The following is a 57671-nucleotide window of genomic DNA, read 5'->3' as shown; positions in this document are numbered from 1 at the left end:
ACCCTCTGCAGCTTTCTCCTGATCGTCGCTCATCAGGTTCTCGGTGTAGATAAACTGCGAGCAAGCATCCACGAACGGCTTTGGAGTCTTCTTCTCGCCGAAGCCATACACTGGCAACCCGCTTTCGAGAAGGCGCAGCACGAGCGGTGTGAAGTCGCTGTCGCTCGTCATGAGCGCAAAAGCATCGACGTTCTTGCTGTATAGCAAGTCCATTGCGTCAATGATCATCGCCGAGTCAGTGGCGTTCTTGCCCTTGGTGAAAGCAAACTGCTGCATGGGCCGGATGGCGTATGGATGAACCTTCTCGACCCACCCTGCGAGGTGTGGAGAACTCCAGTTGCCGTGGGCATGCCTAATGTTCACCATGCCGTATTTCGCAAGCTCGTCGAGCACACCGCCTATTGCGGCATGGCTTACGTTGTCACAGTCAATCAGCAGCGCTATCCGTTTCGACTCCACAGCTCATCCCTTACCAGTGTCTTTCGAGCCGTCACTATGTCATCAGGCCAGTATGAGCGGCAAGGTTGCTTGCTGCGTTAATCAGCCGCTGGGATGATGCCAGTCCTCATTCACTCTGCAGGGACTGCCAGTGACCTTTATCCGCTCCATCCTCAGTGGCTACGCCGCAATACTGCCATTGGTGGCCATAGGCGCTGATGGGCCAAAGAGCGCTTAGGATTTTCAAGCCTCGGACACATGGCATGAGGTATTCAAAGGCGCGAATGATCAGACCGTGTCTACGAAAGGGGCTATCCACACTGACGCTGGCCGGTATGAGGTTTGGTTCAAGATCGACTTTCCGCTACCGCGCATATGCCGTGGCAATGCATTTGCTCGAAGCCCAGCGGATTCTGTCATCTGTGAAAGCGAAAAGCGCTCGAAGACTGAGAGCAGTGTTAGCTACTACGAGATCAACTGTGCGAGAGGCACGTCGCGGATCACTCAGTCGATTGATTATAATTTCGAGGGTGAGGTGATTACGCAGTCGGACAATGAGAGCGAGAAATGGACACGCCCGTATCCTGACTCGATTGGCGAGGGACTGAATAGGCTGTTCTGCGAGAAGCGTGAATAGGGCTTCGTTCTGAATCTGCTCTGAATACGTTCGAAACGGGTTTCTGATTTCGTTCTGAGCTGATCCTCAACGTGTTCAAATTTCGGCAAGAGGTTGGCACCTGTTTGATGCAACGAAGGGGAAATATGGGAATCATCGGCACGTTGAGAAGCATAGTCGGATTGGAAATTGAGTAAGCCTTTCGTCGGTGGTCTGCTGCTGAGCTTGCTGAAAAGAAGCTTACCTCGAGAGCAAACGCCCTGATGCTTTCACGGTTGAGGACCATTAACTTTCTGCTGGGTGGGTGATTCAAAGATACCTGCCCGAAGGAGATGAGCCTACAAATGAGCAATGGTCAAAAAAAATCCAAAGAGATAAGGCGAAAAATCGACATAAATATCGAAATGGCTGCGGCTGGAAAGTCACACCAAACACAGCCTGACTTGTCAGATGAAGGCGATCCAGATTTTCAGCATGGGGCCACGGTGAATTCCCAATTTGCCTACGTCCGGACCGCCTAGTGCCACTACACCAGGTAGACCGTTCACCAGGCGGAAGATACGGGCTCCCCGAACTCAGCGATAGGCTGCCAAACCAATTCCAGACCGATCATGCAATGGGGACTTGTTTGCTGAGTGATTGAGGTCCTGATGATGGAACGCCAACCGGAGGAGCCTTGCGACTCGCCTCGACGACACACGAGGCTCTATCACCCACTTTGGCTGTTTTTGCTTTGCGCAAAACGCTAGAGCGATAATTTTCTTCAATGGCTTGTAACACGGCACCGCCCATCAGCCTGAGGGAGATTTCACGGCCGATGGAGTCAATTAGTGATTGACGCATTTCTGATCCCCCTCTTGAGACAAGGACCGTCTCCGGCCATGAACTAACGATGCAGCTCGTCGAAAGACAGATTAGCGCGGGCGCTCTCGAGAAACTCATACTCATCTTCAAACTTTTCACACACGTACTCACCTTCACGATTTCGATAGCCTACAGCAAGATCTGTCAGATGCTCTCGGTGGATCATGTATGCCGCTGTGGCCCTGGCCTGGCTGGCGTACTCCGAGCCTTGAAAAACAGCCCTCAACCCTCCCATAGCCAAATCACTGATTTCGTTTTGCTCTCGCAAGAAACCAGTGAAAAGCTGCTGCCGGTCGGCCAGCTCCGCTTTGACGCCGCGTGGCCGACCGTCCTCGTGCTCGATCCCAAAGATGAAGGCAGCACCGTTGGACTCTACGAACACCGCATCTCGGAACACCTGGCAGTCTCTGCCTGGAGTACACGCCTTGACATCAGCTATCCATAGCTCGTCGGAACTATTGTCTGTGAATTTCATCACTAGGCGCGGAACAGATGCTGCGTAAATTGTGGCAGCCAGTCTGGCATGACTCACAGGTAGTATCCCCCAATCAGACTGAATTCATTGCGGACGGTAGCTGCCATCGCGCCCATTTAATGGGCCAAGGGCGATTCACGTATATTCAAACGTGGCCTGTCCCAAATTCTTCCAATCAGCCGTAATGGTGAGCCCCGATGCTGACCGCCAGTGAGGTTTTTCTTACCGTAGCTCTGGGGTAGCTCTCGTAAGACTACCGATGAACGGGCTTGGCCACCCAGCGCAGGCCGACAAAGCGCACCTTCCGTCTGGCGATGGCGCCGAACCGTTAACAAATTCTGCCTAGACGTTGACATTTCCGCCTAAAAATTGGACATTTCACCAAATTTTTTAGCGGCAATGCTATGTCTATCATATCGATATCATCTCAGGAAATCCTTGAGCTAATTGAAGCGTCCTTGAACGCTAATTACACAGATGTCAGGCAAATCTCAAGTAGGATCGCCGCGAGTTCGACGTCTGAGCATCCCGAAATAAGCAAAAAAATTAAGCAGGCAATAAGACGTAAAGGCGTCCCTCTCCGCGCATCCGGTTACTCAGAAAGTCTGCCAACAGATCCAAAGTCAAGAAGCGCTCTTGTGGAGGAACATCCATGCCCAATATCACCAGTTTTTTTGAACGAGTCCCTGAAAAAAACCTTTGACACTTTTATTTCGAGTGTAAAAAACTATGAGCTCCTGCAAGAAAATGGGCTCTCAGGCAAAATGAATCTTTTGATGTCCGGCCCTCCAGGAACAGGGAAGACGTTAGTCGCGGGCCATATCGCATCCGCATTATCTATGCCGCTTTACGTTGTAAGACTTGATTCTCTGATATCTTCACTGCTAGGAGATACGGCAAAAAATATTCGATCTGTATTTGACTTTGTCCCGACAAAAAATGGAATTATATTTCTTGACGAATTTGACGCTATAGGAAAATTGAGAAACGACAATCACGAACTAGGAGAACTGAAAAGAGTTGTCAATACTCTAATCCAAGCTATCGACTCATTAGACGACAAGGCAATTGTAATAGCAGCAACTAATCATCCTGAACTTTTAGATCGAGCTATTTGGCGTAGATTCCCATATAGAATGCGCTTTGAAACTCCAGACTTTGATCTACGCACACATCTCTGGAACCACTTTCTGTTTCAGGACAAAGGAGAAAGCACAACTTTATCGGCGCTAGGGAAAATATCTTCAAGTATGAGCGGAGCTGATATTGAATCTGTAGCGCTATCTGCAAGACGCGCTGCGGTTATCGAGCAAAGACAGATTGATGTGCCTGAACTCGCCGCTGAGATTCTCATGGCCGAACACAGCGAGTTCAATAATGATAAAAAGCGCCTTTGTCGTTTCTTATCAAAAAACTTAAGCATGACACAGATTGAAATACTGACTATAGTTAAAATTAGCCGTCAAACCCTTTCCACCTATCTAAAGGATTAGTCATGCCACCTCGCCCGGTAGTAAACCCCGTATTACGGTTGCTCAAAAGCCCTACACCGAAGACAGTTTCGGGCGGAGGTAAAAACCAAAAAGGAATAAAATCGAGCTCATTAGAGGAAAAGCGCACACGCCTATCTAGCAAAGTAGACGAGATCAATAAGTGGGATATTTCCCAAGTCACGTTTTCGGGAATGACTCATATCATTGCAAAAATGGATGACGACTCTTTATCTCCAAGCTGGACACCTACGGACGTATTTGACTCAAGAGCTGGCTGTCGTATTATTGCACCCGCCTACAAAGGTTTTCTGATAGAAATTAATCGGGAGAGTCTTCCCGAGCTTTCTCATCAGTTAAAGACATCAAAAAAAACCAATGACATGGTTGACATCTCACGAATATCAACTATTGATCTTTTTGACGACACCCAAACTCTTCGCGGCCTGAGCATTCAAAAACAGTGGGATGAATTACCTGTAGAGGGTAACTCAAAAATAATAAACGTCTGGATCAAGCCATTCAAAAGCATTAATGCACGCAAAAATCTTTCTGGCAAACTTGAAAAGCTATTATCTGAAATAGACTGCAACTTAGGCCACCCAGAATTCGACCTCCACATTGACGACTCTAAACAAGATAAACTTCAGGATGCAGCAAAATCTGCATTGAACCATTATCTGAAAAATGGAAATGCTGTTATCTCATTAAACATTTCTACAAAAGAGGATCTGGAAAGACTCATCGCCTCCGGCACAGTTTATCGCATTGACCCTGCGCCTACATTGAAGTCAGCAGACAAGCCGGGGAAAGGGCAAGAGCCATCCCCTCTTAAAATATCAGCAGCCTCACCGACTGTAGTGATCGTAGATGGCGGAATCAATGCCAAGAGTTACTTACCTCTTCAGAAATATTCTCTAGCGCCGCTTGTTAAGGACTTTGACGCAAATCTCAACCACGGAAATAAAGTTGCCTCATTAGTATGTCATGCCCACGCCTGGAATGCCGACAGACCGCTTCCGGCACTCGACTGCACCTTTATTTCCGCCCAAGCGATTTGTAAAGACAGCGCGCCCAAAAGCCCAAACCATAGACAGCTTCTTGCATACCTAGACCATGTTGCTCAAAAAACTGCGCCCTACTCTAAAGTTTGGAATCTTTCTTTTAACCTAATGGCTTCCGCAGCAAAAAAAGAAGAAGTAAGCTACTTAGGACATGAGATTAGCAAAATTGCTCGAAAGTACAATATTCTACCAGTAATATCTGCGGGAAATATCGATCACAATCCAAAGCATGGCCTGATATGCGCTCCAGCTGACTGCGAGGCCGCTCTTACAGTAAGTGGCCGAAACTATGACTTTGTCAAGATGGCACCAGGTGATGCATGTAGTGTGAGTTTGAAGGGCCCGGCTCCGGCGGGGATGAAAAAGCCTGACCTATCATGGTTTTCCGAGCTTCGCATGATCGGCGGCGGGGTAGAGATCGGAACTAGTTTCAGTACGCCATTAGTATCTTCTCTCGCAGCGCATACTTTTGCCAATATAAAAGAAGCTTCTCCCGACTTGGTGAAAGCGCTACTAATCAACAAGAGTGAACTTGAGTCTCATAGCGATTCAATTGGTTGGGGTACTCCATGGAAAGAAGAAAGCCTACCATGGCTTTGCCAGCCTGGAGATGTAACTATAGCGTGGATCGCGACACTTCAGCCCGGCTATAATTATTACTGGAACAACATCCCCATCCCACCAGAATTAATAAAAGATGGGAAGTTTACGGGTTCAGTAGCCCTTACTGCCGTTTTGAAACCGTTGACCTCTGAATCGGTAGGTGAAAATTATTTTTCGTCTCGATTACAGACATCCCTACAGACCACTTCTGCATCTGGCAATACAATTAGCCTTGCAGGCAGCATGCGCGAAGACAAAGAAAAGGAGGCGTCTGCTCGGTCTGATCTAGCCAAATGGAGCCCTGTACGCAATCACTATAAACCGCATCGCGGAACCGGAATTTCCAGAGACACAATGCGTCTTAATGCACGGATATTTACACGTGATCTTTATCAATTTGATATGCAACACCACTCTGAGCTCCCGCCGCAAGAGGTTGCGTTTGTTTTAACATTACGCGCCCCCGACGGAGCCGACACTTTGTACGATTCTACAGTTCAAAGCATGCGAAACGAGTTAGAGAGCGCCGTTCTAAATCAAGAAATCACGGTGAGTTAATTTTTTATATAGAGCCCGGCTATGCCGGGCTCTATATTTACGACACTAATTAGCTATCACCGACCGCATGTATGGTATTTGATTTTTCTGTAGAGAAAAAGGTTCCACTCTTTACAGAAAATGACCATTTCGCTTTTAGCAAGCGATACTGACGCAAATTTCAGAACAGGATAAAAAAAGTACAGCGAAGGTACAGTGCCCAGCTTGAGCCGACTTCTCCAAATTACGCTCAACACCACCTATTAAGCGGCCTCCAGCTATGCTAACCTGCTCCGAGCTTTGATTAATTTCGCTAGGCATATCAGTTGGCCCAGCAACTCATAATCCTTTGGTCCACGGTTCGAGTCCGTGTGGGCCCATCATACTCAAAGCCGCGCAATGCGCGGCTTTTGTGTTTCTGGTGAGGTCCTCTCAGATACAGTCCTGTAGTGGTCTAGTAACTCCGAACACTCATTCAGGCGAGAATATCGCCAGATAGAAGTGTCTGATTACCACTACAGCTGCCTGCATGACAGGGGCAGGTCAGCTTTTGCGCTCTCCCCCTATCGCGGCCTTTCCCAGTGCAATTCAGGTTCAAGCCCGCTTGGGCAACTTCCAGTTTGGCCGGATGAAGTGGCAGGTATAACCGTTCGGTATCCGTTCCAGATAATCCTGATGCTCCGGCTCCGCTTCCCAGAACTCGCTGGCGGGCTCGATTTGCGTGACCACACGCCCCGGCCACAGCTTGGAGGCGTCCACGTCAGCTGCGGTATCTTCGGCAATATCCCTTTGCTGTTCGCTCAGGTAGTAAATCGCCGAACGATAGCTTGGCCCAAGATCATTGCCCTGCCGGTTAGGCGTGCTCGGGTCATGGATCTGGAAAAAGAACTCAAGAATCTGCCGGTAGCTGATCACCGCCGGGTCAAACACGATCTCAATCGCTTCGGCATGATTGCCGTGGTTGCGGTAGGTGGCGTTCGGTACGTCACCACCGGTGTAGCCGACTCGCGTGTGCAGCACGCCGGGGTAGCGTCGCAACAAATCTTGCATGCCCCAGAAGCAGCCGCCGGCAAGGATGGCGGTTTCGGTTGGGTTGGTCATGGTCTGTCCTTGCGGTTTATGGAGACAGGGATAGTTATGGGGTGATGCCGGCCAATACCAAGCCGGATGAAGTAAAAAACAGGATCGTGTTGCGAAACGAGTAAACGTCTTACAGAAGCCTTGGCGCCTTGCTCCGTTGCCTATCGTTGCGTCAGAATCCGCTGGCTTGAGCGCTTGAGTCAGCGTTTCCAAGATGGCTCGGTCGCTGACAACTCAGTGATCGGGTTTAGTTGACCCACTACAAACCTGCCAACCAAACCACTATAAGCCCACTCCCCCCACAGTATCCTCCCCACCCATCGACCCTCTCAATCACCCGATCAAAACATCCGATTAGCCATCCTCCGAAACATTCCGTAACGTTGTTTCCCGGTGCGACAGATGCGCGCACCGCTTGAGCTTTTAATCCCCCCCGCTCAGCCCACGACCACGCACGAGCCCACCATGTCTTTGAACACCCCGCAGCAAATCGCTGAAATTGCCGTCGAAAGCGGCGTCAAGAAGGCCCACCTGAGCCTGCCGTCGTTGATGATCCTGGGCTTTCTGGCAGGGGCTTTCATTGCCCTCGGGTTTCTTCTCGACATTCATGTCAGCACCATGATCCCTCACGAGTGGGCGTCGCTGGGCAATCTGCTGGGCGCTGTGGTGTTTCCGGTCGGGCTGATTCTGGTGGTGCTGGCCGGTGGCGAGTTGCTGACCGGCAACATGATGAGCCTGCCCATGGCGCTGTTCGCCGGGCGTATCGGCCTGGGTCAGTTGGTGCGCAACTGGGTACTGGTGACGCTGGCCAACCTGATCGGCGCGCTGTTCGTCGCCTATTGTTTCGGCCATGTGGTGGGGCTGACTGAAGGCGCCTTCATGGCCAAGACCGTGGCCATCGCCAATGCCAAGGTGGGGGCCAGCTTTGAACAGGCGTTCATCTCCGGCATTGGCTGCAATTGGCTGGTGTGCCTGGCGGTGTGGCTCAGCTACGCAAGCAAGGACGTGATCGGTAAAGTGGTCGGCATGTGGTTTCCGGTGATGGCATTCGTCGCGATCGGCTTTCAGCACATCGTCGCCAACATGTTCGTCATTCCTGCAGCGATCTTTGCCGGCGCCTTGAGCTGGGCGCAGTTCGGCGACAACTTCGTCCCGGTATTTTTGGGTAACGCGGTGGGCGGCGCGGTGTTCGTCGGCTTGGCCTACCACCTGGCCTTCTTCAATACGGCAACCCGACCTGCTGAGCTGTCCAGGACCAGCGGCGCGCAAACACCGGAATAATCTGACGCCATATAAGCTCTGCGGTGAAAAGAGATGACGACCGCAGAGCAAACCAGCAAGTTGAAGAGCAAAACTCACGTCACAAGCAAATAGTCGAGTTGCTCGACAAGAGCAGCCTTTGATTTGAAATGAAGCCGACTCCTCGCGTGCCTGCTGCCAACCCATGCCGCACACGTTCAGACACTGTCCATAAAACCGATCCACGCCGCCAGCAGCAATAAAACCGCCAGCACTCGATTCATCCACTGCACTCGCCAAGGCGATGTGAGCCAGCGGGTCGAGCCTGCGCCCATCAGCGCCCAGCTGCCGAGGCAGGGCAAGGAAATCAGAAAGAACACCAGCGCCAGGTAAGATACCGGGTTGCGCTGGCTGAATACACTGACCACCGCCAGCGCCATGACCCAAGTCTTGGGATTTACTATTTGCAGTGCTACGCCACCGATAAAGCCTATCGGCAGGCTGTTTTGCCGCTCGATTGAGTCGGTCGGGCTGGCACCTATCTTCCAGGCCAGCCAGGTCAGCCACAGCACGCCGACCCATGCCATGACGCGCTGAGCATTGGGGATCGCGAGCAGTGAGTGGCCGACACCCATGCCGACGAGCAACACCAACAGTGCAGCGCCGGTGCAGGCTCCCAGAATCAACGGTACAACGGCGCGCCAGCCGAAGCGGGCACTGTTGCTTAATACCAGGATGTTGGTGGGGCCGGGGGTGATCGAGGCGACGAAGGCGAACAGTATGAAAGGCAGCATGATCGGCAATCCAGGGCTGAAAAAGCCCATGCTGCGACATACCGCAGGATCAGTCTGGAAGGTTTGAGCAGCGCAAGCGATAGGCCGCCGGGCTCAGTCCGTAGGCGCGCATGAACCAGCGGCCCAGATGGCTTTGGTCAGCGAAGCCCAGATCGCTGGCCACCTGAGCGGGCCAGATTCCGGCTGCCAGCATTCGACGAGCCTTGGCCAGGCGCAGCTGTACCAGATATGCATGAGGCGGCAGGCCGAAGGCGGCCTTGAACGCCCGCGTCAGGCGAAAGCGGTCGACGCCACAAATAGCTGCCAACTCGTTCATGCCCACGTCCTGATGCAGATGCGCGTGCAGATAATCCCTCGCCCGCAAGGCCACTTGCGGCAAGCGCGGATCGGGATCGGTCATGCGTCGCCATTGCACCCGATCAATGAGCTGCGCCAGTAATTCATCCAACGCGCTTTGACGAACGATGCGTAGCTCATTTTGGTGCAGCGCCGTGAAAGCGAACGTGACCGCGTGAGCCAGCCGTGATTCGGTTTGCAGGGTGTTGGCGAAAGAAGGCAGATGCTGGTCGGGAGCCTGTTCGAACAACCCACTGAGCTCCCGGCTCAGCCAATGCGGGTCCAGGTACAGCATCTGATAGGTGAACCCTTCGGCGCACGGGGCATTGCCATCATGGATTTCTCCCGGCTCCAGTGTGAACACCTGCCCGGGCGTGCTGGCATGGCGCTGACGGCGGCAATTGAACTGCTGCACACCTTGCCGGGTAACGCCCACCAGATAGCTGTCATGCCAATGGGGATCATAGGCATGCCCCTGAAAGTGCGCGTGCAGCGTCTCGATGCCTGTATCAAGGTCGCGAGCGAGGTCTATCCAGTGTGTGGAAGGCATAAAACACCTGAATCGATGAAAGCGATTGGTTATCGCTGACGTCAGGAGGTGAGTCTAGAACATTCGTGCATTCATCTTCCTGGTCCGACTTTCCTTGAAGGTGCATGGGATGCTGGTGATACGGTCGGGGCGGACACAATGAGTTCGCCAAACACTCGCAACGCTCGGTAGAGCCTTAAGACTCAAGGCCGCGGCGAACCGTCAATAAAAGCGCAAATCGACCTCTCCATAGTCGGGACGAGTGAACTCACACGAGCCGTGATACCTTCGCCGCCCAACTCATGACAAGGAGGTCGCCATGCGCACCCTTTACAACCCCCTGATTCTGGCATCAGCAGTATTTGCGTCTGGTTGCACCATCAAGCAAACAGTGACTCCCGTCGAGCTGTCTTCGGACCTGGCGCCGGAAATCTGCATGATTCCCGCCGATGGCCTGCGCGAGGGGTTCAATACAACCTACGTAAGATTGCTGACCGAGAAAGGCTTCCATACACGACAAATCCCGCCGGGCAGCAGCCCATCCAGTTGCCCTTTGACAACGACTTATATCGGGACCTGGAGCTGGGATATGGCGATCTACATGAGTTACGCCGATATTCGCGTTTATCAATTTGGTCAGCAGGTCGGTCAGGCTGAGTATGATTCACGCTGGGGTGGCGGTCGCGTAATCGATAAATTTATCGATGCCGAGAAAAAGATAACCGAAATGACTAATCAGTTATTTCCAAAGGGCGCGGCCGGACTGAAGGGAGCCAAAGGTTCGAACTCTGTTGCCGGCAGATCGCCGCTGACAAAAGAGGCTTACCAGCAGCAACAGCTTGATCTGCTCAAAGAGCAGGCACTCCCCTATGCTGACTATCAAAAGCGCTATAACCAGATCATGGCTGAGTAAGACCTTATGTCAGCCCACTCGACAAACTGTAGCCAATAGGCCACACTCAAAGCTATGACGAATACCACCGAGTACACCATAAGCACCACGTCTCAGTTCGATGACTGGCTTGACGGTGTGAAAGATGCAAAAGGCAAGGCTGCTGTATTGGTCCGTTTGGATCGAGCCAAAGCAGGCAACTTTGGTGACTCTGAACCAGTGGGCGAAGGCGTAAGCGAAATGCGGGTTTTTGTAGGCCCAGGGTATCGTGTTTACTACGTACGCTCGGGTCAAGCCGAATACCTTATGCTTTCGGGTAGTGACAAAACCGACCAAAGACGCGGTATCAAGGAGGCGAAAGCGATTCTTGATGCCATGAGGGTAAGATCAAATGACTGAAATCAAATCAACTCCAGAGGAGATGCCTATCCTCAACCTCAACACATCCGGTACCAGCCGCTATGAAGCCTCCCGCTTTCTCGACAATCCGGAAACGATCAGTGCTTACCTTGCTGAAAGCATGAAGGCAAAAGATCCTGAATTACTCATGAAGGCTTTGTCCGAGGTAGCGAAAGCGCAAGGAGTGAACAAGGTTGCCCGAGATGCCGGGGTTAATCGGGAAAGCCTTTATAAATCGCTTAAGGGCGGCGCGAAGACTCGCTATGACACCATTAGAAAGCTGATGGAGGCCGTTGGAGTAGAGCTAACCGTGCAGCCAATTGCGACGAATTCTGTTGATAGCGGGTCAAGTAAGCAACCGCGGCAAGCAGCAAAAGTAGCCTCGGCCAAGGCTGCTGCAAAGCCTAAGCTTGTCAGAGAGGGCACCACAGGCAAGGCCAATAAAGGCCAGCGCGCAGCGAAAAGCACTGTAGCCAGCGCGTGAGCTGTCCAGGCATGGCTTCCGGATGCGGAAGCCAGCAGTCAAATCAATGGTGTTACTAATACGTGTGGCGTGTAGTGACGACCTGCTGGAAATCTTACTGATGTTTTTGCTTGAAGAGCGGCACGCACGCATCAGCACATAGCGCTCCCAACGCCACCACACCCACCATCCCCTCCCCCAATTCAACCTCAACCCCCACCCCCTGCAACCCGCCCACTGCCGTCCATTCCTCAAGCGCCAAGCCGTGCAACTTCAAAAACGCTTCGCGCCTGCACCATGCCTTGGCAAAGGCAACCGCACGCATCGACTCGGGCATGCCTGACAGACGGGTAGCAACCTCAGCCCCCAAATAATCCTGCGCGACAGCATGCCAGTCCGGCACCGCCTGAACCTGCATCAAGTCCACGCCCACTGCGCCGTGGAGATTGACGGCAGCAAGAGAGAACCCGGCTTCGTGGCTGATGGAAAACCCGGGCTCCGGCAGCCCGTCGATAAGCAATCGCGGCGCGACACCTGAGGCGCTGATGAACGTGATCGCCCCGGATGGCAATTCGAGCCACTGCTCCAAGGCGATACGCACGCAAGCCCGAATGCGGTTTCTGGCCTCATCTCTTGCACAGCCTGGCCTGGTGACGCAGCTGACCAGCAATACATTCTGCCGAGGGAAGGACTCTGGAGGGGCGAGCCGGCCATTTTCATCGAATACCCAGCTCGCCCCGCACTTCATGCCCTGTCCGGTGACGCGGGGCAACCGGCCCATCGGCTGGCGGCAGGGATATGCTCGCCCTTCATCACCAGGGTCAGTGCGCCAAGGTGCGCATCGTTGCCGACGACAGCGCTATACAGCACGGCGCTGCGTGGCCCCATGTACACACGCTCGCCGATGCTGACGTGATCAATCTTCATGATTCGGTCTTCGAACAGGTGGGTCTGCGGGCAGGCGCCGGCGTTCAATTCGCTGTCTGCGCCGATGCTGACGCAGTCGAATTCAGTGATGTCGGTGGTGTCCATGTAAACCCCGCGACCAATCCTGCAGCCGAGTACATTGAACGCCAGCGGCAACCACGGTGTGCCGCGCAGGTAGCGCATGAAGTTCGGTGCGGCCATGCCTTCGTACAGACTGGTGATGCCCTCCGACAGCCATACGAAGGGCGTCCACATCGGGTCAGCGCGTTTGCGATAGCGGCCCATCACCAGCCATTTCAGGGCCGCGATCAGCAGAAAGTTACCCACGCTGTACGCCACGCCGATCACTGCAAGGTAGGCCAGCACCGCTCCCCAGCGCTCGTCGTCGGCGAGTGGCATCAGGTCAAGCATGACCGTGTAGCCAACGGCGATCACTACCGCGTGCGGGGTGACAATGCGCACGCCTTCGACCAGTCCTCGTGCCAGGCGGCGCAGCGGTGAAGGCTTGAAGGTCAGTGATTCGGGAGCGCCACTCACCTGCTCGCGGGCAGGCAGGTGGATCGGTGGTGAGCCCAGCCAGGTGTCGCCGTCGACCATTTTGCTGTTGTGCGGCGCGCAGGAATGGACGCCGATCAGGACGTTTTCCGGCAGTACCGTGCCGTCCGCGATGTACCCGCCGTTGCCGACAAAGCTGCGATGCGACACGACCGTGGGTTGCATGGTCATCCAGCCGCCGTCGATACGCTCATCACCGAGCATCACCGCATCCGCGATAAAGGTTTCATCGCCCAGGGTCAGCATGTCCGGGATGACGCCCTGTGCGCTGGAAATCTCGGCGTCGCGCCCTACTTTCGCGCCCAGCAGTCGATACCAGAAAGGCGAATACACCGTGGCATAGATGCCGGACAGCACGTTGAGGCTCGCTTCCTGAATCTGGCTGATCAGCCACTTGGCGCAGTAGGTATTGCTGTGCACCTCATAACGGCCCGGTTTGAGGCGTGGAAAGACGACCCAGCGCAATGCGGCAGAGGCCAGAACAGTCGCGACAATCAGCACCGCACTGGCCGGGAACGCGAGCAGGAAATAGCGCGCCAGTTGTCCCAATGGTCCGCTGCCCTCGAACCATGGCAAGACGTTCTGCGTGTCGAACCAGTCGATCAGGAAAAAGGTCGGGAAGACCGGGATGAAGAACAGCGTCGCGACCAGCAGAACGCCGAACACGAAGAACAGTTGTTCTGCCCGCAAACGCGCCGGGCTGGTCACAGGCCGTGCAGGTTGGCCGAGCGTATCGAACGCGCCGACATCACGCGCTGGCGAGCCTTGCCAGATGCGCCCAGCCGGAACTTCCCGACCATCGGCCATGGCCGATTGGGCCTCCAGATGCCCCCACGGGCCTACAGCCGTATTGCCTTCCATGATCACGTAAGAGCCGACACAGGCATTGTCCTGCAAGGCGATACGGCCCAGATGCAACTGACCCCGCTCGACGCGCGCATTTTCGAAGCTGACACCGTTGCCGACGCTGACCCCGTCGCCGATTTCCAGCAGGTCATGAGCCCGTACTGTAGCGCCGCCAATAATCACGTCCTGCCCGATCTTCGCGCCCAGTGCGCGCAGCCACAGGGGATAAAGTGAGGAGCCGCTCAGCAGATAAGTCGGCGCCGACTCGACCATGCGGTCTGCGGCCCACCAGCGAAAATAGGTAACGCCCCACAGCGGATAGATCCCAGGCTTCAGGCGGCCGACGATCAGCCACTTGGCTGCCAGCGCGATGAAAAACTGCAGAACGGTAGCAATCAGGAATACCGAGATCGACGCCAGCGTCGCCAATGCGACAGAGTCGTCGGGCGAGCCGGTGAGCAGGTGATAGGTAAAGAACGGTGCGAGCCACTGGGTCATGCGCAGGCTGACCATGACCGGCAATGCCAGCGCCTGGGCCACGCCGCAGCGCCAGCGACGCCAGGCTGACGGAGGCGTCCAGTCCACCGGCGCATCCACCTCTTGTGGCGCCTGATCCAGCACTTCAGCAATCGCGCCGACACGCCGACGCTGGTAAATGTCGCGCACCGTGACTTGAGCGAAGCGCGGGTTGGCCCGCAGCGCCGAGGCCAAACGCGCGGCAAAGAAGGAATGCCCGCCCAGATCGGTGAAAAAGTCCGCATCGCGGCGGATCGGCATGCCGGGGAACAGTGTGCTCAGCGCGGCAAACAGTGCAATCTCACCTTCGGTTTGCGCCACATCGGACTCTGCGCTGGCGGCCTTGGCATCCACCGTCAACGGCCGGGCCTTGAGCGTTTTGCGATCGATTTTGCCGGACGTGAGGCGCGGCATGCTGTCGAGCAGTTCGAAGTGTCCCGGGACCATGTACGGCGGCAACTGCGCCTGCAGGGTTTTGCGCAACTGACTCGTGAATGCGGAAGGTGTCGAGGTGTCGCTCACCAGATAGGCAATCAGCTGATCAACGCCCGCCTCGTTGCGCAACAGGACGGCAACGGTGCCCACGCCAGGCTGTTGCGCCAACAGCGATTCAATCTCGCCCAGTTCGACGCGAAAGCCGCGAATTTTTACCTGATCGTCGGCCCGCCCGAGGCACTGCACCTGCCCTTCGTCGTCGATCCGGGCAAGGTCGCCGGTTCGATACAGGCGCGCATCGTGATAGCCGGTGGACCATGGGTTCGGCAGGAATTTTTCCTGGGTCAGGTCCGGCCGGCCAAGATACCCCTCGGCCAGGCCGGGGCCGATGATGCACAGCTCGCCGACTTCGCCACGCGGCAGCAGGCTGGGCGCCAGGGTGCTCCCAACCGCAGGGTCATTGGCGATGACCAACAGCCCGTAATTGGGTAACGGTGTGCCAATCGACACCGGGCGACCGCGCGACAGACGCGCCAGGCTGGCCGACACGGTGGCTTCGGTAGGGCCGTAGGTGTTGAACATCTGCCGGGTCGGCGTGGCCCAGCGATCGACCAGCGATTCAGGGCACATCTCGCCGCCCAGATTGATCAGGCGCAGGCCGGGAACGTCTTCGCTGAACAGCGCCAGCAAAGTGGGCACCGCATGCAAGACGCTGATGCGCTGCTCGTTCAGCAGGCGCGGCAGGGTTTCGGGGTCACCGCTGGTTTCCTTCGGGCCTATCCACAGCGTCGCGCCCACCAGATAGGCGATCCAGATTTCTTCGAAGGACATGTCGAAGGCCACGGAAAAGCCCTGGTAAACCCGGTCGCTGGCACGAATGCCAAGTATCGCGTTCTCGCTGCGCAGAAAATGGCAGATGCTGCGCTGGGAAATCAGAATGCCCTTGGGCTTGCCCGTGGAGCCGGAGGTGTAAATCACATAGGCAGGATGGTCGGGAAGCACTCCACTGCGACGCACCAACGCTGCGTCGGTCGGCGCCAGCAGGTGTTCGGCAGTCCACACCTTCAAACCGGTATCGGCCAGCACCGGCATCAACGCATCGCAGGACACCAGCCCGACTGCGCTGGCGTCGTCCAGGCAAACCTGCAGACGCTCTACCGGCGTGTCCTGATCCAGAGGCAGCCACGCGGCGCCCGCCTTGGCAATACCGGCCTGCATGACCAGCAGCTCGATGCCGCGCGGCAGCCACAGACCGACAATGTGCCCCGGCCGAACACCCGCACCGATCAGCGCAGACGCCACCTGATCGGCCTGCCGGTCCAGATCGCCATAACTGATCTGATGCTCGCCGAAGATCAGTGCCACTTGCTGCGGGTTGCGCCGGGCACTGGCTTCCAGCAAATCGGCCAGCACCTCCTCACGTAGCAGCTCAGGTTGGATTGGACCGTAAATCACGTCCAGCGATTGTTCGTTCTGGCCTAGCGTCGACAGGTTCAGGTTATTCATGGCAGCAGGTATTAGCTCGTCTGAAGGAGGTGCCTGAGATTTTCTGGTTATGAGCCGGTCCGTCAGCGATTGGCGCGAATTCTGTGGTCGTTGCGTGTCCGGAATATGTCCGTTTTGATACATTTTGGCTGGAGCACTGCAGCTCTCACCGAGGCAAGAGAACAGGCTGGCAAGGCGAATATGGCAAAGGCTGGCTGTACGAATCTTGAACAACAAAACGAAGGTGGCGGATTGCCCACATTGCTGTGCGGGTTACAGCAGACGCCACAAGGTCTCGCGTGTCGCGGGGTTGAAAGACTGCGCCTGACGGTCCATGACGCCTCTCAGTCCATCGCCAATACGTTCTGCCGGCATCGGGTGGAAGCCATGTTGCCGAAACCATGGACCGTTCCAGCGCGGCTCGCGAAATGTCGTCAGGCTTATCGCGTGCAGTTGGCAAACCTGCGCGTACGCCTCGACAGACGCCAGCAGGCTTTTTCCGACACCCTTGCCGGATGCACCAGGCTCGACCGAGATGTTGTCCAGGTACAGGAAATCATCCAGCAAGCGCATGGCTGCAAAACCGATGACGTCACCGCTGCGCCTGTTGGCAGCCACCACCACCCGGCAGGCTTCGAACCTGTCTGCGCCCAGCGGAGGGTTTTCGGCGACATGCGCCAGGGAAGGAATGCTTTTGTACCGGTGACGCGCCCGCGCCGACAGGCGTTGTAACGATTCCAGGTCGCTGTGTTGCGACACACGCAGATCAAATTCCATCCGCTTTTCCTCCCTGACTGCCTGACATCGAAACCAGACGCCGATGAGCACGTCTGGACGGTGAGCCGAATAATCACCACAATCGGCTCATCTCATGAGCCGATTAACTTTTTATTCGGCTCACTGCATAGGCGGATACGATGTCCGAACATCTCTGGATCTGGCAACAGCCGAACTGGCCCCGCTTTCATTGGCGCGAAGAACGCCTTGCACCGTTGATACGAGCGTGCGCCAAGGCTCAAGGTCGCTTGCTGGGTATGAGCGGTGCAGTGGGTGGCGATGCGCAAATGTGCGAGGGCTTGAATGCCCTGCTGCAGAATATCGTCACTTCGTCCGCCATCGAAGGCGAGCGACTGAATGCAGATTCTGTCAGGTCGTCGCTGGCACGCCGCTTGGGGATCGCCGATAACGGCAAGCATAGCCCTCGCAGCGAGGGGTTGGCCGAGCTGATGCTGGACGCTACACGTGGTCATGATCAGCCACTTGACTTGCAACGTCTGTGTACCTGGCATCGCTGGCTGTTCCCGGAAGAGGACAGCTTTGTGTCTGCTCGCATCCTGGTTGGTCAATTGCGTAGCGACGAACCTATGCAAGTGGTCTCAGGGAGGCTTGATCGACCCATCGTGCATTTTGAAGCGCCACCGCGGGCTGGACTTGAGCAACAGCTGGAAGATTTTCTCGACTGGTTTGCCGGCAGTCAAAGTGATCCGACGCTCGATCCATTCGTGCGGGCAGGTATCGCGCATTTCTGGTTTGTAACCCTGCATCCGTTTGACGACGGCAATGGTCGCCTGACTCGGGCCATTACAGACCTGGCGCTGACTCAGGGCGATCAGCAAGCCATACGACTGTTTGCCATGTCCGCCAGCATCCTTGCTGACCGCGCCGGCTATTACCACGTTCTGGAGACCAGTCAGAAAAGCACGACCGATATCACCGAGTGGCTGGAATGGTTCCTGCGCACATTGTTGAAAAGCATTGAAAACGCCTTGGTTCATATAGAACGAGTACTGGGAAAAACGCGATTTTGGCAATTACATCGCGACAACGACCTGAACGCCGAACAGGTCAAGGTGCTGAATCGACTGCTGGATGGCGGCGAGCGTGGCTTTGAAAACGGTCTGAGCGCAGCGCAGTATCAGGCAGTGGCGAAGGTCTCGAAGGCCACCGCTACCCGCCACTTAAGTGATCTGCTTGCCAAAAACTGCCTGGTTCGCCTGCCCGGTGGAGGCCGCAGCACTCGTTACCAGATCAATCGGCCCTTGCCGTAGAACCCTACACAGCAGAAGGAGTTGCCAGCGCTTCAGACGTGCGCCACTGGTCGCATCGACTGCAGCATCCAGTTCCGCACCGGACAGGAACTGGCTGTAGTAATCATGCAGTTCGGCTTCCCAACCGGCCACCTCGTCCAGCGCCGCCTCGGCTTGTTCCTTGCTCAAGGCAAAGTGAGCGTGCTGACTGAGCAGATTGCCTCGGTTGAGCCGCGACCCTTCGATGCCGACGGACATGGGAAGTGTGGACCTGAAAATAACAGCTCACGAAAGAACACATTAATCCTCATAAAGCCTCACTAAGTGACACCTTAACTACTCATAAAAATCGTGACTACTGCCCTCAGCGCGTCATTCCTACACCTAGAATGCGCAATGCCACGTCACTGATCATCGACATACCCCACCCATCCCCCACCAAAATGTGGCTTACTGAAGCCTGCCATCATCCAATCAGGGAATCTCTTCCCTACCCTCGCGGTCTCTTAACGCATGACGAATTCGCGCTCTGCTTTCATACCCTCCTGGCTTCGCCCTGTTCTGCGTCCTTTGCTGGACCCGTATCGCCGTTATCGGCATGCGCGGCTGATCCACGCGGCGCGGATTGCGGTGGGCTTGCTGGTGACTATCCTGCTGACCACCGGCCTCAACCTGCCTCACGGTGAGTGGGCATCGGTGACCATGCTGATCGTGATCGGCGGTTTGCAGCATCACGGCAATATCGGCAAAAAGTCGGTCGAACGGGCCTACGGAACCTTGATCGGTGCCGGTCTCGGTCTGATCGTGGTGGTCCAGCAGGGCTATCTGGAAATGCCGTTGCTGACCTACGCAATGATGTCGGTGATGTGCGGTTTCTTCGCCTATCACGCCATCGGCAAAGGGGGTTACACCGCGCTGCTGTCGGCGATCACGCTGTTCATCGTCGCCGGTCATGGTTACAACCCGATCAGTGACGGGCTGTGGCGTACCGTCGATATTCTGATTGGTATCGCGCTGGCCCTGGCGTTCTCCTTCGCCCTGCCGCTGTATGCGGTGTTTTCCTGGCGCTACAACCTGGCCAGTGGTTTGCGTGACTGCGCCAAGGTTTACGGACGCATTGTGCAAGGCCAGCCAGTGACGGCGGATGAGCATTTGAAACTGACCGCCAGGCTCAACGGCACGATGCTGCAATTGCGCTCGCTGCTGCCGTCGGTGTCCAAGGAAGTGAAGATGTCCATGGTCGAACTGGACGCCATTCAGGGCCACTTCCGCATGTGCCTGAGCACCCTGGAGATTCTCGCCAATATTCGCCCGGCGAACCTGAATCAGCTTGCCGACGAGACGCTCAAGGCATCGCTGGACGCTGACTACCGCCAGATTCGCCGGCAATTGATCGGCATGGCGCGCGCCCTGCAAACCGGTGCCACCGAGCGTCTGGAACGCACGACCGAAACACCGGAGACGCCGGAAACACCACCAGTGAAAGCCGTCATTCCTACCGAGCTGAAGGGCTACCACTTGATGACCCAGCAGTTAGCGCTCAACCTCGACGGCCTGCAGGCACGTCTGGCCAAGACCGCCAAACGGTGGAAGTTTTAAGGAACCGCCCGTGCCCGATACCCGCCCGCCTGTGCTGGATGAAATCGATCGCCAGCTGATTGCCGCGCTGCAAATCAATGCGCGCGAAAGCGTCGCCATGCTCGCCCGGCAACTGGGCATCGCGCGTACCACCGTGACCTCGCGGCTGGCGCGCCTGGAAAGCAGCAAAGTGATTACCGGTTACGGCGTGCGCCTTGGCCAGCGCGTGGTCAGTGGCGGGTTGCAGGCGTATGTCGGCATTACCGTGCAACCTCGCTCGGGCAAGGAAGTGTTGCGGCGGCTGAGTGCCATGGCGCAGGTTCAGCAACTCTGTGCGGTGAGTGGCGAGTTCGATTATGTCGCCTGGCTGCGCACGGACTCTCCCGAGCAACTGGACCAGCTACTGGACCTGATCGGCAGCGTAGATGGTGTCGAGAAGACCACGACATCGATCATCCTCAGCAGCAAGATCGACCGCGGCCAGCCGGTGTAACTGCACGCTTCTATCAAGCAGTGATACAAACTGACCAGCAAATTCGTCACTTAGCCCAAACAAACAGCATATCGACGACACTTTGCGTCTTATTAACGTGTCCGCCCTTCTCTAGACTGTTGTTTTTCGCCGTTGCCCATCAAGGTCCGTCATGAAGAACAACCGTCACCCCGCCAACGGCAAAAAGCCGATCACCATGTTCGGCCCCGACTTCCCCTTCGCCTTCGATGACTGGATTGAGCACCCGAAAGGTCTGGGCAGCATTCCGGTGGAGAACCACGGTGCTGAAGTGGCAATTATCGGTGCCGGGATAGCCGGTCTGGTGGCGGCCTACGAATTGATGAAGATGGGCCTCAAACCGGTGGTGTACGAAGCCTCGAAAATGGGTGGCCGCCTGCGCTCGCAGGAGTTCGAAGGCGCCAAAGGCATCGTGGCCGAACTGGGCGGCATGCGCTTTCCGGTGTCCTCGACAGCGTTCTTCCATTACGTCGACAAGCTGGGCCTTGAGTCCAGGCCGTTCCCCAACCCGCTGACCGCGGCGTCCGGCAGCACCGTTATCGACCTGGAAGGCACCACCTACTACGCACAAATGCTCTCGGACCTGCCGGCACTGTTTCAGGAAGTCGCCGACGCCTGGGCCGATGCACTGGAAAGCGGCTCGCAATTCGGTGACATCCAGCAGGCGATCCGTGACCGCGATGTACCGCGTCTCAAAGAGCTGTGGAACAAGCTGGTGCCGTTATGGGACGACCGCACGTTCTATGACTTTGTCGCGACCTCCAAGGCCTTCGCCAAGCTGTCGTTCTTTCACCGCGAAGTGTTTGGCCAGGTGGGCTTCGGCACTGGCGGCTGGGATTCGGACTTCCCCAACTCGATGCTGGAAATCTTCCGTGTGGTGATGACCAACTGCGATGAGCACCAGCATCTGATCGTCGGCGGCGTGCAGCAAGTGCCGGTCGGCTTGTGGAGCCACGTCCCCGAGCATTGCGCGCACTGGCCCAAGGGCACCAGCCTGTCGTCGTTGCACCGCGGCGCACCACGTCCCGGTGTGAAGCGCATCGCACGCGCCGAGGATGGCAGTTTTGCGGTGACCGATAATTGGGGCGACACCCGGCAATACGCTGCCGTGCTGACGACCTGCCAGAGCTGGCTGCTGACCACGCAGATCGAGTGCGAAGAGTCGCTGTTCTCGCAGAAAATGTGGATGGCCCTGGACCGCACCCGCTACATGCAGTCGTCAAAGACGTTCGTGATGGTCGACCGCCCGTTCTGGAAGGACAAGGACCCGGAAACCGGCCGCGACCTGATGAGCATGACCCTCACCGACCGGCTGACCCGTGGCACTTACCTGTTCGATAACGGCGACGACAAGCCCGGCGTGATCTGCCTGTCCTACTCATGGATGAGCGATGCACTGAAGATGCTCCCGCAGCCCATCGAGAAGCGGGTGAAGCTGGCGCTGGATGCCTTGAAGAAGATCTACCCGAAAGTGGACATCGCAGCGCGGATCATCGGTGATCCGATTACCGTGTCATGGGAAGCCGATCCGCACTTCCTGGGTGCCTTCAAGGGTGCGCTGCCGGGCCATTACCGCTATAACCAGCGCATGTACGCGCACTTCATGCAGCAGGACATGCCCAGCGAACAGCGCGGCATGTTCATCGCCGGCGACGATGTGTCCTGGACACCGGCATGGGTCGAAGGCGCTGTGCAGACTTCGCTGAATGCTGTGTGGGGCATCATGAACCACTTTGGCGGCAAAACTCACGCCGAGAACCCCGGCCCCGGTGATGTGTTCCACGAAATCGGCCCGATTGCACTGGGCGACTGACAGAAGGAAACCCCCATGCGCGTTGCGCTGTATCAATGCCCGCCATTGCCGCTGGATGTCAGCGGCAACCTGACTCGCCTGGAACAGCAGGCTCAGGCCGCCGCCGAACAAGGGGCACAGGTGCTGATCTGTCCGGAAATGTTCCTCAGCGGCTACAACATCGGCGCCCAGGCTGTCGGTGAACTGGCACAGGCGCAGGACGGTCCGGCAGCGACGCGCATTGCCGCTATCGCACAGGCTAGTGGCATTGCGATCCTCTACGGCTATCCGGAGCGCGCCGCCGATGGGCAGATCTACAACGCTGTGCAGTTGATCGACAGCCAGGGCAAACGCCTGTGCAACTATCGCAAGACGCACCTGTTCAGCGAGCTCGACAGGTCGATGTTCGCTGCAGGCGACGATCATTACCCGGTGGTCGAATTGAATGGCTGGCGCCTGGGCCTGTTGATTTGCTACGACGTGGAATTCCCCGAAAACACTCGTCGGCTGGCCTTGGCGGGGGCCGAGTTGATTCTGGTCCCGACCGCAAACATGCTGCCTTACGATTTCGTCTGCGACGTGACCGTCCGGGCGCGGGCTTTCGAGAATCACTGCTACGTGGTGTACGCCAACTACTGCGGCAGCGAGGGCGCGATTCGTTACTGCGGGCTTAGCAGCCTCTGCGCGCCGGACGGCAGCCGCCCGTTGCTGGCGGGTCAGGACGAAGCACTGCTGGTCGGCACGCTGGACAAGTCACTGCTGGCCCAGGCCAGAACCGCGAACGACTACTTCGTGGATCGCCGCCCGGCGCTTTATACGTCGCTGACTTGATCCTGAAGAGGCCGGTACAGCCTCTGGAAATAGCCCGTTTGCTCATCGTCATTCTCGTTGCCTATCGTGCCAATGCTCTGCGTTGGCATGCCGTTCTGGACGCTCTGCGTCCTCTATTTCGCAGCTTTGAGCAGCAGGCTCGCGAACGGGTCTGTTAATCCGCTAGCATGACGCCTCGCCTCGCACAGCTTTCCGGACGCCCCTCATGCCTGCCGCACACGCCGCCGACACTCAACGCCTCACGCTGGCCAACGGCTTGAATGTGGTGCTGTGTCACGAGCCACGGCTCAAGCGCTGTGCGGCCTCATTGCGCGTGGCAGCCGGCAGTCACGATGCGCCACAAGCGTGGCCGGGGCTGGCGCATTTTCTGGAGCATCTGTTTTTCCTCGGCACCGAACGCTTCCCGGCCGGGGATAACCTGATGACCTTCGTGCAGCGTCATGGCGGGCAGGTCAATGCCAGTACCCGTGAGCGCACCACTGACTTCTTCTTCGAATTGCCGCAAGCGGCCTTCGCCCAAGGGCTGGAGCGGCTATGCGACATGCTTGCCCGGCCGCGCATGGACACCGCAGATCAATTACGCGAACGCGAAGTGCTGCATGCCGAATTCATCGCCTGGCGCGGCGATAGCGCATCCGGCGATCAGGCGCGCCTGCTGGCAGCGATCAACCCACAGCATCCACTGCGTGGCTTTCACGCCGGCAATCGCTACAGCCTGTCAGTGCCCAACCCGGCTTTTCAGCAAGCGTTGAAAGACTTTTATCGAGGCTTCTATCAGGCCGGGCAGATGACCCTGTGCCTGAGTGGCCCGCTGCCGGTGGCTGAACTGCAGGCGCTGGCGATAAACCACGGCGCGGTTTTCGCCACCGGAATGAAGGTCACACAGCGCCCGCCTCCAGCATTGATGGCCAGCCCTCGACAGGCTGGCGAGCAAAACCATCTGCTGTTTGCCTTCGAGGACTTGCCAGACAAAACTGACGAAGCGGTGGCCTTCTTCTGTCACTGGCTCAATGCCGCGCAGCCTGGCGGACTGGTCGCCGAGCTGGTGCGCAGGGGCCTTTGCACCTCATTGAACGCCGCGCCGCTGTACCAGTTCGATGGGCAGCTTTTGCTGGATATCGAGTTTAAAGGCGATCCGGCGAACGCGACCGCTATCAGTAGCCTGCTTTTCAGCTGGCTCGGTTTTTTCAAAGCTCACTGGCCAACGCAAATCGAGGAATACCACCGCCTCGAACGACGCCGTCTGCAGATGTGCGGAGCATTGGCTCTGGCAAACCATCACTGTCGCGAAACGCCCGCGCAGTTGAGCGAGCAAGGCCAAAAAGCGTTAAGCGCATTACTGGCGAAGCTCACCGCTGATGTGGATAACCTCGTTCCAGAGCCGGTCACTTGGTGCCTGCCAGCGCCAAATCCGTTTCTTCATACGGCAGCGGACGACCCCGCTGAAGCCGCGCTGTACCTGCGCTGGCAACTGCCATCCCCGCAGCCCGCTCTTTGGCGGACGCTCGATACGGCGCTCAAGCCACTGGTCGAAGACGCACGTCAGGCCGGAGTAACCCTGACCTTCACCGCGTACGGTCCGTACTGGCAGCTTCAATTGAACGGTTTGCGCGAACCGATGCCAGCGGTCCTGAAACAAAGCCTGCAGCGCTTGCAACACCCCGATACCCACGCACAGGAAAACGACGAGCCGGTGTTGATCCCGATTCGTCAGTTGCTCAAGCAGCTTGCCGATCACTTCCTGCGCAATGGGTCGGAGGCGAGCATAAGCGACCTGCCAGGCGTATGGGCGGCTTCGCGCTGGAGCAGTTTCACCAGCGGTATTGAACAGGCCAGCCAGTCAATGCTGGACGCGGTGTTGAATGCAGCACCCGGCGTTCAGCGAACTTCCCCACACGATCTGCCAGCCATTCGCGCTGGCAAGCACTGGGCGACGGAAGCATCGTCCTCCCCGGAAGACGCCGTGCTGGTGTTCTGCCCCGCGCCCACGACTTCCATCGAAGATGAAGCGGCCTGGCGTCTGCTCGCGCACCTGGCTCAAGCGCCGTTCTATCAGCGGCTGCGGGTCGAACTGCAATTGGGTTACGCGGTGTTCAGTGGCCTCAGGCAGATCGACGGACGGACCGGTTTGCTGTTCGGCGTGCAATCACCCACCTGCAATGCCCAGCAACTGTTTGCGCACATCGAGGCCTTTATCGGCGGATTGCCGCAGTGGGTCCGCGATGCAGATTTGCCTGAGCAGACCAAAGCCCTTGCAGCGCAGTTCGAGCCGTCGAGCCTGCCGGAACAACAGCGTGCCGACCTGCAGTGGCAGGCACACCTCGCCGGGCACCGGGGTGACCATGCGCAGACCTTGCAGCGCGCTCTGTCAAATCTGGATACACACTCGTTGCTGGCCTCTGCGGATCAATTGATCAACGCCACAGGAGGCTGGCTGATCGTGGCCAATCGCCCTGCCAGCGCGGCCGTTCCGCAATCCTTACCTGAACGGTAACGGTCTTTCATGCAGATTCTAGCCCTGCTGAATTGTGAAAATGAGTAACATAGCTCCCTAAGCATCTGAACGTATGCCTCCAGCGATGCACTAAGATGTAGTCACCCACCGCTGCACTTATCCGAGGAGATTTTTATGTCGTGGACTAAACCTGCTTACACTGATCTGCGTATCGGTTTTGAAGTCACCATGTACTTCGCAAGCCGTTGATTTCAGTGCGCTGTGAAGCCTCGGTTCGCCGGGGCTTTTTTTATGGTTGTGGCTGTTTTTTATTTCAGAGCGTGTCCCAGGAGCTGTCATGTACATCCAGATTCTAGGTTCTGCTGCTGGCGGTGGATTCCCCCAGTGGAACTGCAACTGCGTCAATTGCGCGGGTTTTCGCGACGGCAGCCTGCGTGCCCATGCGCGGACCCAGTCGTCCATTGCGCTGTCCGACGACGGTATCAACTGGGTGCTGTGCAACGCCTCACCTGACATTCGCGCGCAATTGCAGGGCTTTGCGCCTATGCAGCCCGGGCGCGCATTGCGCGACACCGGCATCAGCGCGATCGTGTTGATGGACAGCCAGATCGACCACACCACCGGCCTGCTCAGCCTGCGTGAAGGCTGCCCGCATCAGGTGTGGTGTACCGACATGGTCCATGAGGACCTGAGTACCGGCTTCCCGCTGTTCGAAATGCTCAAGCACTGGAACGGCGGCCTGACCTGGAACCGCATCGAATTACAGGGCAGCTTTGTGATTCCGGCCTGCCCGAACCTGCGCTTCACGCCCTTTCCGCTGCGCAGCGCCGCCCCGCCCTACTCGCCACACCGTTTCGACCCGCACCCGGGCGACAACATCGGCCTGCTGGTCGAAGACACCCGTACAGGCGGCAAGCTGTTCTATGCCCCGGGCCTGGGCAAGGTCGATGACGCACTGGCCGAGAAAATGCGTGACGCCGACTGCCTGCTGGTCGACGGCACAATGTGGGACGACGACGAAATGCAGCGCCGTGGCGTGGGCACGCGTACCGGCCGGGAAATGGGCCATCTGGCACAGAACGGCCCCGGCGGCATGCTGGAAGTCCTCGAAGGCTTTCCCGAGCAGCGCAAGGTGCTTATCCACATCAACAACACCAACCCGATTCTCGACGAAGACTCCCCGGAACGTGCGGAGCTGGTTCGTCGCAACGTCGAAGTGGCCTTCGATGGCATGAGCATCGAGCTTTAGGAGCTGACATGAGCGAATCGACTGCGCTGTCCCCCGCCGAATTCGAACAGGCCTTGCGCGCCAAGGGTGCCTATTACCACATCTATCACCCGTACCATGTGGCGATGTACGAGGGTCGTGCAACCCGCGAGCAGATTCAGGGCTGGGTCGCCAACCGTTTCTACTATCAGGTGAACATTCCGCTCAAGGACGCGGCGATTCTGGCCAACTGCCCGGATCGCGAGATCCGTCGCGAGTGGATTCAGCGCCTGCTCGATCATGACGGTGCGCCCGGCGAAGACGGCGGCATCGAAGCCTGGCTGCGCCTCGGCCAGGCCGTGGGGCTCGACCCGGACCAACTGCGCTCGCAGGAACTGGTGCTGCCAGGCGTGCGTTTTGCCGTCGACGCCTACGTGAACTTCGCCCGCCGCGCCAACTGGCAGGAAGCTGCCAGCAGCTCGCTGACCGAACTGTTCGCACCGCAGATCCATCAGTCGCGCCTGGACAGCTGGCCGCAGCACTACCCGTGGATCGACCCGGCCGGCTACGAGTATTTCCGCACTCGCCTGGGTCAGGCCCGACGCGATGTAGAGCACGGCCTCGCCATCACGTTACAGCACTACACTACGTACGAAGGTCAGCAGCGTATGCTGGAAATCCTGCAGTTCAAACTCGATATCCTGTGGAGCATGCTCGATGCGATGTCCATGGCCTACGAGTTGAACCGCCCGCCGTATCACAGCGTCACAGACCAAAGGGTCTGGCATAAGGGGATTACGCTATGAAGCACGATCCGCAGTTCCGAGCGTTGACACCCAAATGGCATCAAGGCTATCGCTTTCAGTACGAGCCTGCGCAAAAGGCGCATGTGGTGCTTTACCCTGAAGGCATGATCAAACTCAATGACAGCGCGGCCCTGATTGGCGGGCTGATCGATGGCAAGCGCACCATCACCGCCATCATTCATGAGCTTCAGCAGCAGTTCCCCAATGTTCCCGAACTGGGCATGGACGTCGACGAGTTCATGGAAGGCGCCAAAAAGAAAAACTGGATCGATCTTGTCTGACCTGGCCCCCGTCACCAACACCCCGTACATACCGCCCACTCCCGAGGTGGGGCTGCCCCTGTGGCTGCTCGCCGAGCTGACCTATCGCTGCCCGTTGCAGTGCCCGTATTGCTCCAACCCGCTGGATTTTGCCAAACAGGGCCAGGAGCTGAGCACTGAACAGTGGTTCAAGGTCATGCAGGAAGCGCGGGAAATGGGGGCGGCGCAGATCGGTTTTTCCGGCGGCGAGCCGCTGGTGCGCCAGGACCTCGCCGAGCTGATCGCCGAGGCCCGGCGTCTGGGCTTCTACACCAACCTGATCACCTCGGGCATCGGCCTTACCGAAGAAAAGATCATCGCCTTCAAGGAAGCAGGCCTGGACCACATCCAGATCAGCTTTCAGGCCAGCGACGAGCAGGTCAACAACATGCTCGCCGGCTCGAAAAAAGCCTTCGCGCAAAAGCTGGAGATGGCCAAGGCGGTCAAAAAGCACGGCTACCCGATGGTGCTGAATTTTGTCACCCATCGACACAACATCGACCGCATCGACAAGATCATCGAGCTGTGTCTCGCGCTGGAGGCGGATTTCGTCGAACTGGCAACCTGTCAGTTCTATGGCTGGGCGCACCTGAATCGCCTCGGCCTGCTGCCGACCAAGGATCAACTGGTCCGCGCCGAAGCCGTCACCAATGAATACCGCGTCCGGCTGGAGGCAGAGAATCATCCGTGCAAGCTGATTTTCGTCACGCCTGATTATTACGAAGAGCGTCCCAAGGCATGCATGAACGGCTGGGGCAATATCTTCCTGACCGTGACACCGGATGGCACAGCGCTGCCCTGCCACGGCGCACGGCAGATGCCGATCCAGTTCCCCAACGTGCGCGATCACAGCATGCAGCACATCTGGTACGACTCGTTCGGCTTCAATCGCTTCCGCGGTTACGACTGGATGCCCGAGCCTTGCCGTTCGTGTGACGAGAAGGAAAAGGACTTTGGCGGTTGTCGCTGCCAGGCCTTCATGCTGACCGGCGACGCCGCCAATGCCGACCCGGTGTGCAGCAAATCCTATCACCACGGGATCATCACTCAGGCTCGTGACGAGTCCGAAACCGCTACTCAAACCATTGAAGAGCTGGCCTTTCGCAATGACCGAAACTCACGACTCATCGCAAAATCCTCCTGAACGCCTGAGCGCCGCCCAAGCGGTCGCTGCAGGCGTCGACTTCGCCGAACTGGATGTCAGCTCGGCGGGCCTGTTCTGGAACGAATACCGCCCCGAAGACGGCGCCAGCCGTATCTGGCACTGGTACGCCAACAGCAAGCGCTGCCTGACGCCACAAGGCTTCAGCGTGCGCAGTCGGGTGTATGAATACGGTGGTGGCTCGTTCTGCCTCGCCGACGACGCCGTAGTCTTCGTCAACGAGCGCGACCAGCAACTGTATCGACAGGCACTGGATGCCAGCGAGCCGGTGGCGCTGACCGAGGGCGACAAGCGCTACGGCGGCGTGTTCTTCAGCGGCGGCCAGATTCTGGCCGTTGAAGAAGACCACAACACGCATCGACTGGTGGCTATCGAGCTGGCTGACGGCAAGCGCCAGTTGCTGGCCGAAGGCGCTGATTTCTACTCATCGCCGATTGTCAGCGCCGACGGCAGACGCCTGGCCTGGATCGAATGGCAGCGCCCGCATCAGCCGTGGACCAGCACCCGCTTGATGTCTGCGACGAAACAGGACGATGGCAGTTGGGCCACTGCGCAGTGCATCGCAGGCGACGGCGCGCAAGAGTCACTGCAACAACCGCGCTTCGATGCCCACGGGCGGCTGTATTGCCTGACAGATCGTGCAGGTTTCTGGCAGCCGTGGGGCGAATCACCTTCCGGGTTTGCGCCGCTTTCAGCCCGCCCGGCGGATCATGCCTCCGCGCCCTGGCAAATGGGCAGCTGCACCTGGCTGCCGATCAACGATGGTTACCTGGCGAGCTGGTTCGAAGACGGTTCAAGTGTTCTGGGGCTTTGTCAGGCCGACGGCAGCGTCGAGGATTTCAGCGCGGGTTACAGCCGCTTTCGCAGCCTCGCCATTGACGAAGAGTTCGTCTATTGCATCGCGGCCTCAGCCGTAAGCACCTCGGCGGTACTGGCTATTTCTCGCCACGACGGCAGTGCTCAGGTGCTTGCCGGAGGCGGGTCGCCGCTGCCGGCCAACCAGATCAGCCGTCCTCAGACATTGCGTTACCCCAGTGGCGGGGCCGAGGCTCATGGTTACTTCTATCCGGCCATGACCGGCGCGGAGAAACCGCCGCTGGTGGTGTTCATCCATGGCGGCCCGACCTCTGCCTGCTATCCGGTGCTGGACCCACGCATTCAGTACTGGACACACCGCGGCTTCGCCGTGGCAGACCTCAATTATCGCGGCAGCAGCGGCTACGGTCGGGTGTACCGGCAAGGCCTGCACCTCACCTGGGGCGTGGCGGACGTCGAAGATGCCTGTGCAGTCGTGAAACATCTGGCCGAGCGCGGCCTGATTGACGAACGACAGGCGTTTATTCGCGGCGGCAGTGCGGGTGGGTACACCACGCTCTGCGCCTTGGCCTTCCACGATGTATTCCGCGCGGGTGCCAGTCTGTACGGCGTCAGCGATCCGGTGGCACTGGCCAGGGCGACGCATAAATTCGAAGGTGATTATCTGGACTGGCTGATCGGCGATCCCGACAAGGACATCGAGCGCTATCAGGCTCGTACGCCCCTGTTGCACGCAGACAGCATCAGCGTGCCGGTCATCTTCTTTCAGGGCGAGCTGGATGCCGTGGTGGTTCCGGAACAGACCCGGTCCATGCTCAAGGCGTTGCAAGACAACGGAATCAAGACCGAAGCGCACTTCTACGCGGACGAGCACCATGGGTTCCGCAAGGCGAACAACCTGGCAGATGCGCTGGAGAAGGAATGGCGTTTCTATCGGGATGTGCTGGATGCTTGATCGAGCCGTGTGATCGTTCCCGCATCAGGGAACGATCAACGAGTGCGACGAGGTGTTACTTACGCGAGACGATGATGTAGATCGCGTGGATGATGCCCGGGATGTAACCCAGCAGGGTCAGCAGGATATTCAGCCAAAAAGCGCCAGCAAAGCCTACTTGCATGAACACGCCTACCGGGGGCAGCAGGATGGCGAAAATGATACGAATGATGTCCATGGAAAGCTCCTGATTGATTGGCTCTGATTGGCCATACAGCTAATCGACCCTGGCCGGCGGTGAGGGTTCAACCGGCTCTGGCACCGCGCCATTATTCTTTCTCGGGAGAGGATCAGGACAAGCGTTGCACTGCGGGCACAGCATCGTGTGCTGCGAGCGGAAAGAAAACAGAATCGTCAAAACGCAAACAAAGAAAACCCCGCCGAAGCGGGGCTTTCCAGACTGTTTCCCTGATTTCCCTTTCACCCCGCCATCCTGGCAGGCTTCCCTACGTGTCCCTGTTATGTCTTGTTGCGCGTCCTGCGCTACGTCCATGAACAAAGATTAACTTTGGATCCCTTTCTTGGGAAGAGGTCAATTGGCACCACGCAGTGTAAGCAAATGCTTACAAGGCTTTTCCAAGTCAGAATTGTGACGCCTTCAACAGGTATAGCGACTCGCTACCCGCGCGCACCGAGGCATCCAGCGAATGAATACGCGGCAGCAGACGTGCGAAGTAGAAGCGTGCAGTACCCAGCTTGCTTGCGTAGAACTCCTCCTGCTGCTCTTTACCGAGTGCTGCCTTGGCCATCATGGCCCACATGTAGGCATACGCCGTGTATCCGAACAGATGCAGATATTCCACAGAGGCTGCGCCGATTTCATTGGGGTTGTTACGCGAGCGATCCAGCACCCAGCCGGTCAGCTCATCCAGCATGTTCAAGGCTTTGCTCAGCGGCTGAGTAAACTCGCCGAGCGCGTTGTCCGAGCCGCTGATGAACTGGCGGACTTCATCGGAAAACAGCTGATAGAAAGCGCCATTCGAACCGACGATCTTGCGCCCGACCAAGTCCAGCGCCTGAATGCCGTTGGTGCCTTCGTAGATCTGCGTGATACGCACGTCACGCACCAGTTGCTCCTGGCCCCACTCGCGGATGTAACCGTGGCCGCCGAATACCTGCTGACCATGCACGGTGGTTTCCAGACCGATATCACTCAGGAACGCCTTGGAGACAGGCGTCAGCAGCGCTACCAGATCATCGGCACGCTTGCGCGCGGCATCGTCTTCGCTGAACTTGGCAATATCCAGTTGTAGAGCCACGTAGCTGGAAAACGCCCGACCGCCTTCGTTGAAGGCTTTCATGGTCAACAGCATGCGACGCACGTCAGGATGGACGATGATCGGGTCAGCGGCCTTGTCCTTGTTCTGCGCACCGGTCGGGGCGCGGCTCTGCAGACGGTCCTGCGCATACTCGACGGCGGCCTGATAAGAGCGCACGCCAGAGGCCAGGCCCTGGATACCGACGCCGAGGCGCTCGTAGTTCATCATCGTGAACATCGCCGCCAGCCCTTTGTTCGGCTCACCGATCAGGTAACCGGTGGCGGCGTCGAAGTTCATCACACACGTTGCAGACGCCTGGATGCCCATCTTGTGCTCGATCGAGCCACAACTGACGGTGTTGCGCTCGCCGATGCTGCCGTCGTCAGCGACCATGAACTTGGGCACCAGAAACAGCGAGATGCCTTTGGGGCCAGGCGGTGCATCCGGCAACTTGGCCAGCACCAGATGGATGATGTTTTCGGTCAGATCGTGTTCGCCACCGGTAATGAAAATCTTGCTACCGGTGATCTGGTAAGCGCCGTCCGCCTGGGGTTCGGCGCGGGTGCGAATCATGCCCAGATCCGTACCAGCGTGGGCCTCGGTCAGGCACATAGACCCGGCCCAGACGCCCGAATACATATTGGGCAGAAATTTGGTCTTGAGCGCTTCACTGGCGTGGGTGTCTATCGATACGCAGGCGCCGGACGTAAGCATCGCGTACAGACCGAACGCCAGGCTGGCAGAGTTGAGCATCTCTTCGACCTGAGCCGACACCACCTTGGGCATGCCCATGCCGCCAAACTCGGGGTTACCGCCTACACCGACCCAGCCGCCCTCAGCGTAGGTCTTATAGGCCTCGGGGAAACCTGCAGGTGTGGTGACGACGGTGTCCTTCCAGTGGCAGCCCTCCTCGTCACCGTTGCGGCTCAGCGGCGCAATGGTCTTGCTGGTCACTTTACCGGCTTCTTCGAGAATGGCTTCGACCGTTTCAGCGTCGACGGTTTCGGCCAGCTCGGGCAGTTGAGCCCAGAGCTTTGAAACCTCGAAGACTTCATTGAGGACGAAGCGCATATCGCGCAGTGGCGCTTTATAGTCAGCCATGGCAAACCTCGTGAACACGGATCGAAATGCTTTGGGAAGCCGATCGATGCATCCAGCGACGCAGATCAGCAGTCGAGTTCCACGAGTCTAACCGAACAACATTTCAGAGACATAGGGTCGTGTCATGACTGAATAGTCATAACAGGTCACGGGAAGTGTAAGGGCTTGCTCAGGTTGCCGCTTCAGTTGTGCGGACAGCGCCACGTCGGTTCAACTGCCCGTAAGCCACCACACAATTGCGCCCGGCGCCCTTGGCCGCATACAGCGCCTGGTCGGCGCATTTGAGCACCTCTTCGGGCGTGCGATGCTCCGGCTGGCGTTCGGCAACGCCGATACTCACCGTCACCGACACACTGCCTGACTGCGCCCCGCTGCGGCGCTGCCGGCCTTGCTGATCGTCCTGAGGGCGACTGTCCTTGTTGCGCAGCTGAATCTCGTAATTGGCGATGGTCTCGCGGATGGCTTCCAGGTGCGGCATGCACTCATCGATAGTTTTGGCGGCGAACACAATGGCGAACTCTTCGCCACCATAACGATAGGCCTTGCCACCGCCGTTGGTGATTTTCGACAGTTTGCTGGCCACCAGACGCAGCACCTGATCCCCCACATCATGGCCGTGGGTATCGTTGAATTTCTTGAAGTGATCCACGTCGCTCATCGCCAGCACATAGTTGCGACCCAGACGCTGCATGCGCTCATTGAGCGCCCGTCGCCCAGGCAACCCGGTGAGCTCGTCGCGGAAGGCCATCTGATAGGCCTCATGAGCGACAGCAGCGGCAATCATCAGCATCACCTGGCTGCACAGGATGTTCAGCGTGAACGGCAGGATGAAGGTCTTGGGCAACGCCCAGAACAAACCCAGCAGGCCGACAATCTGCGCCGCATGCAGCGGTCGCGGCTTTTCCAGGTATTGCCAGATCAGCACCCCGAATGACACGAGGAACATCGCGTAAGACAACTGGATCAGGCTCATCCATGCGCCATGCAGGACAGGCCAGCGGATGTCGGCCAGCCAGACTTGCAGCTCGACCGGATAACTTTGTTCAAGCCCCACCGCCACGCCGCCCAGCGCTACCAGCACCGCGAGCCGCGCGACCATGTCCTGAAACAGATGCGTTCGCTCCTCCCATGCTGCATACAGCCCGAACAGCAGCGGCAGCAGCAGGCAGACCAGGTGAAAGATCACCGCCGCATCTTCGCGGACCTTGCCGTGGTCACGGTAGTAATCGGTCTGGGTATCGAGCAGGTAGTAGGCGATATACACCGTGAGCATCAGAAACAGCTCGCGCTGACGTCGGTAAACACAGCAGTACGCGCCGCCCAACAACAGAACCAGGGTCGGAAGCACGTTGAACAGCGAGGTGAAGAAGACGTTCAGGTCCTTTACGTACGCAGCCGCAAGCCCCGCCACCAGCAAGCCCAGTGAAGGCAGAAAATGACTCAAGCGTGCAGCTGATGGACGCAACAAAAGGGGTTATCTCCTACCCGGCATCTGGATGACTGGCTGACCTGATGGCATTGTGCCCCTCCCCAGCAAACAATGCATCGGCAGGATCAACAAACAACTTAATTTCTGTAACGGCAGGAAGCGGGAAATGTTTATTGCGGGCTTCTTGCGTCCATGCGCCGCGTCGGCATGCGTTGGGTGACACAGAGCGTCACGAACTGCATTCCCACGCGGAGCGTGAGGAACGAGAGGTGTCCTGGAGAACATCATGACTATGCACGGGGCCTGAACGCCTTCCCAGGTCTCGCTGGGGATTCGAATACAGCGATGCGCTAAAACGCACCCATAAAAAAACCGCCTGATCAGCGATCAGGCGGTTTTCATGACGCCAGCGAAGCTTAGTAAGCCAGGCCGAAATCTTCTTCCTTCATGTCCATCAGGTTGGCAGCGCCCGACAGAATGGCCGCCACGTGGGTACGGGTGCGCGGCAGGATGCGCTGGAAGTAGAAGCGCGCGGTCTGGATCTTGGCGCGGTAGAACGCTTCGTCAGACGTACCGGCCGCCAGTTTCTCGGCCGCAACACGCGCCATGTCGGCCCAGAAGTACGCCAGGCAGGCATAGCCGGAGAACATGACGTAGTCCACCGATGCAGCACCCACTTCTTCGCGATCCTTCATCGCCGCCATACCGACTTTGAGGGTCAGGTCGCCCCACTCCTTGTTCAGCGCAGCCAGTGGCGTCACAAACTCCTGAACGACTTCGTTGCCTTCATTGCTCTGGCAGAACTTGTGAACGATCTTGGTGAAGCCCTTGAGCGCTTCGCCCTGGGTCATCAGCACCTTGCGGCCCAGCAAATCGAGCGCCTGAATACCGGTGGTGCCTTCGTACAGCATCGAAATCCGGCTGTCGCGAACGTTCTGCTCCATGCCCCACTCGGCAATGAAGCCGTGGCCGCCGTAGATCTGCACGCCGTGGTTGGCGGCTTCAAAGCCCACTTCCGTCATGAACGCCTTGGCAATCGGGGTCATGAACGCCAGCAGCGCGTCAGCAGCTTTCTTTTGCTCCGGGTCTTCGCTGTACTTGACGATGTCGACCTGTTTGGCCGTGAAGTACACCATGGCACGGGTGCCTTCGGCGAACGCCTTCATGGTCAGCAGCATGCGACGCACATCAGGGTGAACGATGATAGGGTCGGCGGCTTTTTCCGGTGCCTTGGGGCCGGTCAGCGAACGCATTTGCAGGCGGTCACGGGCATATTGCAGGCCGCCCTGGAAGGCGACTTCGGCGTGCGCCAGACCTTGCAGTGCAGTCCCCAGACGCGCGGTGTTCATGAACGTGAACATGCAGTTCAGGCCCTTGTTCGCTGGCCCGATCAGGTAACCGGTAGCGCCATCGAAGTTCATCACGCAGGTGGCGTTGCCGTGGATGCCCATCTTGTGCTCGATGGAGCCGCAGTTCACGGCGTTGCGCTCACCGATGCCGCCATCGGCAGCCGAGAGAAACTTGGGCACGATGAACAGCGAAATGCCTTTGGTGCCAGCCGGTGCGTCCGGCAGGCGGGCCAGCACGATGTGGACGATGTTATCGGCCATGTCGTGTTCGCCAGCGGAGATGAAAATCTTGGTGCCGGTAACCTTGTAGGTCCCGTCAGCCTGAGGCTCTGCTCTGGTGCGCAGCATGCCCAGGTCGGTACCGCAATGCGACTCGGTCAGGCACATGGTGCCGGTCCATTCGCCGGACACCAGCTTGGTCAGATACGCTTCCTGCTGCTCGGGCGTGCCGTGCTCGGAGATCGTGTTCATCGCACCGTGCGACAGGCCAGGGTACATGCCCCACGACCAGTTCGCCTCACCGACCATCTCGCTGACCGCCAGGCCCAGCGACTCGGGCAGACCCTGACCGCCGTGCGCAACGTCATGCGCCAGACTTGGCCAGCCGCCTTCGACGAACTGTTTGTAAGCCTGTTTGAAGCCGGTCGGCGTCTTCACGCCCGACTCGCTCCAGGTGCAACCCTCGGTATCGCCCACACGGTTCAGCGGTGCCAGCACCTGCTCACAGAACTTGGCACCCTCTTCCAGAATGGCGTCGACCATGTCCGGAGTGGCGTCATGACAGGCTGGCAGACTCTGATAGTGCGCTTCATAGCCGAGCAGTTCATCACGAACAAAACGAATATCACGCAAGGGGGCCTTGTAGTCAGGCATAGCGATAACCTCTGCTGATGAATCCTGGAACGAATGACCGGGCGGTCGCTGGAGAGATACCCTCAAGCGCCAGACAATCTCGTATGCCTCGCGGTCAAACAGGTGTTTGAAACATACGTTTACGCCCAAACCTTGTCAATAGCGAAGCACGCACCATTCGTCCACGGCCCATGCATACGCCATGCAGGCGTACGTCGTGCGGGGGCGAGCGAAACGTAAGCAAAAGTCTAGTGGAGGGAGAAACCGGGTGCAGGTGAGATACAGGACAATGATGCGGAGAAATTCAGAGGGCAACGCCGTGCGCGGATGGCACGGCGGGAATTGGCACGAAAATCAGGCGTAGGTGTCGATCAGCGTGCCGAGCATTTCATTGCTGGCTTTCTGCGCAGCCAGTCCGGCTGCAAACTGATCCTTTCCAGCCTCGAGTTCGACGATGTTGGACGGCAAGTCGGAACGCTGGCTGCGATCAACAGAGCGCAGGTTCTCGAGCTGAAAGTCAGAGGACTGGCTTCTGCCCGACACTTCGATATTGGAGCTGGCAATCTGGGTGGCCGCCTGATCCACACGACTTTGCCCGACCTGCATTGCGCTAAGGCCTGGGTAGAGGGTGTTGTTCATGGTGATTTGCATAAGCCGATCCTCAGTTCAAAAAACGAACACGCCCATTGAAGCAGCATTTGCCCGGAAATACTCGACAAACAGACTAATGGCACTAGGCCGCACGATAGCCTGAGTCTTGAAAATCCAAAACTGTCTTGCCGGTCAGCGACATAGCGGCGCTGTCAGCTCAACACCTTCAAATCGAGATACTGCGCCACATTTTCGGCACTCGCCTCGTTCAAGCGCGGCACCCGCCCCAGGCAAGGTGCAGGCAGACGCTCGACCAGCGTGGCGAGGTTTTCTTCAAGCCGCGAGGTGTCGGCATCCACGATGTTGGCCACCCAGCCGGCCAGACGCAACCCGTCACGGGCAATCGCTTCGGCAGTCAACACCGCATGATTGATGCAGCCCAGACGCACGCCCACCACCAGAATCACCGGCAAGTCCAAGGCAATGGCCAGGTCGGACAATGTGCTCTGCCCGGACAGCGGCACGCGCCAACCGCCCGCCCCTTCGATCAGGGTGAAATCGGCCTGTCTGGCGAGCATCTGCCGCATGGGTTGCAGCACCGAATCGACGGTCAACGCGACGCCAGCTTCGCGTGCTGCCAAGTGCGGAGCGATGGCCGGTTCGAAAGCCAGCGGGTTGACTTCAGCGTAATCCAGCTCGACAGAACACTCGGCCAGCAACGCCAGAGCATCCGGGTTGCGCAGCCCCTGTGGCGTGACAAAACAACCGGAGGCAACGGGCTTGCCGGCTGCCGTGCTCAGGCCGGACATTCGGGCAGCATGCAGCAAACCCGCAGCCACCGTGGTCTTGCCAGCGTCGGTATCGGTCCCGGTGATGAAGTAGGCAGCAGTCATCTCAGCAGTCTTTCCTGTCAGTCCGTCAATTTTTTTCAAGCACCGCGTACAGCACTTGATAGGTAGCGGGCAGTCCGGCGTCCTGGCGGAAGCCTTCATAGGCCTGAACCATGCCCATGATCCGCTCGCGCCCGGTCAGGCCATTGGGTCGTCCGGGGTTGAGATTGTGCGCACCGAGCGCCTTCAACTCGTGCGTCAGGCTGCGTACGTCCGGATAATGCAAAACCTGCGGGCGAACATCGAGGCTGTGCACTTGCAGGCCGCTCGCCGCGCACAGCTGACGATAGTCATCCTCATGACGAAAACGGTTCACATGCACCCGGCCGTCCACTGCCTGCCAACTGTCGCGCAGCTCGTACAGCGTGCCGACACACAGGCTGGCAAAGGCAAATACGCCGCCTGGTTGCAAAACGCGGTGAGCTTCACTGAGCACCGCCGTGAAATCGGCGCACCACTGCACCGCGAGGCTGGAAAAAATCAGCCCGCAGCTCTGGTCACGCAGCGGCAGGTGCTCGGCATCACCCGCAACAAAGTGCTGTGCGCCACCCAAGGGTAGGGCGTGACGCAACATACCTTCGGCGATATCCAGTGCAATGCCTTCGCTGCCATTGAAAGCCTGCGCCAGCGCCCGGCTGAAATAGCCGGTGCCGCTGCCTAGATCCAGCCAGCGAGACGGATTGCATTGCGCAGGCAAACACGTGAGCAGTTCATTACCGACGTTGCGCTGCAGTTCGGCAACGCTGTCATAGCTGCCTGCCGCGCGGGAAAACGACGCGGCGACCTGACGTTTGTCAGGCAAGACAGAAGGTGGTTTGGGGATTGAAAGATCAGTCATCGTCCAGCTCGTGCAGAAAGGCATGGATCGCAGCCGCCACCCCGTGAGGGTTTTCCAGCAGGAAGGCATGACTGGCCTGCTCGATGAGCCCCACTTCGACATCCGGCAACAAGGCCAGCAGATCACTTGCCGCCTCAGCGGGCACGAAGGCATCCAGCCCGGCAAACAGGTGCAGTTGCGGGCCACGATAGGTTTGCAAAGCGCTGCGGGTGTCGAGTTGCCGAAGTATTTTCAGGCCGTCGATCAACGCCGTTTTCGACAGGTGCGGTGCGCCGGCCTTGAGCAGCCGCGCCAGACCGCGCGGGTCTTCTGCGCCTTGCGTGCATAACAGGCTGAAACGCTTGAGGGTCAGGTCCGGATCATCGGCACAGCCAGCCAGAAATGCCTCGAAATCCTGCGCGGGCATTGCGTTCGGCCACGCACCTTGGGTGACGAAACAGGCGTTGCTGGCCAGCGTCAGTAATCCGCAACAACCTTCGCCGCGCCGCGCCGCCAGTTCAGCCGCGAGCATGCCACCCAATGACCAGCCGCCCAGCCAGGCGTCGTCTGGCAGGTTGCTGTCCAGTTCGTCGAGCCAGTCCGGCAAGTCGCAGCTGTCGATATCCGGCAATGGCTCGACTTCAACCCGCAAGTGCTCGTCCAGCCCACGCAGCGCAGCAGCAAGCGGCTCCAGCGGCGAAACGCCAAGGCCCCAGCCTGGCAACAGAATCAGACGATCACGCATGAACAGGCTCCGAGGATTGGCTGGCATCCAGCAGCGGGTAGCACTGCTCCAGAGTGTTCAATAATAGCTGCACGTCGGCTTCGCTGTGCGCGGCAGACAAGGTCACACGAAGTCGCGCGCTGCCCGCAGGCACAGTAGGCGGGCGAATGGCGGTGACCAGTAGGCCACGCTCACGGAGCAACTGCGAGAGGTGCAACGCCCGACCGGCATCACCGATCATGATCGGCTGAATCGGGGTAAAGCTGTCCATCAGTTGCAGCCCGATCTGCTCGGCACCGCGACGAAACTGCTGAATCAGCCGCGTCAGATGCTCGCGACGCCAATGCTCGGTACGCAGCAACTGCAGGCTTTTCAAGGTGGCGCAGGCCAGCGCGGGCGGCTGGCTGGTGGTGTAGATGTAGGGCCGGGCGAACTGGATCAGGGTTTCGATCAACTCTTCACTGCCGGCCACAAACGCCCCGGAAGTGCCGAACGACTTGCCCAGGGTGCCGACCAGCACCGGCACCTCATCCATGCTCAGGCCGAAGTGCTCGACGATACCGGCGCCGTTGGCACCCAAGGGGCCGAAGCCGTGAGCGTCATCCACCATCAGCCAGGCCCCTTTGGCCCTCGCCGAACGGGCCAGCGCGGGCAGATCGGCGATGTCGCCGTCCATGCTGAACACCCCGTCGGTGACTACCAGGGTATCGCCCACGGATTTTTCCAGGCGGGCTTCCAGGCTGCTCACATCGTTGTGCAGATAGCGCGAAAACCGTGCACCGCTGAGCAGACCGGCATCCAGTAGCGAGGCGTGGTTGAGACGGTCCTCCAGCACCGTATCGCCCTGCCCGACCAACGCCGTCACTGCGCCAAGGTTGGCCATGTAGCCATTGGAGAACAACAGGGCGCGCGGGCGACCGGTCAGCTCGGCCAGCGCTTCTTCCAGTTCATGGTGCGGCGCGCTGTGGCCGATCACCAGATGCGAAGCCCCGCCTCCCACGCCCCAGCGCTCGGCACCTGCCTGCCAGGCGGCGATCACCTCGGGATGATTGGCCAGCCCCATATAATCGTTGTTGCAGAACGCCATTAACGGCTGGCCGTCGACGATGACCTGCGGCCCCTGCGGACTTTGCAGCAGCGGGCGCTGGCGATAGAGGTGTGCGTCGCGCCGGGCATCGAGGCGCTTGCTGAGATCGAAAGACATGCAGGCCCCGAACCGGAAGATGACAATTCAAAACGGGCCGGAACAGGCCGGCCCATTCAACGGATCAGGCAGAGGCAGCGTCGTAGAACATTGAGCTGCTTTGCTGCTCGACCAGCGCCTGTTCGATGGCGGCCTGATGCACTTCGTCGGCATGCCCTTCGCCTGCTTCGGGCTTGATGCCCAGGCGCGAGAACAGCAGCATGTCCTTGTCGGCCTGCGGGTTGGCGGTGGTCAGCAGCTTGTCGCCGTAGAAAATCGAGTTGGCCCCGGCGAAGAACGCCAGTGCCTGCATTTGCTCGTTCATCGCTTCGCGACCGGCGGACAGACGCACGTGGGATTTCGGCATGAGAATCCGTGCCACGGCGAGCATGCGAATGAAATCGAACGGGTCGACATCTTCGGCGTTTTCCAGCGGCGTACCGGCGACCTTGACCAGCATGTTGATCGGCACCGACTCCGGGTGCTCAGGCAGGTTGGCCAGTTGAATCAGCAGCCCCGCGCGGTCATCGAGGGACTCGCCCATGCCCAGAATGCCACCGGAGCAGATCTTCATCCCTGCATCGCGCACGTAGGCCAGGGTTTGCAGGCGCTCGCTGTAAGTCCGGGTGGTGATGATGCTGCCGTAGAACTCCGGCGAGGTGTCGAGGTTGTGGTTGTAGTAGTCCAGGCCCGCGGTGGCCAGCGCTTCGGTCTGTTCCTGATCGAGGCGGCCCAGGGTCATGCAGGTTTCCATGCCCATGGCTTTCACGCCTTTGACCATCTCCAGCACATAAGGCATGTCCTTGGCGGAAGGATGCTTCCAGGCCGCGCCCATGCAAAAGCGGGTCGAGCCAATGGCCTTGGCACGCGCGGCTTCTTCAAGCACCTTCTGCACTTCCAGCAGCTTTTCTTTCTCGAGACCGGTGTTGTAGTGGCCGGACTGCGGACAGTACTTGCAGTCTTCCGGGCAGGCGCCGGTCTTGATCGACAGCAGCGTGGAAACTTGCACGCGGTTGGCGTCGAAGTGAGCGCGATGCACCGTTTGCGCCTGAAACAGCAGGTCATTGAATGGCTGTACGAACAGCGCCCTGACCTCGGCTAAAGTCCAGTCGTGACGCAAAGTGGCGGTGGTGCTGGCGCTCATCGGGCGGCTCCTTGGTGTTTCTGGGCAATGCGCGAGGGCGGGAAAGACCCCATGCGCTACACGGATGTCGGGCATATTTAAGGAAGAGCCATGCGCTGTCAACCCAGCTACCCGCATGAGGTTTACATCTGGTTAAAAAACAAACAATCCTGTTTGTTATGCGATGAACGCAGTGAGGTGCCCACGCCCCTTTGCGTGCCGTGCGAAGCAGAACTGCCGTGGCTGGGCAACGCCTGCGTGTGCTGTGCGCTGCCGTTACCGCGTTCAGGCATGAGCTGCGCGCAATGCTGCAAGCAAACGCCCGGCTTTGCTCAGGTCATCGCGCCCTGGCTGTACGATTTCCCGGTCGACGGTTTGATCACCCGCTTCAAACATAACGGTAAATGGCCCATGGGACGACTGCTGGCGGAACTGTGCGCGCAATACCTGCAGCACCGTTTCGAGGAAGACCTGCCGCGCCCCGACTGCCTCATTCCAGTGCCGCTGGCCAACAAACGCTTGCGCCAGCGCGGCTACAATCAGGCGGCAATGCTGGCCGGTTGGCTGGGTAAACAGCTGCAACTGCCCGTCGACGAAGAGCATGTGTTACGCAGCCGGGAGACAACCGCGCAACAGGGCCTGGACGCGAAAGCCCGCAGGCGCAACCTGCGCGGCGCCTTTACCCTGGTTGATCCCGATTGGGTACAGGGCAAGCACTTGGCGCTGGTCGATGATGTTCTGACCACCGGTTCGACGGCAGAGGTCATTGCGCGACTGCTGAACAAGGCCGGTGCGCGGCGGGTGGACGTGTATTGCCTGGCTCGCACGCCCAAGCCGGGTGACTAATGGCCCCTACGCGCCTGGTTTAATATCGTTCCCACGCTCCAGCGTGGTAATGCCTTTCGGGACGCTCCGCGTCCGGTTTCGACGCCATGAGCGAGAGCGATCATACTGCCCACTCCTACTCGACCGCCCCGGATTTCCATGGCCCTCCCCACCTTGCTGACGCAACACATGGTCCGTCGCCCGCAACGCATTGCGCTGTTGCAGCATATTGCCGAACAGGGCTCGATCACCCGCGCTGCGAAAAGCGCAGGGCTGAGTTACAAGGCGGCCTGGGACGCGATCGACGAGCTGAACAATCTGGCGCAAAAACCGCTGGTAGAGCGCAGTGTCGGCGGGCGCGGCGGTGGCGGCGCGAAGTTGTCGGTCGAGGGCGAGCGAGTGCTGCGTCTCTATCAGCGCGTCCAGGCCTTGCAGGCCCAGGTGCTGGAAGCGGCCGAAGACAGCAGTGACCTTGACCTGCTCAATCGCCTGACCCTGCGTACCAGCGCACGCAATCAGTTGCTGGGGCGGATCGTCAGCATCACCCGCCAGGGGCATAACGATCAGGTTCGCCTGCAATTGGCGGACGAGGTGTTTATCGAAGCACAGGTCACCCATGACAGCACCCTGCGTCTGGAACTGGAAAACGGCACGGAGGTGGTTGCACTGATCAAGGCCGGCTGGCTGGAACTGCACGCAGACCGCAGCGAAGAAACAAATGGAAACAATTGTCTGATCGGCCGAATCGACAGCGTGACCGACGCTGAAGATGGCCCGAGCGAAGTACGCATCACACTCCCCGGCGGCCAGACGCTGTGCGCCCTGGCGACACCTGAGCACCTGCATGCACAACAGTTGAAAACCGGCACCACGGTGCAGGCAAGATTTGCAGCTTCACTGGTACTGCTGGGTATACCGTTGTAAGCGCTGGCAGGTCATCACCACGACACAATTTCGTAATATGTGCGCACTAAGGTGGCTGCCATATTCGAGGGAGCCGTGATGATGAAACTATTAGAAGAAAACCAGACCACTGACCTGGAAAACCTGGTCGGCGCCGACAAGGTCGGCCTCACCCGCCGCGGTTTCATCAGCGCGGGCGCATTGTGCGGCGCTGCGATGTTTCTCGGCGGCAACTTGCTCAGCCGTACCGCTCTGGCCAACAGCGTCAGCGCGGCGTCTGGCAGATTGCTCGGCTTCCAGAGCATTCCTGCTGCCACCGCCGACAGCATCAGCCTGCCAGCAGGTTACACGTCCTCGGTACTGATCAGTTGGGGCCAGCCTCTGCGAGCGGGCGGTCCGGCGTTCGACCCGAGTGGCAAGGGTACCGCCCAGGCTCAGGAGGTGCAGTTCGGCGACAACAACGACGGCATGTGCCTGTTCCCGATGCGGGGTCGCAAAGACCGTGCTTTGCTGGCGATCAACAACGAATACACCAACTACCGCTACCTCTTCGAGCATGGCAAGGAGCCGCAATCGGCTGAAGAAGTGCGCAAGGCACTCGCCGCAGAAGGCGTGTCAGTGATCGAGGTACAGCAGAAAAACGGCAAATGGCAGTTCGTGCAGGACTCGCGTTACAACCGTCGCGTGCATGGCAATACGCCGATCAGGCTGAGTGGCCCGGCGGCCGGTCACGAATGGCTCAAGACTGACGCCGACAAGACCGGCACCCGCGTCCTGGGGACTTTCCAGAACTGCTCCAGCGGCCAGACACCGTGGGGCACGTACCTGACCTGTGAAGAGAACTTCACCGACTGCTTCGGCAGCAGCAACCCGGAGCAGACATTCGATGCGGGCATGAAGCGCTATGGCGTCGTGGCTGCCAGTAAAGAGATCAACTGGCACCCGCACGACCCGCGCTTCGACGTGGCGAAAAACCCCAACGAGGTCAATCGCCATGGCTGGGTGGTCGAGATCGATCCGTTCGACCCCGAATCGACGCCGGTCAAGCGCACGGCACTCGGGCGTTTCAAGCACGAAAACGCCGCCTTCACGCAGACCAGGGACGGGCGCGCCGTGGTGTACATGGGCGACGACGAGCGTGGCGAGTTCATCTACAAATTCATCAGCCGCGACCGGATCGATCGCAAGAACCCGAAAGCCAATCGCGACCTGCTGGACCACGGCACCCTGTACGTGGCGCAATTCGACGCTGGCAACGGCAACCCGGACCATCCAAAGGGCAACGGCCAGTGGATCGAACTGAAATACGGCAAGAACGGCCTCGATGCCGCTGCCGGTTTCGCCAATCAGGCTGAAGTGTTGATTCATGCACGGCTGGCCGCCAGCGTGGTCAAGGCCACGCGCATGGACCGCCCGGAATGGATCGTGGTCAGCCCCAAGGATGGCCAGGTTTATTGCACGCTGACCAACAACATCAAGCGCGGCGACGAAGGTCAGCCGGTTGGCGGGCCGAATTCACGCGCCAAGAACCAGTACGGGCAGATCCTGCGCTGGCGCGAAGGCGGCAACAATGCGTCGGCGATGGCGTTCGAGTGGGACCTGTTTGTGGTCGCGGGCAACCCGACCGTACATGCCGGTACGCCACAGGCCGGGTCGAGCAACATCAACGCGCAGAACATGTTCAACAGCCCGGACGGCCTGAGTTTCGATCGATCGGGTCGGCTGTGGATCCAGACCGACGGCGACTCCAGCAACAAGGGTGACTTCGCTGGCATGGGCAACAACCAGATGCTCTGTGCCGACCCGGCCAGCGGCGAGATCCGCCGTTTTCTGGTTGGCCCGATCGGTTGCGAAATCACCGGCATCAGCTTTGCGCCTGACTACCGGACGATGTTCATCGGCATCCAGCATCCCGGTGAAAACGGTGGCTCTACCTTCCCCGAGCATTTGCCCAACGGTAAACCGCGCTCATCGGTGATGGTCATCACCCGGGAAGATGGCGGCGTTATCGGCGCCTGATCGGCAATCAGGAAGAGGACGCAGATCGCTCATCGTTATATAAAGGTCTGCTATTGATTCTGGCCGGAGGCCGTGGGAGCGAACTTGTTCGCGAAGAGGGCTGTATGATCGTCGAAAATGCATCGACTGAAACACCGTCTTCGTGAGCAAGCTCACTCCCACAAGGATCTTTACTCCGCCTGATACTGCGCGTCGAGCCCCGCTTTCCGGGCTCATCAAGACTTGAGTATCACGCCGGGCGCAGAGCGTGGGAGCGATGAGCAATCAATTAATCAATCAACCCGTTCACATCGTAGAACGGGTATGGCCCTTCATAGTCGCCGAACACGGCGTTATGACTGACAAACCCCTGTTCCGAATGCCAGCGATGCAGCACGTAACCTGCCGGTTCCAGATTGAAATGCGCAGGCGCGGCTTCGTCGAGGTCGAGGACGATCTGGTGTGAGGTGCCCGGGCAGATGCTCGCCACGCTGCCTCCGAAACGTCGCTGCATCGGTCGATGCAAATGTCCGCACAGCAAACGCTCCACTTGCGGATGCTGGGCGATCACGCGCTCCAGCGCCGATGCGTTGCCGAAGGATTCGCGGTCCATGTGCCCTATGCCGGTAATGAACGGCGGATGGTGCATGACGATCACGGTCGGCACGTAAGGACGACGGGACAGCTGTGCGTGCAGCCAGTCCAGCTGACAATAATCCAGTTGCCCGCCATGCTCGCCGGGAATGGTCGTGTCCATGCCGATCAGGCGCACCGGGTATTTCTCAACGACCCAGTCCAGAGGACCGCTGGCCGACAACGGCAGGTACACCTGCTCGGCAAACGCGGCCAGCAGGTTGTGCCGATCGTCATGATTGCCGGGTACCAGATAGAACGGCATCTGCAGAAGCTCCAGTTCGGGCTTGAGCACGGCGTATTCGTCCTCGCGACCGAAGTCCACCAGGTCACCGCTGATCACCACGATGTCGGGGCGCTGCTTGCTGGCATTGATGTGCGCGACCGCGCGGCGCAGCGCCCCCAGGGTATCGACCACGCCATAGGTCAGGCGCCCGTCGGCTTTGAGGTGCAGGTCACTGATCTGAGCAATAAGAAACGGACGATTCAAAATAATCTCTCTACGAAAAACGAATTCACGAATGCAGGGTAAACAGCACTTGCGGGTCGACGCTCAAGGCAATGACTGCGTTTGCGGCATAAATCACGTTGTCGGTGCTGTCTACCAGCAGCGGCTGCGGGCCACCGACATCGACCAGCAAGCGACTTTGCGCGCCCTGAAAAAACTGCCCGACCAGACGCCCATGAATATGGCCGTTTCCTGACATCAAACGCAGGTGCTCGGGGCGGCAGTAGACCGTGCCCGGTACGTCAGCACCGTGCCACGGCAGCTCGCCGCCGCTCACCTTGAGGCCTGACGGGGTGCGCTCGACCACGCTGAACGCATTCAGATTGCCGACAAACCCGGCGACGAACGCATTGGCAGGTTGTTGATAGATGTCCCTCGGCGTCGCCAATTGCGAGACGCAGCCTTTTTCCATGACCAGAATCCGGTCGCCCAGGGCCATCGCCTCGCCCTGATCGTGGGTGACGAACACCGAGGTGATGCCCAGCCCACGCAGCAACTGGTCCAGCTCACTGCGCAAGCGCTCGCGCAACTGCGCGTCCAGTGCCGCCAGCGGCTCGTCCAGCAACAGCACCCGAGGGCGCGGCGCCAGCGCCCGGGCCAGCGCGACCCGTTGGCGCTGCCCGCCAGACAGCTCGTTGACGCGCCGCTTGCCGTGGCCGGTCAAACCGACCAGTTCCAGCAACTCATCGCAACGCTTGTTGCGCTCGGTAGCCGACAGACCACGAATCTTCAGGCCGTAAACGATATTGCCGGCCACATCGAGGTTGGGAAACAACGCGTAGTTCTGAAACACCATGCCCACGTCGCGCCGCTCGATGGGCAGACGTGTCACGTCCTGATCATCGAACAACACCTGCCCGACGTCCGGACGTTCAAGCCCGGCAATCAGCCGCAAGGTGGTGGTCTTGCCGCAACCGGACGGACCGAGAATCGCCAGCGTTTCGCCGGGCTCGATGGTCAGGTGCAGATCCTTTACAGCAACGGTGCCGTCGGCAAATGCCTTGCGGCAGCCTTTCAGGCGAATGGTGGTTCCGCTCATCGGCTCTCTCCACGGGCGAGACGCGCGCTGATGGCCTGCAACGCAATCAGCAGCGGCACAATCAGCAACAGAAAAAGAAGGGTGTAGGCACTGGCGACTTCCAGTCGGGCCGAGGCGTAACTGTCGGCCAGACCGACCGGCAGGGTTTTGGTCATCGGCGTGTGCAGCATCCAGGTCAGGTTGAATTCGCCCAGCGACAGGGTCACGACCATCAGCACACCGGCAAGAATCCCGGCCCGGCAGTTAGGCACCACCACACTGAAGAAACGCTTGATCGGCCCGGCGCCCAGACTGGCGGCCGCCTCTTCGAGCACCGGCAGTTGCTGACGCTGCATCACCGCCATGACCGGGCGCACCAGGAACGGCAGGGTGAACAACACGTGGCCGACCAGAATGAACAACCAGCTGCTGCGAAAGCCGCCGAACTGGCCGTAGGTCAGCAGTAACGCGAGGGCGCTGGCCAGACCGGGCATGGCGACGGGCAAGACCATCAATTCCTCGAAGGCCCGGCTGAAGCGATTGTTCATGCGCACCAGCGCATACGCTGCCGGGACGCCCACCAGACACACGCAGATTGCGCACGCCACGGCCAGTTGCAACGACAGCCAGACGGTCGGTGAATAGGCCTGCCAGACCTGCACCAGCCAGTCGAAGGTCAGACCGCTCGACAGGCCCAGAAAATAGTTGCGCGTCAGGCCGGCCAGTAACGACAGCACCACCGGGACCAGCATGAACGCGCAGACCAACAGCGTGAACGCCAGTTGTACTGCAAACAACGGAGAACGTTTCACAAGGGAACTCCCGATTTACCGACCATGCGCCGGGCCACCAACAACACTGCCCACGTCACCAGCCCGAGGATTACCGACAGCGCTGCGGCCACCGTGAAGTTGGCGTAATTGGTGAACACGTTGTAGATCGCTACCGGCGTGACGTTCAGACGCGTGCCCAGGGTAAAGGCCGTGCCGAATGCGCCCATCGACGTGGCGAAGCAGATCGCGCCGCAGGACACCAGCGCGGGTGCCAGCCCCGGAACGATCACATCGCACACCACGCGCCAATGACCCGCGCCCAGCGAATGCGCGGCTTCTTCAAGGCTGCGATCCAGACTTTCGCAGGCCGCCATGACCGTCAGAATCACTCGCGGAATCGAGAAATACAGGTAGCCGATGAACAGTCCGGTCAGCGAATAGGCGAACACCCAGCGCTCGCCCGCCAGGTGCAACCCGAGCGCGGCGAAGATACCTTGGCGACCGGCCAGCAGAATCACCAGAAAGCCGACCACCACACCGGGAAACGCCAGCGGGAAGGTCAGCAAAGCCACCAGCGCAGAGCGTCCGAAGAAGTGGTTGCGGGCCAGAAACACACCGCTGATGCCGCCGACCAGTAACGCCGCGAGCGTCACCACCAGCGCCAGCAGGCAGGTTTGCGCCAGACTGCCCAGGTACTGAGGACTGCTCAGGACCTGCCAGTAACCGCTGCCATTGCCATCGGACCCTTGCGTGCCGAGCATGATCAGGTGGGTCAGCGGCAGCAACCAGAATGCCAGCAATACGGCCATCGCCGGAGCCAGCGCCACGGCAGCGGTCGGGCGCAGCCGCAGCCTGAAAGATCCGCCCTTGCGCAGAGCCAGCGCTTGTTCCGGCGAGGCCGACATTACTTCACCTCACGCAGATAACGGGCGGCGAAGGCTTCCTGCACGGCGGCCATGTGCTGGTAATCCACCACACCGGCACGGGCGTAATCGCTGTCCGGCAAGAACTGCGCAGCAACATCGGCAGGCATCTTCGAGCGTACCGGGCGCAGATAGGCATTGGCCCACAGCGCCTGACCTTCATCGGACAGCACGAAATCCAGCACCTTCTCGGCGTTGGCACGATGCGGCGCCTTGGCGACCATGCTCATCACATAGGGAACGCCGATGGTGCCTTCCTTGGGAATCACGAAGGCAACGTTGGCCTTGTCCTTGTAGCGAGCGCGATAGGCGTTGAAGTCATAGTCGACCAGAATCGGCAGCTCGCCGGACAGCACGCGTGCATAGGCGGTTTGCTTGGGCACGATGGGCGAGTTTTTCGCCAGTTTCTGGAAGTAGTCGATGGCCGGACCGAAATTGTCCAGCGTGCCGCCCATGGCCTGGTTGATCGCCACGGCGGACACGTAACCGACGAACGCGCTGGACGGGTCAAGGTAGCCGACCATGCCCTTGTACTCGGGCTTGAGCAGATCCGCCCAGCTTTGCGGCACCGGCAGACCGCCCAGTGCGTCCACGTTGACCATGATGCCGAGGGTCCCGGAGTGAATCGCGAACCAGTGCCCTTCAGGGTCTTTCAAGCCTGCCGGAATGTCGTCCCAGTGTTTGGGTTTGTAGGTATCGACCACGCCGGCCTTCTGCGCCTGCAGGCCAAAGGTCACGCCGTAATAGACCACGTCAGCGACCGGTGCGGCCTGCTCGGCAACGATCTGCGCCAGCGCCTGGCCGGAGTTCTTGTTGTCCAGCGGCACCTGGACACCGGTGCTGTCGGCAATCGCCTTGAGCTGCGTTCCCCAGTCGGCCCATTCGGGCGGGCAGTTGTAGCAGATGGCGGTTTCGGCGGCCTGGGCGAGGCTGGCCGCACCACATAACAGCAGTGCCGCGAGGGTTTTACTGAGGCTGAGCATGAAGCATCTCCTGGTAGGGCTGGGTGCTTTCGCCGGGCCGGATGTGGCACGGCAGACAATGAGAAACAGGTACTGCGCCAGCAATCCGTGCCAGTAATTGGTCGATGACAATGTGCGCCAGCTCGGCGATGGGCTGAACCACGCTGCACAAGGTCGGGTGCATCTGCGTGCCGAGGGCGATGCCGTCGAAGCCGATCACCGACAGGCGCTCGGGAACGCCCCAGCCGTTGCGACGTAATTCGGCAATCAGGCTGATGGCCAGCAAATCGTTGGAACAGACCAGCGCGCTGGGCGCGTCCGGGCCACGTAACAGGGGTTCCAGTGCAGCGAAATCGGCGCTTGTATGAGCAGGCATTTCAATCACTGGTCGCGCTTCAAGCCCACGCTCGGCCATGGCGTCGCGATAGCCTTCATAACGCAGTCGGGCGCGGTCGGACTGCATGGCCGGGCCTGCGACCATGGCGACTCGCTGATGGCCTGCATCGATCAGGTAACGAGTGGCCAGCGCCATGCCCGCCCGGTTATCCACAGACACCGCGCTGTAATCCGGGTTACCGGTCTGGTGATAGGCCAGCACGAACGGAGTGTCTTCATTGATCAGGCTTTGCAGTACCCGGTTGTGCTCGGCGTCGGTCACCGTCAGCACCAGCCCGTCGACCCGCTGACGCAACAACTCCTCAACCACGGCGCTTTCACGCTCTGCGGTGTAGTCGGTGGTTGCCAGCAGCAGGTTATAACCCCGCGCCCGCGCCGCCCGTTCCATGGCCTGAAACTGTTCGGCAAACACCGGGTTGAGCAGGTTGGGCACCACCACGCCAATCAGGTTGGTGGTTTGCAGACGCAACTGGCGGCCCAGCCGATTGGGGCGAAAACCCAAGGCGCGGGCCGCAGCGAATACCCGCTCGCGGGTTTCCGAGCGCACGACGTCGGGGCTTGCGAAGGCACGTGCCGCAGTAGCCCGGGAAACCCCGGCCAGATGCGCTACCTCTTTCAGATCAGTCATTGTCGCTCACTTGAGATCGATCTCATTGACGGCGACTCTAGGCGTCGAACATGGCTATCTCGCTAACGACTCATGACTTTTTGATGACAAAAGAGCCCGAAGGCAGATTAAACGGATGGGGTTTGGCGAAGCGGGACCGGTCTGCGTTACCATCAGCGGTCCGACGCGGCAACCTGCTGCGCGCAGGAGTAGTCATGGCTCACCCGTTTGCAACACTTACTCCCGATCTGGTCCTGGATGCTGTCGAAAGCATCGGTTTTCTCAGCGATGCCCGCATCCTGGCGCTCAACAGTTACGAAAACCGCGTCTATCAGGTCGGTATCGAAGACGGCCAACCGCTGATCGCCAAGTTCTATCGCCCACAGCGCTGGACTACCGAAGCCATCCTTGAAGAGCACAGCTTCACCGCTGAACTGGTCGAGGTCGAAGTGCCCGTGGTCGCGCCCATGGTGCACAACGGCTCAACCCTGTTCGAGCACGCCGGTTTCCGTTTCACGCTGTTCCCGCGTCGCGGTGGACGAGCACCGGAGCCAGGCAATCTCGATCAGTTGTATCGCCTGGGCCAGTTACTGGGGCGTCTGCATGCCGTCGGCTCGACCAAACCGTTCGCGCACCGTGAAGCCCTGGGCGTGAAGAACTTCGGCCATGATTCGGTCAACTATCTGCTGCAAAACGACTGCATCCCGCGCAGCCTGCTGCCGGCTTACGAGTCGGTGGCTCGTGACCTGCTCAAGCGTGTCGAAGACGTCTACGCGGCCACACCGCACACCAACATCCGCATGCATGGCGACTGCCACCCCGGCAACATGATGTGCCGTGACGAGATGTTCCACATCGTCGATCTGGACGATTGCCGCCTCGGCCCTGCCGTTCAGGATATCTGGATGATGCTGGCCGGCGACCGCCAGGAACGTCTGGGTCAGCTGTCGGAGCTGATGGACGGCTACAACGAATTTCATGATTTTGATCCACGCGAGCTGGCCCTGATTGAACCGCTGCGTGCCTTGCGCCTGATGCACTACAGCGCCTGGCTGGCCCGGCGCTGGGATGACCCGGCGTTTCCGCACAGCTTTCCGTGGTTCGGCACGGAGCGCTACTGGGGCGACCATATCCTGGCCCTGCGCGAGCAGATGGCCGCACTGAATGAAGAGCCGTTGAAACTGTTTTGACCTGATGAGCCCCAGGTTATCGTGCGGCGCTCCGCGTCGCATGCGGTTCTGGACGCTCCGCGTCCGATCCTGAATGTCCGGTGCGGCGCAAATCTGTGACGCGGAGCGTAACCCAAGGCATTCCCACGCTGGAGCGTGAGGAACGATAATCTCAACTATCGTGCGGCGCGCTGCGTCCGATCCTGAGCAAGCGGCGCGGCACAGATGTCGTGAATCGGTCGAACCTGTGTATAACATCGAGCGCTCCAGCGTCAGTACAATCAAAACCATCAACCGCATCACCCCACAATAAAACCGGAATTTTCTGCATTTAAGGGACGCTCCATGCAAGCTGCCAATCCACGCCGTGGATACATTCTGGGCCTGAGTGCTTACATCATCTGGGGCCTGTTCCCCATCTACTTCAAAGCCATTGCCGCGGTTCCGGCCATCGAGATCATCATCCATCGCGCGCTCTGGTCGGCACTCTTCGGCTCGATTGTGCTGATGTTCTGGAAGCATCCCGGCTGGTGGCGCGACCTGCGCGACAATCCGCAACGGCTGGCCGTGCTGGCGCTGAGCGGCACGCTGATCGCCAGCAACTGGATCATCTACGTCTGGGCAGTGAACAACGGGCGCATGCTGGAGGCCAGCCTCGGGTATTACATCAACCCGCTGGTCAACGTGCTGCTCGGCATGTTGCTGCTGGGCGAGCGCCTCAGACGCCTGCAAATGCTGGCAGTCGCCTTCGCCGCGATGGGTGTCGCACAGCAGGTCTGGCACGTCGGCAGCCTGCCGTGGGTGTCGCTGGCGCTGCCATTGACCTTCGCGTTCTATGGGCTGATCCGTAAACAAGCCCCGGTCGCTGCCCTGCCCGGCCTGGTGGTCGAAACCTGGATGCTCGTGCCGCTGGCACTGATCTGGCTGACGCTCAACCCGACGGCCGTGAGCGCCCAGCCGGAATTCTGGACCACCACGCAAGCCATCTGGCTCGCCGCCGCAGGCCCGGTGACGCTGGTACCGCTGGTGTGCTTCAACGCCGCCGCCCGCCATTTGCCGTTCACCACCCTGGGCTTCCTGCAATACATCGCGCCCACACTGGTCCTGCTGCTGGCTGTGCTGCTGTATGGCGAACACCTGACCACCAGCACCATCATCACCTTCGCCTTCATCTGGACGGGGCTGGCGATCTACAGTGTGGATATCTGGCTGAAATCCCGCGGCCGTCACTGATCAAAAAACAGACAACATCTTGCAGGCCACGCAAACCGTGGCCTGCAAAGGGTTCTCCAAGGGTTATCCACAGGCAGACTCACCTTATCTGTGCACAAGCCCTTGAAACTGTTGGATTTTTGATCAATCCGCGCCAGGCCTCGGCGGGTATGGCACGCAAGGCTATTCCCCCAGGTTATCCACAGGCAGGTGCACGATTAACTTGGATAACCTGGATACCTTTCCAAGCATTGAATTATGCACACTTTTTGGTACACTCCAAATATGAGTAATCTCCCACCCACTTTGACCGTCAAGTTTTTCCGGACCGAAACAGGCAATGAACCTGTACGTGAATGGCTGATCGATCTGCCACGCGATGATCGTAAGGCAGTCGGCACTGACATCAAGACGGTCCAGTTCGGATGGCCAATAGGTATGCCTGTGGTCCGTAAAATGGAGCCAGACCTTTGGGAAGTCAGAATTGATTTGAAGGAAAAGATTGCACGAGTACTGTTTACCGTCGAAGCCCGCACAATGGTTTTGCTTCATGGCTTCATCAAAAAAAGTGAAAAAACTCCCGCGTCCGATCTGGAAACTGCCAGACAGCGCAAGGCAGCACTGAAGAGGAAAAGGTAATGAACGAGCACATTGGCTCCGACTTCGATGATTTCCTTGCCGAGCAAGGTTTTGCCGAGGAGGTTTCTGCCGCAGCTCTGAAGCGAGTCATCTCTTGGCAGATCGCCGAAGTCATGAAACAGCAAAAGGTGACCAAGAAGGCCCTTGCCGAGCGCATGCACACAAGCCGGACGGCAGTGGACAGGGCCCTGGATCAAAACGATCCGGGAATGACTCTTGCGACGCTGGCCAGCGCAGCAAGAGCGCTGGGGCAACGTGTAGAAGTCAGACTGGTACCGGAGCGAGAAGCAGTCCGCAGCTGAATAAAAACAGTGATCGGACTTACTCCTTGGCCCCCAGCACCAACTCCACCATCAAATCATCAGCCAGAGTCTCGAGCGCCGTCTGCAGGTCATCCAGTGAAAGGTCCTGAGGGACGCCCAACACCGCGTCGGCATGGAACAGCAGTTCGCTGCTCATGGGCGCGGGGGACACGTTGGTAATCAGGTGTTCGACATTGACGCCCTGCCCGGCCAGCAAACGGGTGATGTCGCGTACGATGCCGGGGCGGTCGTTGCCGACCAGTTCCATGCTGATCATTCGAGTCGTATCGGTGGTCTCGACCACGCTCTCGGCCAGCAACATGCGGATGCCATGGGCTGACAAACCATTCAGGGCCTTGATCAGGTCATCATAGTTTTCTGCCTCGACGCCTACCTTGAGAATCCCGGCAAATTGTCCGGCCATGCGCGACATGCGACTTTCCAGCCAGTTGCCGCCATGCTCGGCGATGCAGCGTGCGATGCGTTCGACCTGACCCGGTTTGTCGGGAGCAACCAGCGTTACGACGAGATGATCCACGGTCAATTCCTCTTTCTGCACAGATGATTTGGAGACAGCGTCGGTCTTACGAGTATAGGCATGCCCGAAGGGCAGCTCGCTCGCGGTAAATCGTGTACCGTTTGCCACGCTTTATGGAACAATCCTGAGCGTTTCTGGGAACACGGTGAATATCACCGTGACCCAATATGAATATCCAGTCGTTTAGTGACATATTCAGCGACGTTTTCACGCGATGACGGCTCATGTAGTATCCCGAATTGCGCACTACATGACACCTAAATCAATAACAGAGCGCTCCCCGAGTGTGCTCGACCCTGCTGAGCAGAGTGAGGCAAGTGCAATGACTGAGTACGTTCAAGTCGGTGACCTGCAAGTCGCCAGAGTCCTGTTCGACTTCGTGCAGAACGAAGCCACCCCCGGAACCGGCGTCGACGCCACTGCGTTCTGGGCCGGTGCGGACCAACTGATCCACGACCTTGCGCCAAAGAACAAGGCACTGCTCGCCAAACGTGATGAGTTACAGGCGAAAATCGACGCCTGGCACCAGTCGCATGCCGGGCAGGCTCACGACGCCTCGGCCTACAAAGCCTTCCTTCAGGAGATCGGTTACCTGCTGCCAGAAGCAGCGGACTTCCAGATCACCACGCAAAACGTCGATGAAGAAATCGCCACCATGGCCGGCCCGCAGCTGGTCGTGCCGGTGATGAACGCCCGGTTTGCGCTGAATGCGTCGAACGCCCGCTGGGGTTCGCTGTATGACGCGCTCTATGGCACCGACGCCATCAGCGAAGCAGGCGGCGCGGAAAAGGGTAAAGGCTACAACAAGGTGCGTGGCGACAAGGTGATCGCGTTCGCTCGTGCCTTTCTCGATCAGGCTGCGCCTCTGGCAGCAGGTTCACATGCAGACTCGACGGCTTACAAACTGATCGACGGCAAGCTGGTCGTCAGTCTCAAGGGTGGCAGCAATACCGGCCTGCACGATGACGCCCAACTGGTCGGTTTTCAAGGCGATGCCCTGGCACCGTTTGCCTTGCTGCTCAAGCACAACGGCCTGCACTTCGAACTGCAGATCGACGCCGCCAGCCCGGTCGGGCAGACCGATCCGGCAGGCGTGAAAGACATCCTCATGGAAGCGGCGCTGACCACCATCATGGACTGCGAAGACTCCATTGCCGCCGTCGATGCCGACGACAAAGTGGTTGTCTACCGCAACTGGCTGGGCCTGATGAAGGGTGATCTGGCCGAATCGGTGTCCAAGGGCGGTGAAACCTTTACCCGCACCATGAACCCGGACCGCGTCTACACCACGCCAGAGGGCGGCGAAGTCACGCTGCATGGTCGCTCGCTGTTATTCATTCGCAACGTGGGTCACCTGATGACCATCGATGCGATACTCGACAAGCATGGCAACGAAGTGCCGGAAGGCATTCTCGATGGCCTGCTGACCAGCCTTGCAGCCATCCATAACCTCAACGGCAACACCTCACGCAGCAACAGCCGCAGCGGCTCGATGTACATCGTCAAACCGAAGATGCACGGCCCGGAGGAAGCTGCATTCACCAACGAACTGTTCGGGCGCATCGAGCAGGTACTGGGCTTGCCGCGTAACACCTTGAAGGTCGGCATCATGGACGAGGAGCGCCGTACCACGGTCAACCTCAAGGCCTGCATTGAGGCCGCCAGTGAGCGCGTGGTGTTCATCAACACCGGCTTCCTCGACCGCACCGGTGACGAAATCCATACCTCCATGGAAGCAGGCCCGGTGGTGCGCAAGGCGCAGATGAAAGCCGAGAAGTGGATCGCTGCCTACGAGAACTCCAACGTCGACATTGGCCTGAAATGCGGCCTGCAAGGTCGCGCACAGATCGGCAAAGGCATGTGGGCCATGCCGGACCTGATGGCCG

At 58.8% G+C, this 57671-nt stretch carries 54 protein-coding genes and 1 pseudogene (2 of these 55 only partly in view); 29 read left to right on the top strand and 26 right to left on the bottom strand.

What is annotated here, in order from left to right:
- Positions 1–459: the 5' portion of an NYN domain-containing protein gene (locus BLR16_RS21675; RefSeq protein ID WP_074807369.1), read on the bottom strand. It extends 315 nt beyond the left edge of the window; only the first 459 of its 774 coding nucleotides appear in the window; it begins with the start codon at positions 457–459; the stop codon falls past the left edge of the window.
- 250 nt (positions 460–709) lie between these two features.
- Here BLR16_RS21675 and BLR16_RS29355 point away from each other — a divergent pair.
- Positions 710–1075, top strand: a pseudogene (locus tag BLR16_RS29355) (surface-adhesin E family protein); the annotation flags it as partial.
- A gap of 323 nt (positions 1076–1398) precedes the next feature.
- Complete coding sequence (locus tag BLR16_RS28665; RefSeq protein ID WP_161437957.1) at positions 1399–1575, top strand: hypothetical protein; 177 nt, start codon at positions 1399–1401, stop codon at positions 1573–1575.
- Positions 1576–1663: 88 nt separating this feature from the next.
- On the opposite strand, the gene BLR16_RS21660 is transcribed toward BLR16_RS28665, so the two are convergent.
- A complete protein-coding gene (locus BLR16_RS21660) occupies positions 1664–1897 on the bottom strand; it encodes a hypothetical protein (RefSeq protein ID WP_074807362.1) in 234 nt (77 codons plus the stop codon).
- 49 nt (positions 1898–1946) lie between these two features.
- On the opposite strand from BLR16_RS21660, the gene BLR16_RS28660 reads away from it, so the two are divergent.
- The 3 genes from BLR16_RS28660 to BLR16_RS21645 all read left to right on the top strand — a co-directional run bounded on the left by BLR16_RS28660 (position 1947) and on the right by BLR16_RS21645 (position 6108).
- Complete coding sequence (locus BLR16_RS28660; RefSeq protein WP_129402417.1) at positions 1947–2363, top strand: hypothetical protein; 417 nt, start codon at positions 1947–1949, stop codon at positions 2361–2363.
- A 488-nt stretch (positions 2364–2851) separates the two neighbouring features.
- Positions 2852–3886, top strand: coding sequence for an AAA family ATPase (locus BLR16_RS21650; RefSeq protein WP_206734961.1), 1035 nt, complete (start codon positions 2852–2854; stop codon positions 3884–3886).
- A 2-nt stretch (positions 3887–3888) separates the two neighbouring features.
- A complete protein-coding gene (locus BLR16_RS21645) occupies positions 3889–6108 on the top strand; it encodes a S8 family serine peptidase (RefSeq protein WP_092194483.1) in 2220 nt (739 codons plus the stop codon).
- Between the two features lie 573 nt (positions 6109–6681).
- Here BLR16_RS21645 and msrA read toward each other — a convergent pair.
- Entirely contained in the window at positions 6682–7188 is a 507-nt protein-coding gene (msrA, locus tag BLR16_RS21640) for a peptide-methionine (S)-S-oxide reductase MsrA (RefSeq protein WP_003372371.1), read from the bottom strand.
- A 444-nt stretch (positions 7189–7632) separates the two neighbouring features.
- Between msrA and BLR16_RS21635 the strand changes: the two genes are divergently transcribed.
- On the top strand, positions 7633–8448 hold the full coding sequence (locus BLR16_RS21635) for a formate/nitrite transporter family protein (protein ID WP_074807348.1): 816 nt from the start codon (positions 7633–7635) through the stop codon (positions 8446–8448).
- A gap of 176 nt (positions 8449–8624) precedes the next feature.
- Here BLR16_RS21635 and BLR16_RS21630 read toward each other — a convergent pair whose 3' ends face one another.
- A complete protein-coding gene (locus BLR16_RS21630) occupies positions 8625–9200 on the bottom strand; it encodes a LysE family translocator (protein ID WP_003432638.1) in 576 nt (191 codons plus the stop codon).
- Between the two features lie 49 nt (positions 9201–9249).
- Complete coding sequence (locus BLR16_RS21625) at positions 9250–10086, bottom strand: AraC family transcriptional regulator (RefSeq protein ID WP_054081700.1); 837 nt, start codon at positions 10084–10086, stop codon at positions 9250–9252.
- 298 nt (positions 10087–10384) lie between these two features.
- Between BLR16_RS21625 and BLR16_RS21620 the strand changes: the two genes are divergently transcribed.
- From BLR16_RS21620 to BLR16_RS21610, 3 genes are read left to right on the top strand one after another with little or no spacing between them, the layout of a single operon-like run.
- Complete coding sequence (locus BLR16_RS21620; RefSeq protein WP_058416078.1) at positions 10385–10978, top strand: Sbal_3080 family lipoprotein; 594 nt, start codon at positions 10385–10387, stop codon at positions 10976–10978.
- A 54-nt stretch (positions 10979–11032) separates the two neighbouring features.
- Positions 11033–11356, top strand: a complete 324-nt coding sequence (locus tag BLR16_RS21615) for a type II toxin-antitoxin system RelE/ParE family toxin (protein WP_072366997.1) — start codon at positions 11033–11035, stop codon at positions 11354–11356.
- Positions 11349–11840, top strand: coding sequence for an addiction module antidote protein (locus tag BLR16_RS21610; RefSeq protein WP_058396396.1), 492 nt, complete (start codon positions 11349–11351; stop codon positions 11838–11840). Before BLR16_RS21615 ends, BLR16_RS21610 begins: the two co-directional genes overlap by 8 nt.
- 94 nt (positions 11841–11934) lie before the next feature.
- Here BLR16_RS21610 and BLR16_RS21605 read toward each other — a convergent pair whose 3' ends face one another.
- The 3 genes from BLR16_RS21605 to BLR16_RS21595 all read right to left on the bottom strand — a co-directional run bounded on the left by BLR16_RS21605 (position 11935) and on the right by BLR16_RS21595 (position 17360).
- The gene (locus BLR16_RS21605; RefSeq protein ID WP_074807343.1) at positions 11935–12567 is read right to left on the bottom strand and encodes a 4'-phosphopantetheinyl transferase family protein; all 633 of its coding nucleotides are present in this window, start codon (positions 12565–12567) and stop codon (positions 11935–11937) included.
- A complete protein-coding gene (locus BLR16_RS21600) occupies positions 12564–16604 on the bottom strand; it encodes a Pls/PosA family non-ribosomal peptide synthetase (RefSeq protein ID WP_074807339.1) in 4041 nt (1346 codons plus the stop codon). The genes BLR16_RS21605 and BLR16_RS21600 overlap by 4 nt, the downstream gene beginning before the upstream one ends.
- 252 nt (positions 16605–16856) lie before the next feature.
- Positions 16857–17360, bottom strand: coding sequence for a GNAT family N-acetyltransferase (locus BLR16_RS21595; protein ID WP_003372382.1), 504 nt, complete (start codon positions 17358–17360; stop codon positions 16857–16859).
- Between the two features lie 140 nt (positions 17361–17500).
- Here BLR16_RS21595 and BLR16_RS21590 point away from each other — a divergent pair, with 140 nt between their 5' ends.
- Positions 17501–18631 carry a Fic family protein gene (locus BLR16_RS21590; RefSeq protein WP_003372383.1) on the top strand — a complete coding sequence of 377 codons (1131 nt, stop codon included), beginning with the start codon at positions 17501–17503 and terminating at the stop codon, positions 18629–18631.
- Here the strand turns inward: BLR16_RS21590 and BLR16_RS28965 are convergent.
- Positions 18542–18868 (bottom strand): hypothetical protein, encoded by a 327-nt coding sequence (locus tag BLR16_RS28965; protein WP_226439800.1) that lies wholly within the window; start codon positions 18866–18868, stop codon positions 18542–18544. The two genes, BLR16_RS21590 and BLR16_RS28965, sit on opposite strands and share 90 nt — an antisense overlap.
- 255 nt (positions 18869–19123) lie before the next feature.
- Here BLR16_RS28965 and BLR16_RS21575 point away from each other — a divergent pair, with 255 nt between their 5' ends.
- The 11 genes from BLR16_RS21575 (at position 19124) to BLR16_RS21525 (ending at position 31022) form a co-directional block, all read left to right on the top strand.
- Entirely contained in the window at positions 19124–20209 is a 1086-nt protein-coding gene (locus tag BLR16_RS21575) for an FUSC family protein (protein WP_032609321.1), read from the top strand.
- A gap of 10 nt (positions 20210–20219) precedes the next feature.
- Positions 20220–20681 (top strand): Lrp/AsnC family transcriptional regulator, encoded by a 462-nt coding sequence (locus tag BLR16_RS21570; protein WP_002555556.1) that lies wholly within the window; start codon positions 20220–20222, stop codon positions 20679–20681.
- 151 nt (positions 20682–20832) lie between these two features.
- The gene (locus BLR16_RS21565) at positions 20833–22512 is read left to right on the top strand and encodes a flavin monoamine oxidase family protein (protein ID WP_003341224.1); all 1680 of its coding nucleotides are present in this window, start codon (positions 20833–20835) and stop codon (positions 22510–22512) included.
- A 15-nt stretch (positions 22513–22527) separates the two neighbouring features.
- Positions 22528–23322 carry a carbon-nitrogen hydrolase family protein gene (locus BLR16_RS21560; RefSeq protein ID WP_074807335.1) on the top strand — a complete coding sequence of 265 codons (795 nt, stop codon included), beginning with the start codon at positions 22528–22530 and terminating at the stop codon, positions 23320–23322.
- Between the two features lie 205 nt (positions 23323–23527).
- Entirely contained in the window at positions 23528–25816 is a 2289-nt protein-coding gene (gene pqqF, locus BLR16_RS21555; RefSeq protein WP_074807332.1) for a pyrroloquinoline quinone biosynthesis protein PqqF, read from the top strand.
- A 135-nt stretch (positions 25817–25951) separates the two neighbouring features.
- Positions 25952–26026: a pyrroloquinoline quinone precursor peptide PqqA gene (gene pqqA / locus BLR16_RS21550; RefSeq protein WP_003422658.1), complete on the top strand. Its 75-nt coding sequence runs from the start codon at positions 25952–25954 to the stop codon at positions 26024–26026.
- A gap of 88 nt (positions 26027–26114) precedes the next feature.
- Positions 26115–27026 carry a pyrroloquinoline quinone biosynthesis protein PqqB gene (pqqB, locus tag BLR16_RS21545; RefSeq protein WP_058416069.1) on the top strand — a complete coding sequence of 304 codons (912 nt, stop codon included), beginning with the start codon at positions 26115–26117 and terminating at the stop codon, positions 27024–27026.
- 8 nt (positions 27027–27034) lie between these two features.
- Entirely contained in the window at positions 27035–27790 is a 756-nt protein-coding gene (pqqC, locus tag BLR16_RS21540) for a pyrroloquinoline-quinone synthase PqqC (RefSeq protein WP_003372394.1), read from the top strand.
- Positions 27787–28071: a pyrroloquinoline quinone biosynthesis peptide chaperone PqqD gene (gene pqqD / locus BLR16_RS21535; RefSeq protein WP_002555562.1), complete on the top strand. Its 285-nt coding sequence runs from the start codon at positions 27787–27789 to the stop codon at positions 28069–28071. Before pqqC ends, pqqD begins: the two co-directional genes overlap by 4 nt.
- The gene (gene pqqE, locus BLR16_RS21530; RefSeq protein WP_003372397.1) at positions 28064–29233 is read left to right on the top strand and encodes a pyrroloquinoline quinone biosynthesis protein PqqE; all 1170 of its coding nucleotides are present in this window, start codon (positions 28064–28066) and stop codon (positions 29231–29233) included. Before pqqD ends, pqqE begins: the two co-directional genes overlap by 8 nt.
- Complete coding sequence (locus tag BLR16_RS21525; RefSeq protein ID WP_003432614.1) at positions 29196–31022, top strand: S9 family peptidase; 1827 nt, start codon at positions 29196–29198, stop codon at positions 31020–31022. The genes pqqE and BLR16_RS21525 overlap by 38 nt, the downstream gene beginning before the upstream one ends.
- A 55-nt stretch (positions 31023–31077) precedes the next feature.
- On the opposite strand, the gene BLR16_RS21520 is transcribed toward BLR16_RS21525, so the two are convergent.
- The 10 genes from BLR16_RS21520 to bioB all read right to left on the bottom strand — a co-directional run bounded on the left by BLR16_RS21520 (position 31078) and on the right by bioB (position 42400).
- Positions 31078–31239, bottom strand: a complete 162-nt coding sequence (locus tag BLR16_RS21520) for a YqaE/Pmp3 family membrane protein (protein WP_002555565.1) — start codon at positions 31237–31239, stop codon at positions 31078–31080.
- Positions 31240–31642: 403 nt separating this feature from the next.
- Positions 31643–33421 (bottom strand): acyl-CoA dehydrogenase C-terminal domain-containing protein, encoded by a 1779-nt coding sequence (locus BLR16_RS21515; RefSeq protein ID WP_024662885.1) that lies wholly within the window; start codon positions 33419–33421, stop codon positions 31643–31645.
- A 169-nt stretch (positions 33422–33590) separates the two neighbouring features.
- On the bottom strand, positions 33591–34889 hold the full coding sequence (locus tag BLR16_RS21510; RefSeq protein WP_044309144.1) for a GGDEF domain-containing protein: 1299 nt from the start codon (positions 34887–34889) through the stop codon (positions 33591–33593).
- Between the two features lie 377 nt (positions 34890–35266).
- Positions 35267–37072 (bottom strand): phenylacyl-CoA dehydrogenase, encoded by a 1806-nt coding sequence (locus BLR16_RS21505; RefSeq protein ID WP_003432609.1) that lies wholly within the window; start codon positions 37070–37072, stop codon positions 35267–35269.
- 333 nt (positions 37073–37405) lie between these two features.
- Positions 37406–37702: a hypothetical protein gene (locus tag BLR16_RS21500; protein ID WP_003316196.1), complete on the bottom strand. Its 297-nt coding sequence runs from the start codon at positions 37700–37702 to the stop codon at positions 37406–37408.
- A 152-nt stretch (positions 37703–37854) separates the two neighbouring features.
- Positions 37855–38535, bottom strand: coding sequence for a dethiobiotin synthase (gene bioD / locus BLR16_RS21495; RefSeq protein ID WP_003372407.1), 681 nt, complete (start codon positions 38533–38535; stop codon positions 37855–37857).
- Between the two features lie 25 nt (positions 38536–38560).
- Positions 38561–39370 carry a malonyl-ACP O-methyltransferase BioC gene (bioC, locus tag BLR16_RS21490; protein ID WP_074807328.1) on the bottom strand — a complete coding sequence of 270 codons (810 nt, stop codon included), beginning with the start codon at positions 39368–39370 and terminating at the stop codon, positions 38561–38563.
- Positions 39363–40094, bottom strand: a complete 732-nt coding sequence (locus BLR16_RS21485; RefSeq protein WP_060708366.1) for an alpha/beta fold hydrolase — start codon at positions 40092–40094, stop codon at positions 39363–39365. The genes bioC and BLR16_RS21485 overlap by 8 nt, the downstream gene beginning before the upstream one ends.
- Positions 40087–41277, bottom strand: coding sequence for an 8-amino-7-oxononanoate synthase (bioF, locus tag BLR16_RS21480; RefSeq protein ID WP_074807325.1), 1191 nt, complete (start codon positions 41275–41277; stop codon positions 40087–40089). The genes BLR16_RS21485 and bioF overlap by 8 nt, the downstream gene beginning before the upstream one ends.
- Before the next feature lie 64 nt (positions 41278–41341).
- The gene (gene bioB, locus BLR16_RS21475; RefSeq protein ID WP_003372416.1) at positions 41342–42400 is read right to left on the bottom strand and encodes a biotin synthase BioB; all 1059 of its coding nucleotides are present in this window, start codon (positions 42398–42400) and stop codon (positions 41342–41344) included.
- Positions 42401–42490: 90 nt separating this feature from the next.
- On the opposite strand from bioB, the gene BLR16_RS21470 reads away from it, so the two are divergent.
- The 3 genes from BLR16_RS21470 (at position 42491) to BLR16_RS21460 (ending at position 46126) form a co-directional block, all read left to right on the top strand.
- Positions 42491–43225 carry a ComF family protein gene (locus BLR16_RS21470; protein WP_074807322.1) on the top strand — a complete coding sequence of 245 codons (735 nt, stop codon included), beginning with the start codon at positions 42491–42493 and terminating at the stop codon, positions 43223–43225.
- Between the two features lie 138 nt (positions 43226–43363).
- Positions 43364–44128 carry a TOBE domain-containing protein gene (locus BLR16_RS21465; RefSeq protein ID WP_003372419.1) on the top strand — a complete coding sequence of 255 codons (765 nt, stop codon included), beginning with the start codon at positions 43364–43366 and terminating at the stop codon, positions 44126–44128.
- Positions 44129–44209: 81 nt separating this feature from the next.
- Positions 44210–46126: a PhoX family protein gene (locus BLR16_RS21460; protein WP_074807456.1), complete on the top strand. Its 1917-nt coding sequence runs from the start codon at positions 44210–44212 to the stop codon at positions 46124–46126.
- Between the two features lie 268 nt (positions 46127–46394).
- Here BLR16_RS21460 and BLR16_RS21455 read toward each other — a convergent pair whose 3' ends face one another.
- The 6 genes from BLR16_RS21455 to BLR16_RS21430 are packed head-to-tail and all read right to left on the bottom strand — an operon-like array spanning position 46395 to position 51946.
- On the bottom strand, positions 46395–47228 hold the full coding sequence (locus BLR16_RS21455; protein WP_046720087.1) for a phosphodiesterase: 834 nt from the start codon (positions 47226–47228) through the stop codon (positions 46395–46397).
- 25 nt (positions 47229–47253) lie between these two features.
- On the bottom strand, positions 47254–48285 hold the full coding sequence (locus tag BLR16_RS21450) for an ABC transporter ATP-binding protein (RefSeq protein ID WP_074807316.1): 1032 nt from the start codon (positions 48283–48285) through the stop codon (positions 47254–47256).
- Positions 48282–49076, bottom strand: a complete 795-nt coding sequence (locus tag BLR16_RS21445; protein WP_003432594.1) for an ABC transporter permease — start codon at positions 49074–49076, stop codon at positions 48282–48284. Before BLR16_RS21445 ends, BLR16_RS21450 begins: the two co-directional genes overlap by 4 nt.
- The gene (locus BLR16_RS21440; RefSeq protein WP_003432593.1) at positions 49073–49942 is read right to left on the bottom strand and encodes an ABC transporter permease; all 870 of its coding nucleotides are present in this window, start codon (positions 49940–49942) and stop codon (positions 49073–49075) included. Before BLR16_RS21440 ends, BLR16_RS21445 begins: the two co-directional genes overlap by 4 nt.
- Positions 49942–50943 (bottom strand): ABC transporter substrate-binding protein, encoded by a 1002-nt coding sequence (locus BLR16_RS21435; RefSeq protein ID WP_092194481.1) that lies wholly within the window; start codon positions 50941–50943, stop codon positions 49942–49944. Before BLR16_RS21435 ends, BLR16_RS21440 begins: the two co-directional genes overlap by 1 nt.
- Positions 50927–51946 carry a LacI family DNA-binding transcriptional regulator gene (locus BLR16_RS21430; protein WP_003372438.1) on the bottom strand — a complete coding sequence of 340 codons (1020 nt, stop codon included), beginning with the start codon at positions 51944–51946 and terminating at the stop codon, positions 50927–50929. Before BLR16_RS21430 ends, BLR16_RS21435 begins: the two co-directional genes overlap by 17 nt.
- A 194-nt stretch (positions 51947–52140) precedes the next feature.
- On the opposite strand from BLR16_RS21430, the gene BLR16_RS21425 reads away from it, so the two are divergent.
- The 4 genes from BLR16_RS21425 (at position 52141) to BLR16_RS21405 (ending at position 55247) form a co-directional block, all read left to right on the top strand.
- Positions 52141–53115 (top strand): serine/threonine protein kinase, encoded by a 975-nt coding sequence (locus tag BLR16_RS21425; protein ID WP_074807312.1) that lies wholly within the window; start codon positions 52141–52143, stop codon positions 53113–53115.
- A gap of 324 nt (positions 53116–53439) precedes the next feature.
- The gene (rarD, locus tag BLR16_RS21415) at positions 53440–54327 is read left to right on the top strand and encodes an EamA family transporter RarD (RefSeq protein ID WP_024661745.1); all 888 of its coding nucleotides are present in this window, start codon (positions 53440–53442) and stop codon (positions 54325–54327) included.
- Positions 54328–54591: 264 nt separating this feature from the next.
- The gene (locus BLR16_RS21410; protein WP_024649925.1) at positions 54592–54945 is read left to right on the top strand and encodes a type II toxin-antitoxin system RelE/ParE family toxin; all 354 of its coding nucleotides are present in this window, start codon (positions 54592–54594) and stop codon (positions 54943–54945) included.
- Complete coding sequence (locus BLR16_RS21405; RefSeq protein WP_003372448.1) at positions 54945–55247, top strand: helix-turn-helix domain-containing protein; 303 nt, start codon at positions 54945–54947, stop codon at positions 55245–55247. Before BLR16_RS21410 ends, BLR16_RS21405 begins: the two co-directional genes overlap by 1 nt.
- A gap of 19 nt (positions 55248–55266) precedes the next feature.
- Here BLR16_RS21405 and BLR16_RS21400 read toward each other — a convergent pair whose 3' ends face one another.
- Positions 55267–55785, bottom strand: coding sequence for a glycine cleavage system transcriptional repressor (locus BLR16_RS21400; RefSeq protein WP_003432583.1), 519 nt, complete (start codon positions 55783–55785; stop codon positions 55267–55269).
- 322 nt (positions 55786–56107) lie between these two features.
- Here BLR16_RS21400 and BLR16_RS21395 point away from each other — a divergent pair, with 322 nt between their 5' ends.
- A protein-coding gene (locus tag BLR16_RS21395; protein WP_074807304.1) for a malate synthase G crosses the window boundary here: on the top strand, positions 56108–57671 show its 5' portion. Its footprint extends 614 nt past the window's final position; 1564 of the gene's 2178 nt are visible here — the first part of the coding sequence; its start codon is at positions 56108–56110; its stop codon lies beyond the right edge, outside the window.

The sequence above is a fragment of the Pseudomonas sp. BS3767 genome (assembly GCF_900099665.1).
GTDB lineage: Bacteria > Pseudomonadota > Gammaproteobacteria > Pseudomonadales > Pseudomonadaceae > Aquipseudomonas > Aquipseudomonas cerasi.
Note: the sequence above shows the minus strand (reverse complement) of the source record. Positions and strands in the feature narration are given on the sequence as shown.

Excerpts from the sequence above, each read along its gene's own strand:
- BLR16_RS21525 (WP_003432614.1), top strand. The coding sequence starts at position 29,196 with ATGACCGAAACTCACGACTCATCGCAAAATCCTCCTGAACGCCTGAGC.
- BLR16_RS21565 (WP_003341224.1), top strand. The coding sequence starts at position 20,833 with ATGAAGAACAACCGTCACCCCGCCAACGGCAAAAAGCCGATCACCATG.
- bioD (WP_003372407.1), bottom strand. The coding sequence starts at position 38,535 with ATGACTGCTGCCTACTTCATCACCGGGACCGATACCGACGCTGGCAAG.
- BLR16_RS21505 (WP_003432609.1), bottom strand. The coding sequence starts at position 37,072 with ATGCCTGACTACAAGGCCCCCTTGCGTGATATTCGTTTTGTTCGTGAT.
- BLR16_RS21520 (WP_002555565.1), bottom strand. The coding sequence starts at position 31,239 with ATGGACATCATTCGTATCATTTTCGCCATCCTGCTGCCCCCGGTAGGC.
- BLR16_RS21660 (WP_074807362.1), bottom strand. The coding sequence starts at position 1,897 with ATGCGTCAATCACTAATTGACTCCATCGGCCGTGAAATCTCCCTCAGG.
- msrA (WP_003372371.1), bottom strand. The coding sequence starts at position 7,188 with ATGACCAACCCAACCGAAACCGCCATCCTTGCCGGCGGCTGCTTCTGG.
- pqqF (WP_074807332.1), top strand. The coding sequence starts at position 23,528 with ATGCCTGCCGCACACGCCGCCGACACTCAACGCCTCACGCTGGCCAAC.
- BLR16_RS21440 (WP_003432593.1), bottom strand. The coding sequence starts at position 49,942 with ATGTCGGCCTCGCCGGAACAAGCGCTGGCTCTGCGCAAGGGCGGATCT.
- pqqC (WP_003372394.1), top strand. The coding sequence starts at position 27,035 with ATGAGCGAATCGACTGCGCTGTCCCCCGCCGAATTCGAACAGGCCTTG.
- BLR16_RS21595 (WP_003372382.1), bottom strand. The coding sequence starts at position 17,360 with ATGGAATTTGATCTGCGTGTGTCGCAACACAGCGACCTGGAATCGTTA.
- BLR16_RS21515 (WP_024662885.1), bottom strand. The coding sequence starts at position 33,421 with ATGGCTGACTATAAAGCGCCACTGCGCGATATGCGCTTCGTCCTCAAT.
- BLR16_RS28965 (WP_226439800.1), bottom strand. The coding sequence starts at position 18,868 with ATGTCCGTCGGCATCGAAGGGTCGCGGCTCAACCGAGGCAATCTGCTC.
- bioF (WP_074807325.1), bottom strand. The coding sequence starts at position 41,277 with ATGTCTTTCGATCTCAGCAAGCGCCTCGATGCCCGGCGCGACGCACAC.
- BLR16_RS21615 (WP_072366997.1), top strand. The coding sequence starts at position 11,033 with ATGACGAATACCACCGAGTACACCATAAGCACCACGTCTCAGTTCGAT.
- BLR16_RS21465 (WP_003372419.1), top strand. The coding sequence starts at position 43,364 with ATGGCCCTCCCCACCTTGCTGACGCAACACATGGTCCGTCGCCCGCAA.
- BLR16_RS21485 (WP_060708366.1), bottom strand. The coding sequence starts at position 40,094 with ATGCGTGATCGTCTGATTCTGTTGCCAGGCTGGGGCCTTGGCGTTTCG.
- pqqB (WP_058416069.1), top strand. The coding sequence starts at position 26,115 with ATGTACATCCAGATTCTAGGTTCTGCTGCTGGCGGTGGATTCCCCCAG.
- BLR16_RS21410 (WP_024649925.1), top strand. The coding sequence starts at position 54,592 with ATGAGTAATCTCCCACCCACTTTGACCGTCAAGTTTTTCCGGACCGAA.
- BLR16_RS21575 (WP_032609321.1), top strand. The coding sequence starts at position 19,124 with ATGACGAATTCGCGCTCTGCTTTCATACCCTCCTGGCTTCGCCCTGTT.
- BLR16_RS21600 (WP_074807339.1), bottom strand. The coding sequence starts at position 16,604 with ATGAATAACCTGAACCTGTCGACGCTAGGCCAGAACGAACAATCGCTG.
- pqqD (WP_002555562.1), top strand. The coding sequence starts at position 27,787 with ATGAAGCACGATCCGCAGTTCCGAGCGTTGACACCCAAATGGCATCAA.
- BLR16_RS21430 (WP_003372438.1), bottom strand. The coding sequence starts at position 51,946 with ATGACTGATCTGAAAGAGGTAGCGCATCTGGCCGGGGTTTCCCGGGCT.
- BLR16_RS21590 (WP_003372383.1), top strand. The coding sequence starts at position 17,501 with ATGTCCGAACATCTCTGGATCTGGCAACAGCCGAACTGGCCCCGCTTT.
- BLR16_RS28665 (WP_161437957.1), top strand. The coding sequence starts at position 1,399 with ATGAGCAATGGTCAAAAAAAATCCAAAGAGATAAGGCGAAAAATCGAC.
- BLR16_RS21645 (WP_092194483.1), top strand. The coding sequence starts at position 3,889 with ATGCCACCTCGCCCGGTAGTAAACCCCGTATTACGGTTGCTCAAAAGC.
- BLR16_RS21460 (WP_074807456.1), top strand. The coding sequence starts at position 44,210 with ATGAAACTATTAGAAGAAAACCAGACCACTGACCTGGAAAACCTGGTC.
- BLR16_RS21620 (WP_058416078.1), top strand. The coding sequence starts at position 10,385 with ATGCGCACCCTTTACAACCCCCTGATTCTGGCATCAGCAGTATTTGCG.
- BLR16_RS21435 (WP_092194481.1), bottom strand. The coding sequence starts at position 50,943 with ATGCTCAGCCTCAGTAAAACCCTCGCGGCACTGCTGTTATGTGGTGCG.
- BLR16_RS21630 (WP_003432638.1), bottom strand. The coding sequence starts at position 9,200 with ATGCTGCCTTTCATACTGTTCGCCTTCGTCGCCTCGATCACCCCCGGC.
- BLR16_RS21610 (WP_058396396.1), top strand. The coding sequence starts at position 11,349 with ATGACTGAAATCAAATCAACTCCAGAGGAGATGCCTATCCTCAACCTC.
- bioB (WP_003372416.1), bottom strand. The coding sequence starts at position 42,400 with ATGAGCGCCAGCACCACCGCCACTTTGCGTCACGACTGGACTTTAGCC.
- BLR16_RS21405 (WP_003372448.1), top strand. The coding sequence starts at position 54,945 with ATGAACGAGCACATTGGCTCCGACTTCGATGATTTCCTTGCCGAGCAA.
- BLR16_RS21470 (WP_074807322.1), top strand. The coding sequence starts at position 42,491 with ATGCGCTGTCAACCCAGCTACCCGCATGAGGTTTACATCTGGTTAAAA.
- BLR16_RS21425 (WP_074807312.1), top strand. The coding sequence starts at position 52,141 with ATGGCTCACCCGTTTGCAACACTTACTCCCGATCTGGTCCTGGATGCT.
- bioC (WP_074807328.1), bottom strand. The coding sequence starts at position 39,370 with ATGACTGATCTTTCAATCCCCAAACCACCTTCTGTCTTGCCTGACAAA.
- rarD (WP_024661745.1), top strand. The coding sequence starts at position 53,440 with ATGCAAGCTGCCAATCCACGCCGTGGATACATTCTGGGCCTGAGTGCT.
- BLR16_RS21605 (WP_074807343.1), bottom strand. The coding sequence starts at position 12,567 with ATGAAGTGCGGGGCGAGCTGGGTATTCGATGAAAATGGCCGGCTCGCC.
- BLR16_RS21500 (WP_003316196.1), bottom strand. The coding sequence starts at position 37,702 with ATGCAAATCACCATGAACAACACCCTCTACCCAGGCCTTAGCGCAATG.
- BLR16_RS21560 (WP_074807335.1), top strand. The coding sequence starts at position 22,528 with ATGCGCGTTGCGCTGTATCAATGCCCGCCATTGCCGCTGGATGTCAGC.
- BLR16_RS28660 (WP_129402417.1), top strand. The coding sequence starts at position 1,947 with ATGCAGCTCGTCGAAAGACAGATTAGCGCGGGCGCTCTCGAGAAACTC.
- BLR16_RS21635 (WP_074807348.1), top strand. The coding sequence starts at position 7,633 with ATGTCTTTGAACACCCCGCAGCAAATCGCTGAAATTGCCGTCGAAAGC.
- BLR16_RS21625 (WP_054081700.1), bottom strand. The coding sequence starts at position 10,086 with ATGCCTTCCACACACTGGATAGACCTCGCTCGCGACCTTGATACAGGC.
- BLR16_RS21450 (WP_074807316.1), bottom strand. The coding sequence starts at position 48,285 with ATGAGCGGAACCACCATTCGCCTGAAAGGCTGCCGCAAGGCATTTGCC.